This window comes from Opitutaceae bacterium (assembly GCA_015075305.1).
Lineage (GTDB): Bacteria > Verrucomicrobiota > Verrucomicrobiia > Opitutales > Opitutaceae > UBA6669.
Genome location: JABTUS010000002.1, coordinates 230,687 through 288,357 on the forward strand (window position 1 = coordinate 230,687; position 57,671 = coordinate 288,357).

44 protein-coding genes (2 of these 44 running past the window's edge) are annotated in these 57,671 nt (G+C 61.8%); 23 read left to right on the forward strand and 21 right to left on the reverse strand.

Annotated elements, in window-relative coordinates; genetic code table 11:
• A protein-coding gene (locus HS122_05400) for an SUMF1/EgtB/PvdO family nonheme iron enzyme (GenBank protein MBE7537829.1) crosses the window boundary here: on the reverse strand, positions 1–1,265 show its 5' portion. It extends 895 nt beyond the left edge of the window; the window shows 1,265 of its 2,160 coding nt (coding positions 1–1,265); the start codon lies at positions 1,263–1,265; the stop codon falls past the left edge of the window.
• Between the two features lie 206 nt (positions 1,266–1,471).
• On the opposite strand from HS122_05400, the gene HS122_05405 reads away from it, so the two are divergent.
• Together HS122_05405 and HS122_05410 are read left to right on the forward strand one after the other, a co-directional pair.
• The gene (locus HS122_05405; protein MBE7537830.1) at positions 1,472–2,476 is read left to right on the forward strand and encodes a LacI family DNA-binding transcriptional regulator; all 1,005 of its coding nucleotides are present in this window, start codon (positions 1,472–1,474) and stop codon (positions 2,474–2,476) included.
• A gap of 81 nt (positions 2,477–2,557) precedes the next feature.
• Positions 2,558–3,523 (forward strand): ribokinase, encoded by a 966-nt coding sequence (locus HS122_05410; GenBank protein ID MBE7537831.1) that lies wholly within the window; start codon positions 2,558–2,560, stop codon positions 3,521–3,523.
• Here HS122_05410 and HS122_05415 read toward each other — a convergent pair.
• A complete protein-coding gene (locus HS122_05415) occupies positions 3,520–5,349 on the reverse strand; it encodes a glycoside hydrolase family 127 protein (GenBank protein MBE7537832.1) in 1,830 nt (609 codons plus the stop codon). The genes HS122_05410 and HS122_05415 overlap by 4 nt on opposite strands.
• A gap of 250 nt (positions 5,350–5,599) precedes the next feature.
• On the opposite strand from HS122_05415, the gene HS122_05420 reads away from it, so the two are divergent.
• Both HS122_05420 and HS122_05425 read left to right on the forward strand, forming a co-directional pair.
• Complete coding sequence (locus tag HS122_05420) at positions 5,600–7,783, forward strand: TonB-dependent receptor (GenBank protein ID MBE7537833.1); 2,184 nt, start codon at positions 5,600–5,602, stop codon at positions 7,781–7,783.
• Positions 7,784–7,821: 38 nt separating this feature from the next.
• Entirely contained in the window at positions 7,822–10,233 is a 2,412-nt protein-coding gene (locus HS122_05425; GenBank protein ID MBE7537834.1) for a sodium:solute symporter, read from the forward strand.
• Here HS122_05425 and HS122_05430 read toward each other — a convergent pair.
• Complete coding sequence (locus HS122_05430; protein MBE7537835.1) at positions 10,199–11,122, reverse strand: esterase family protein; 924 nt, start codon at positions 11,120–11,122, stop codon at positions 10,199–10,201. The genes HS122_05425 and HS122_05430 overlap by 35 nt on opposite strands.
• Positions 11,123–11,336: 214 nt before the next feature.
• On the opposite strand from HS122_05430, the gene HS122_05435 reads away from it, so the two are divergent.
• Both HS122_05435 and HS122_05440 read left to right on the forward strand, forming a co-directional pair.
• Positions 11,337–11,603: a hypothetical protein gene (locus HS122_05435; GenBank protein MBE7537836.1), complete on the forward strand. Its 267-nt coding sequence runs from the start codon at positions 11,337–11,339 to the stop codon at positions 11,601–11,603.
• A complete protein-coding gene (locus HS122_05440; protein MBE7537837.1) occupies positions 11,593–11,982 on the forward strand; it encodes a type II toxin-antitoxin system VapC family toxin in 390 nt (129 codons plus the stop codon). Before HS122_05435 ends, HS122_05440 begins: the two co-directional genes overlap by 11 nt.
• 201 nt (positions 11,983–12,183) lie before the next feature.
• On the opposite strand, the gene HS122_05445 is transcribed toward HS122_05440, so the two are convergent.
• From HS122_05445 to HS122_05475, 7 genes are all read right to left on the reverse strand, one after another.
• Positions 12,184–12,801 carry an HNH endonuclease gene (locus HS122_05445; GenBank protein ID MBE7537838.1) on the reverse strand — a complete coding sequence of 206 codons (618 nt, stop codon included), beginning with the start codon at positions 12,799–12,801 and terminating at the stop codon, positions 12,184–12,186.
• Between the two features lie 66 nt (positions 12,802–12,867).
• Positions 12,868–13,794: an N-acetylmuramoyl-L-alanine amidase gene (locus HS122_05450; protein ID MBE7537839.1), complete on the reverse strand. Its 927-nt coding sequence runs from the start codon at positions 13,792–13,794 to the stop codon at positions 12,868–12,870.
• 145 nt (positions 13,795–13,939) lie between these two features.
• Positions 13,940–14,602 carry a translation initiation factor IF-3 gene (locus tag HS122_05455; GenBank protein MBE7537840.1) on the reverse strand — a complete coding sequence of 221 codons (663 nt, stop codon included), beginning with the start codon at positions 14,600–14,602 and terminating at the stop codon, positions 13,940–13,942.
• Between the two features lie 347 nt (positions 14,603–14,949).
• Positions 14,950–15,363: an iron-sulfur cluster assembly accessory protein gene (locus tag HS122_05460; GenBank protein MBE7537841.1), complete on the reverse strand. Its 414-nt coding sequence runs from the start codon at positions 15,361–15,363 to the stop codon at positions 14,950–14,952.
• Positions 15,364–15,700: 337 nt separating this feature from the next.
• On the reverse strand, positions 15,701–16,672 hold the full coding sequence (locus tag HS122_05465) for a D-2-hydroxyacid dehydrogenase (GenBank protein MBE7537842.1): 972 nt from the start codon (positions 16,670–16,672) through the stop codon (positions 15,701–15,703).
• Between the two features lie 18 nt (positions 16,673–16,690).
• Positions 16,691–17,242 carry an adenine phosphoribosyltransferase gene (locus HS122_05470; GenBank protein MBE7537843.1) on the reverse strand — a complete coding sequence of 184 codons (552 nt, stop codon included), beginning with the start codon at positions 17,240–17,242 and terminating at the stop codon, positions 16,691–16,693.
• Positions 17,243–17,333: 91 nt separating this feature from the next.
• On the reverse strand, positions 17,334–17,945 hold the full coding sequence (locus tag HS122_05475) for a flavin reductase family protein (protein MBE7537844.1): 612 nt from the start codon (positions 17,943–17,945) through the stop codon (positions 17,334–17,336).
• A gap of 385 nt (positions 17,946–18,330) precedes the next feature.
• On the opposite strand from HS122_05475, the gene HS122_05480 reads away from it, so the two are divergent.
• The 3 genes from HS122_05480 to HS122_05490 all read left to right on the forward strand — a co-directional run bounded on the left by HS122_05480 (position 18,331) and on the right by HS122_05490 (position 23,798).
• On the forward strand, positions 18,331–21,600 hold the full coding sequence (locus HS122_05480; GenBank protein ID MBE7537845.1) for a DUF1800 family protein: 3,270 nt from the start codon (positions 18,331–18,333) through the stop codon (positions 21,598–21,600).
• 16 nt (positions 21,601–21,616) lie between these two features.
• Positions 21,617–23,083 (forward strand): DUF1501 domain-containing protein, encoded by a 1,467-nt coding sequence (locus tag HS122_05485; protein MBE7537846.1) that lies wholly within the window; start codon positions 21,617–21,619, stop codon positions 23,081–23,083.
• Positions 23,084–23,231: 148 nt separating this feature from the next.
• Positions 23,232–23,798 carry a hypothetical protein gene (locus tag HS122_05490; GenBank protein ID MBE7537847.1) on the forward strand — a complete coding sequence of 189 codons (567 nt, stop codon included), beginning with the start codon at positions 23,232–23,234 and terminating at the stop codon, positions 23,796–23,798.
• 7 nt (positions 23,799–23,805) lie between these two features.
• Here HS122_05490 and HS122_05495 read toward each other — a convergent pair whose 3' ends face one another.
• From HS122_05495 to HS122_05505, 3 genes are all read right to left on the reverse strand, one after another.
• Positions 23,806–25,011 (reverse strand): ABC transporter permease, encoded by a 1,206-nt coding sequence (locus HS122_05495; protein MBE7537848.1) that lies wholly within the window; start codon positions 25,009–25,011, stop codon positions 23,806–23,808.
• A gap of 9 nt (positions 25,012–25,020) precedes the next feature.
• Positions 25,021–25,656 (reverse strand): ABC transporter ATP-binding protein, encoded by a 636-nt coding sequence (locus HS122_05500; GenBank protein MBE7537849.1) that lies wholly within the window; start codon positions 25,654–25,656, stop codon positions 25,021–25,023.
• A 69-nt stretch (positions 25,657–25,725) separates the two neighbouring features.
• Entirely contained in the window at positions 25,726–27,573 is a 1,848-nt protein-coding gene (locus tag HS122_05505; protein MBE7537850.1) for a hypothetical protein, read from the reverse strand.
• Positions 27,574–27,621: 48 nt separating this feature from the next.
• On the opposite strand from HS122_05505, the gene HS122_05510 reads away from it, so the two are divergent.
• The 3 genes from HS122_05510 to HS122_05520 all read left to right on the forward strand — a co-directional run bounded on the left by HS122_05510 (position 27,622) and on the right by HS122_05520 (position 31,919).
• Entirely contained in the window at positions 27,622–29,016 is a 1,395-nt protein-coding gene (locus tag HS122_05510; protein MBE7537851.1) for an acetylxylan esterase, read from the forward strand.
• A 26-nt stretch (positions 29,017–29,042) separates the two neighbouring features.
• Positions 29,043–29,735, forward strand: coding sequence for an rRNA pseudouridine synthase (locus HS122_05515; protein MBE7537852.1), 693 nt, complete (start codon positions 29,043–29,045; stop codon positions 29,733–29,735).
• Positions 29,736–29,831: 96 nt separating this feature from the next.
• Complete coding sequence (locus HS122_05520; protein ID MBE7537853.1) at positions 29,832–31,919, forward strand: TonB-dependent receptor; 2,088 nt, start codon at positions 29,832–29,834, stop codon at positions 31,917–31,919.
• 52 nt (positions 31,920–31,971) lie between these two features.
• Here HS122_05520 and xseA read toward each other — a convergent pair whose 3' ends face one another.
• On the reverse strand, positions 31,972–33,270 hold the full coding sequence (gene xseA, locus HS122_05525; GenBank protein ID MBE7537854.1) for an exodeoxyribonuclease VII large subunit: 1,299 nt from the start codon (positions 33,268–33,270) through the stop codon (positions 31,972–31,974).
• Positions 33,254–34,021 (reverse strand): TVP38/TMEM64 family protein, encoded by a 768-nt coding sequence (locus HS122_05530; protein ID MBE7537855.1) that lies wholly within the window; start codon positions 34,019–34,021, stop codon positions 33,254–33,256. Before HS122_05530 ends, xseA begins: the two co-directional genes overlap by 17 nt.
• A gap of 125 nt (positions 34,022–34,146) precedes the next feature.
• Here HS122_05530 and HS122_05535 point away from each other — a divergent pair, with 125 nt between their 5' ends.
• From HS122_05535 to HS122_05555, 5 genes are all read left to right on the forward strand, one after another.
• Positions 34,147–36,522 (forward strand): O-antigen ligase family protein, encoded by a 2,376-nt coding sequence (locus tag HS122_05535; GenBank protein MBE7537856.1) that lies wholly within the window; start codon positions 34,147–34,149, stop codon positions 36,520–36,522.
• Complete coding sequence (locus HS122_05540) at positions 36,519–37,940, forward strand: exopolysaccharide biosynthesis polyprenyl glycosylphosphotransferase (protein ID MBE7537857.1); 1,422 nt, start codon at positions 36,519–36,521, stop codon at positions 37,938–37,940. The genes HS122_05535 and HS122_05540 overlap by 4 nt, the downstream gene beginning before the upstream one ends.
• Positions 37,941–38,157: 217 nt before the next feature.
• Positions 38,158–38,379 (forward strand): addiction module protein, encoded by a 222-nt coding sequence (locus HS122_05545; GenBank protein ID MBE7537858.1) that lies wholly within the window; start codon positions 38,158–38,160, stop codon positions 38,377–38,379.
• A 2-nt stretch (positions 38,380–38,381) separates the two neighbouring features.
• Positions 38,382–38,669, forward strand: a complete 288-nt coding sequence (locus HS122_05550) for a type II toxin-antitoxin system RelE/ParE family toxin (GenBank protein MBE7537859.1) — start codon at positions 38,382–38,384, stop codon at positions 38,667–38,669.
• A gap of 141 nt (positions 38,670–38,810) precedes the next feature.
• Complete coding sequence (locus tag HS122_05555; protein ID MBE7537860.1) at positions 38,811–39,689, forward strand: DMT family transporter; 879 nt, start codon at positions 38,811–38,813, stop codon at positions 39,687–39,689.
• An 11-nt stretch (positions 39,690–39,700) separates the two neighbouring features.
• Here the strand turns inward: HS122_05555 and HS122_05560 are convergent, their stop codons facing one another.
• The 3 genes from HS122_05560 to HS122_05570 form a co-directional block, all read right to left on the reverse strand.
• Positions 39,701–40,417: a hypothetical protein gene (locus HS122_05560; protein ID MBE7537861.1), complete on the reverse strand. Its 717-nt coding sequence runs from the start codon at positions 40,415–40,417 to the stop codon at positions 39,701–39,703.
• Between the two features lie 168 nt (positions 40,418–40,585).
• A complete protein-coding gene (locus HS122_05565) occupies positions 40,586–42,856 on the reverse strand; it encodes a thioredoxin family protein (GenBank protein ID MBE7537862.1) in 2,271 nt (756 codons plus the stop codon).
• A 28-nt stretch (positions 42,857–42,884) separates the two neighbouring features.
• Positions 42,885–43,838, reverse strand: a complete 954-nt coding sequence (locus tag HS122_05570; protein MBE7537863.1) for a cysteine synthase family protein — start codon at positions 43,836–43,838, stop codon at positions 42,885–42,887.
• Between the two features lie 259 nt (positions 43,839–44,097).
• Between HS122_05570 and HS122_05575 the strand changes: the two genes are divergently transcribed.
• Positions 44,098–47,130 carry a redoxin domain-containing protein gene (locus HS122_05575; GenBank protein ID MBE7537864.1) on the forward strand — a complete coding sequence of 1,011 codons (3,033 nt, stop codon included), beginning with the start codon at positions 44,098–44,100 and terminating at the stop codon, positions 47,128–47,130.
• Positions 47,131–47,165: 35 nt separating this feature from the next.
• Positions 47,166–48,368 carry a response regulator transcription factor gene (locus tag HS122_05580; GenBank protein ID MBE7537865.1) on the forward strand — a complete coding sequence of 401 codons (1,203 nt, stop codon included), beginning with the start codon at positions 47,166–47,168 and terminating at the stop codon, positions 48,366–48,368.
• A 43-nt stretch (positions 48,369–48,411) separates the two neighbouring features.
• Here HS122_05580 and HS122_05585 read toward each other — a convergent pair whose 3' ends face one another.
• A complete protein-coding gene (locus HS122_05585) occupies positions 48,412–51,366 on the reverse strand; it encodes a TonB-dependent receptor (GenBank protein ID MBE7537866.1) in 2,955 nt (984 codons plus the stop codon).
• 309 nt (positions 51,367–51,675) lie between these two features.
• Positions 51,676–52,632 carry a DMT family transporter gene (locus tag HS122_05590; protein MBE7537867.1) on the reverse strand — a complete coding sequence of 319 codons (957 nt, stop codon included), beginning with the start codon at positions 52,630–52,632 and terminating at the stop codon, positions 51,676–51,678.
• 179 nt (positions 52,633–52,811) lie between these two features.
• On the opposite strand from HS122_05590, the gene pap reads away from it, so the two are divergent.
• The 4 genes from pap to HS122_05610 all read left to right on the forward strand — a co-directional run bounded on the left by pap (position 52,812) and on the right by HS122_05610 (position 57,336).
• The gene (pap, locus tag HS122_05595; protein ID MBE7537868.1) at positions 52,812–54,302 is read left to right on the forward strand and encodes a polyphosphate:AMP phosphotransferase; all 1,491 of its coding nucleotides are present in this window, start codon (positions 52,812–52,814) and stop codon (positions 54,300–54,302) included.
• A gap of 431 nt (positions 54,303–54,733) precedes the next feature.
• Entirely contained in the window at positions 54,734–55,399 is a 666-nt protein-coding gene (locus HS122_05600) for a DUF1275 domain-containing protein (GenBank protein MBE7537869.1), read from the forward strand.
• 138 nt (positions 55,400–55,537) lie between these two features.
• Positions 55,538–56,929: an oxygen-independent coproporphyrinogen III oxidase gene (gene hemN / locus HS122_05605; protein MBE7537870.1), complete on the forward strand. Its 1,392-nt coding sequence runs from the start codon at positions 55,538–55,540 to the stop codon at positions 56,927–56,929.
• Between the two features lie 5 nt (positions 56,930–56,934).
• Positions 56,935–57,336: a DUF4440 domain-containing protein gene (locus HS122_05610; protein ID MBE7537871.1), complete on the forward strand. Its 402-nt coding sequence runs from the start codon at positions 56,935–56,937 to the stop codon at positions 57,334–57,336.
• Between the two features lie 3 nt (positions 57,337–57,339).
• Here the strand turns inward: HS122_05610 and HS122_05615 are convergent, their stop codons facing one another.
• Positions 57,340–57,671, reverse strand: the 3' portion of a protein-coding gene (locus tag HS122_05615) for an XRE family transcriptional regulator (protein ID MBE7537872.1). The gene runs 55 nt beyond the window's last position; 332 of the gene's 387 nt are visible here — the last part of the coding sequence; the start codon falls outside the window, past its right edge; it ends in the stop codon at positions 57,340–57,342.

A 57,671-nucleotide genomic window follows, 5' to 3' on the forward strand; every position in this document is an offset into this window, starting at 1 on the left:
ACGGCGAGCACGGCGCCAAACCCCCGTGGCTCAAGCGGAAACTCCAAAGTCGCCTGACCATCCTGCACCCGCGGGCGCAACTCGACGCCGCGCCAGGCATCGTAGTATTTCCGAGACTGCACATGGTCGACGCGCAACTGCCCTCCCGCCAGCGCGTACTCGTTTCGATTCACGACTGTCCAGAGCGTGGCCACTTTCCCCGGAAACATTGAGGCGAACACATTCTGCTGCAGCGTCTGCGCATAGGGTTCCCAGTCCAAACTCACGAGCAGGTCGGAAAAGCGGCGGAACAAGTGAGAAATTCTCCGGAGCGCCGCCGCATCGCGTGGCGTGAGCTGGTTCCAAATGCCCCAGATGTTCTCCCAGGCATTGTAACCTGTGCCGTTGAAAAAAATGTAGTGAAAGTCATTGGTGCGGTCGCGGCCCCAGCGGTTCTCCAGATTGGTCATGTGGCGGGGCTCGAGCCACTTCAACTTTGAGACCGGAAGGACGACCTCGCTGGGCAGGAGCTTGCCCCAGCTTTGAAGATTCCATGCCAGCGCCTCGTCCGACAGTGGAACCGCCTCCGGTTCGAAGACGAGCGGATGCCCCCGCGCCTCCGCCGCGTCGAAGAATGCGCGGGGCACGCCGCTGTAGGTGTCGCCATTCACCCCGTCCGCCCCGATCGCCGCGGCCAGTTTGGCGATCGCCTCCCAGTCCGGCACGCCCGCCGGACGCGTCCCGTTGTCCCACGGCATGGTCGGAATGAAAACCTTCACGCCGCGCCGGTGAAAGTCCCTCACGATCCGCTTCAATCCGGCCAGTCCTCCGGGCAGGTCGGCCGCGAGATCGAACTGATTCCGGTCGTCGATGCCGATGTTTGGATAGACATACCAGAGCAGCACGCTGTCGATTCCGCCGTACCGGCTCTTCAGGTCGTCGAGGTAGCGGTCAACCGTGTACCTGCGGGTGACGGGATCGTAAAAGTAACGGTCCTCGACCATCATCTGCGCATGGACGAAATTCCTCCGGGTCCATTGGAACTCCCGGCGCTCATAGTTCGCGCCGGAGTAGCCGATGCGCAGCAGGTGCTCGCGCCGCCATTCCTTGAAATCGCGCCGCCAGGCCGGGGCCGCCGCATTCACGTTCTGCCTCCAGTGGCCGATCGACTGAAACGGCCAGCCTGGCGCCCCGACCGGCAGCGGAAGGTGCGGGCCGTTGCGCGCGTGCGAAAGCTGAAACTCGGCGATGCGAGGTGACGGGGCGGCTTGCGGCTTGCGGTTCATCAAAGGGACATGGGGACTGGCACCGATCCACAGGCTTGCGGAAACAACCGGCAAAAGCCATCCAAACCTGCGCTGGCATCCGGCGAAGCAAACGTTTGCCCGACCGGAAGCCCCTGTCGATGCAAATCGTGACTTGCCTGTTGCGGGCGCATGGCGGAGGGTGGCGTCCTGCATTCCGGCGGGCGCACGCGCCGTCCATTCCAGCGATGAAGAAAAACGCCAGCCTGATCGATGTGGCCCGCCGGGCCAGGGTCAACATCTCCACCGTCTCGCGCACGATCAACAAGACGGGCAAGATCGGCGCCGACACCCAGGCCCGCGTGCTCAAGGCCATGCGCGAACTGGGCTACAAGCCCAACCGCGTCGCCCGCCGGCTTCGCACGCGCGACAGCAGCAGTTTCCTGCTGGGTCTCATCATTCCCAACATCCAGAACATCTTTTTCGCCGACCTCGCCCGAGGCGTCGAGGACGTCGCCTTCCGGAGCAACTATGCCGTGCTGCTCTGCAACTACGACGAGGACGAGGCCAAGGAGCGCTTCTACCTCGACGTGATGCAGCTCGAGTCCGTCGACGGCATCATCCTGCCGCCCATTCACGAGGAGGACGACGCCGTCCTCCAGGTCGTTCGCAACGGCACCCCGGTGGTCTGCGTCGACCGCAGCCTCGCCCGAGGCGGCCTCGACAAGGTGGAGATCGACAATCATCTCGGGGCCCTGCGCGCCGTCGAGCACATCATCTCCCAAGGGCACCGCCGCATCGGCCTGATCGGCGGACCAGCCGACTCCTCGACAGGCCGCGAGCGTTTGCGCGGCTACAAGGATGCGCACACCCAGGCGGGCATCCCGCTGAAATCGGAACTGATGCGCTTTGGCGATTTCAAGCAGGACAGCGGCCAGACCCTGGCGCACGAGCTTCTAGGTCTGGCAAACCCTCCCACAGCGCTTTTTGTCTGCAACGGCCTGATGACCATTGGCGCGCTCGAGGCGATTGCCGCGCGCGGACTCAGGATTCCGAAACAGGTCGCCATCGTCGGCTTCGACGAACTGCCCCTCGCAGGCGTTTTCAACCCGCCACTCACCGTTGTGCGTCAGCCGGCCTACGAAGTCGGCAAATGCGCGGCAGAACTTCTGCTCAAGCGCATTGAGGATTCCGACCGCCCGGCGACAAGCCTGAAGCTGCACCCGGATCTGGTCGTGCGGAAATCGTGCTGAGCACCAGCTCGCGGGAAAATGTTGCGCTTGACGCCGGAGCTGAGCAAACGTTTGCGTCACAGTCAGGCCCCTATTCCAATCATGCCCTCCTCCCCGGTCGTCGTCGTCGGCAGCATCATGCAGGACCTGAGCCTCGCCTGCGCTGAGTTTCCCCTGGCCGGACAGACGATCTTGGGCCGCCTCAAGGTCGGACAGGGTGGCAAGGGCTCGAATCAGGCCATCGCGTGCGGACGCACCGGAGTCGGCACGACTTTCGTGGGCGCGATGGGGCGTGACGCCTATGCTGCGCAGGTTGAGGCGTTCTACCGTCGCGAGGGCATCGGCTGCAGGCTGGCACTGAAATCCGGCGTGCCCACGGGCACCGCGGTCATTCTTCTGAATCGCCGGGGCCAGAACATGATCGCGATTGATCCCGGTGCCAACACCCGGCTCGCACGCGCGGACATTCCTCCCGCCTTGATGCGCAACGCCCGCGTCGTGGTCGCGCAACTGGAGGCGAATCCCCAGGCCAGCGGGCACGCCCTGCGGCTCGCGCGCCGCGCAGGCGCTGTGGCTATTCTGAATCCCGCGCCCATGCGCGACGACTTCGATGCTTCGCTGCTCCGGCACGTCGACATCCTCATTCCCAATGAGAGCGAATTTGTAGCGCTCGTGAGGCGCCTTGCAGGTTCACGTCGGACGAAGTTCGACGAGGCGGCCCTGCATCGGCTGAGTCCGGGGGAACTTCACGCCCTGTGCCGGCGGTTTGAAGTTCCCACCCTGATCATCACGCTGGGAAGCCGGGGCTGCTTCATTTCGTCTCCTGAGGGATCTCACGCTCTGCCCGCCCACCGCGGCATGCGCGTGGTGGACACGACGGGGGCGGGCGATGCCTTCTGCGGCGGTTTTGCCGCAGGCCTCGTGCGTCACGATGGCGACGTTGTAGCCGCGGCGCGCCTCGGCACCGCCGTCGCCGCGCTATCCATCACCAAGGCCGGCGCCGCCGATGCGATGCCCACGCGGCGCGAACTGGAAAGATTCCTCAAGAAGCGAGGCGTCGTTTCCTAAGGCGCCTCCCGCCGCGGCGCAAGTTGCAGCCAGGTCAGGCGCCAGGCTCCGTCCCCGCGGCCGCCCGCCTCGAAATAGGGCAGGAAAGTGATGGCAGGGCGATAGCCGAGGTTGAGCGTGACTGGCAATGCACCGCTCTCGGTCCGCTCGGATCCCAGTTCAAGCATGCCTGGCGTTGGTGGTTCCGGCAGTCGGATCGTCTCCTCGGTCTTGAATCCATCAATTAGTCCTGTCGCATAAACCAGGGGACCGCAGGTTATCGCGACGTAGTCGAAGCGCAGCACCTCCTGCCTCACGTGCGAGCCGTCCGGTGCGCGCGACTCCTGCACATTGCGATTCATCCGCCGATGAAAGCGCGGAATCATGGGCAGGTGAAGGCTGACAACATCCCCAGCCTGCCACACGCGCTCGATTCGCGCGTACTCACCGGGCTCGATTGGAAAATCAACCGGAGCTCCATTGACTTCCAGTCGCGCTGAATCCGCCCACGATGGAATGCGCAGGCGCAATCCCCAGCGCCCTTCGCGAGCAGGACGGACGAGGATCCTCACATCGCCTTCGAAGGGGAACCGCGTTTCCTGCACGAGTTCGACATCTCCCGCCACCTTCGATGGGAGCACGGCCCGCCCCGCACAGTAAAGGTTCACTGAAAGATCGCCATCTTCCAAAATGCCGCAGGCCACCTCAGGCAGTTCCTCCAGCGCGCAAGGTCCACTTGACTTGCAGCATCTCCAATAGGTCGTGAAGACGCGCCGTCCGTTCGGAAACGAATAGTAGCACCAGTTGTCCCCCGCGGGCGCCTGTGCACCGAGAAGATCGTTGTAGGCGGACTTTTCGATCTCCTCCGCGTACTTTGCCGCTCCCGTGATCGAGAGCAGTTCACGGTTCAATTGAATCCACGAAAACGTCGAGCAGGTTTCGACATAGCCATAAGGGCTGAACACTCCCGGCGGATTGAAGACCTCGCGCGATCGATGTGCCACGCCTCCCCATGGTCCGCCACCGAGGGTCAGGTGATGGTCGCGAATGCTCTGCCAGGCGAGTTCGACCGCCCGCAGGTGCGACGGGTGGCCCGCCACCCGGTGGAGTTTGGCAAGTCCGACGAGATTCCAGCAGAGCTGATAGGCCTTGCCGGTCGCTATGAAAGCCACGTCAACACCTGCCAGCAACTGGCTGACAAGCTCCAGCGCCGGAGCGCAACTCGCCTGCCGAAGGATGAGTTCCGCCAGCTTGAGATAGCGCTGCTCGCCTGTGACGTGGTAGAGCTCCACGGCCGGATCCAGCAGGACCGTGGCCGAAAGCCCGTGATGATTGCCAAACCTTGTGATGTCGGCGCCCTCATCCCCCAGGACCCGCCAGCACAGATCGCCGATTCGACGGGCGGCATCGATGAAGGCGCGCTGCTTCAGCACGCGGCCGCTTTCGAGCAGGCCAAGGATCAGGTAGCTGTGCACCCACACATCCCAGGTGCGCTCCGCGGGCGCGCCATCCCAAGTGCGCGAGGGCGGCCCCGGCCGGCAGGTGAAGCGCCTGCTCCGGGAATAGGTTCCCAGGTACCCGTCGTCCTCCTGAACACTGAGCAGATACTCCGCCACCCGCAGCAGATTCGAACGAAGGACCTCGTCGCCGGTTCGATCGACAGCGCGGGCCGCCGCAACCATCCACTTGCCGGCATGTTCGCCGTACCAGTCTCCCTCATTATTCCGCTCGCGGCACTCACGACAGAACAGCGCGATCGGAGGGCTGAGCTCATCGCGGATGAAAGCGCCCAGATGGGCGGACTGGCTTGCGGCGATCGCCGTGCCGAGCAGACCATCCAGGCGGATGCAGGCGGGTGAGGGGAATTCCATCGTTTGGACCACGGGACGAGCCACGACAAAAAAGTTGACACGCGGAGGCAAAACCAAAATATCACCGCGTGCAAACGTTTGCCCGAAAGCGACGTTTGCCTCACCACCACCCCGACAATCTCAAATCCCGCAGGCTCAACCCCGATCCTCATCAGGCTGTCGCCACCGCCTTGCCCATGAAGTCATTCCGTCCAAATTTTACGCAAACGTTTGCTCTCCACCCAGCATGAAATCCAAACTTGCCCGACACCTGTCCCTCGCGACGCTTCTGTCGCTCGCCCTGGCTCATCTTTCCCCCTCCACCTTCGCCCAGGCCGTGCCTGCCGCTCCGCAGGACGCCCAGTCGAAGGACAAGGACAAGGACAAGGACGAGACGATCGAAATGCAGAAGTTCACTGTGACCACAGGCTACCGCTCACCCAAGGCGATCGACCAGATTCCCGGAGCGATCAAACTCATTTCCTCCACCGAGATTGCGCAGACCAAACTGCTGACGGACGACGCAACAGCGGTGCTTGCCCGAACGATTCCAGGCTATGCTCCAGCGACGCAGTCCATGAACAATACCGGTGAGACTCTGCGGGGACGCGTGGCTCTCCGGCTCTTCGACGGCATCTCCCAGACCACTCCCTTGCGCGAGGGGAGCCGGAACGGAACCTTCACCGACATGGATATCGTCGAGCGCATCGAGGTCATCAACGGACCCTCAGCCTCTGAGGGCATCGGCGCAGTCGGCGGTATCATCAACTACATTTCCAAGAGTCCGACAAAGGAAGGCAGCGAGGCCGTTCTACGCACGAAATTCTCGGGCCAGGGCTATGATGACAGCTTCAACTGGCGAGTCGGGCTCAACTTTTTCCACAAGGCCGACAACAAGGACATCGTCGTCGGCACCTCTTTCAGCGACCGCGGCATGTCCTACGACGCCCATGGCCGCCGCCAGGGCATGAGCCAGAGCGGTTCGGTGAACGACTCGGACTCGCACAATCTCTTCATCAAGGGTGGATTAAACTTCGGGCCTGGCGAGGCTCAGCGGGTCACGCTGACGATCAGTCAGTTTCATATTGAAGGCAAAGGAAACTACGTCATTGAACTGGGCGATCGTGCACGTGGCATCACCGATAGCGCGCGCCGGCAGAAGCCGCTGAACTCCAAAGCCGAATTCAACGACTTCAAGCAGTACGCCCTGGCCTACAATCACTCCAATCTGTTCGGAGGTTCGCTCAATCTCCAGATCTACAAGGCCAGTCAGGGCATGCGCTTCCTGGCTGAGGACGGCGCCGACAAGCAGGACCCCGACATAGCGCCGCTTGGAAAGCTGGTCGATCAATCGGAGATCAATTCCCAGAAGAAGGGATTGCGCAGCTCCTGGTCGAACAAGGAGCTCTTCGGCGTCGCCGGTCTCGAGGCGAACATCGGCTACGACATCCTCAAGGAAACGGCCCAGCAGATCCTCGCGCTGACTGACCGCGTGTGGGTGCCGCCGATGAACTATACAAGCCATGCCCCGTTTCTGCAGACCTCGTACACGCGCGGTCCCGTGACAGTGAGCGGAGGCCTGCGCCGCGAGAACGGCGAACTCCAGGTCGACAGCTACACCACCACCTATTTCCGAAACCGCGTCCGCGTCACCGGCGGCACGCTGGATTACTCCGAAACCATTCCCAACGCCGGCGTCATCGTGCGCTTGCCGCGCGACTGGTCCATCTTCGGCTCCTACAGCAAGGGCTTCACACTTCCCAATGTTGGCATTCCGCTGCGCAATGTGAATACTCCCGGCCAGTCTGTGGACGGCATTCTCGACCTGCAGGCTGTGATCGCCGACAACAAGGAGGTCGGAGTGACCTGGCAGGGAAAGATGGGCGGCTTCAGCGCCTCGCACTACAAGTCCTACTCTGATTTCGGAGTCAGCCTTACCGTGGATCCCGTCACACGCGACTTCGTCATGCAGCGCCGCCCGGTCGATCTAAAGGGATGGGAGTTTTCCGGGGAATTCCGCCCCAGCAAATCCTGGAGACTCGGTGCCAGCTATTCACGCGCGGAAGGCAAGACACGAACGACGGAAACCGGCCCGCTGACCCGGGAGATCGGCATGGCCTCTCTGAGTCCCGACAAGCTCAACCTCTCCGCAACCTGGAAAGCTACAGACGACGTCAGCGTGTCCGTTTTCATGGACAACCTGTTCAAGCGGGACATCAATGTCGGCGCTCCAGGCGAAGAGCACACCTCGGGCCTGACGCTCTTCCATGTGACGGTCAACTACAGCACGAAGTGGGGTGACTTCTCCGTGGGTGTGGAGAACGCACTCGACAAGTACTACATCCTCCCCTGGTCGCAGATTGACCAATTCCTGAACTACTTCGCCGGTCGCGGCCGGGTCATCTCCGTCGCCCACACGCTAAAGTTCTAGACTCTCGCCGATTTTGTCGGCTTCGCTGCACGCCTGCCATGATGCGTCGTCTGACACGCTCGTGCATTCTTTTCTGCCTCGCATGGACAGCAGCCCATGCAGGCGCCGACAACCTCGTCACGGTCAGTACCGGATCCCTTCCTGCTCCTCCCGGGAGCGGACCGCTGCAGTGTCTGGCTGGGGCCAGCGGACAGCCGCTCGCCATTCGTGACGGAGCCGCCTGGGAGTATGACGAGCGTGCGAAGGTCTGGAATCCCCTCGCCTTTCGCACGAGCGGCGCCGTGGCGCCCAGCCCGATCATTGTGGGCTCGGGTATCTGGCTCCTTACCGGTCAATCTGAAGACGGGATTGGGACGAGTCTTGTTCCCATCCTGGCACCTGCCGCTCCGGCGCCGATCCTGCCTTCGCTGCCGATCCCGCTGAGGCAACTCCGAGGCGCCACCTCGGGCGGCGCACTCCACCTCGCCGGCATCGATGGAAACGGCGCGGCCCACTGGTTGTCGCTCGACCTGTCGGTGGAGGGCGCGCCATGGAAATCCCTGCCTCCATGGAGCGCATCGCCTCGCTCCATCAGCACCTTGGTCGCCCAGGATGCCTCGCTGCTGCTGACCTCGCCCGATGCGTCAGGCGAGCGCGACGAGGTCTGGCGATGGACTGCGGCGGACGGATGGCAGTCAAAGCACCTGCTTCCGGGGCGCGTCGTCACCGGTGCCGCACAGGCACTCGGACAGGCACACGTGATCTACCTCGTGCAACTACCGACCCTCCCGGACGGATCCCGGCGCCTGCAACTGGTCACCTTTCACACCGTCACGGCGACAATCGCCACGCAGGGGGCACCCTGGAACGGCGAAGCGCATCTCGGCGCAGGGTGGCGTCACGGTCTGATCTGGGATCGCCCGGATGGTTCCCTGTCCTCCGCGGAAATCCAGGGCGGAAAGGAACTGCTTCGCCCACTGGACTGGGTGATGCTCCTGGCCTACTTCGGCCTCATCGCCTGGATCGGGGCGTACTGCTACCGGCGCGAAAAGAAGCGGTCGACCGAGTCGTTCTTTGTCGGCAGCCGATCGATTCCCTGGTGGGCCGCGGGCATCAGCCTCTACGCCTCGAACTCAAGTTCCATCGGCTACATTGCGACAACAGCCAAGGCATACACCACGAACTGGCAGTACTTCCTCAGCAACGTGGTCAATGTCTTCGCTCTCCTCTTCGTCGCCTTCGCCATTGTGCCGCTGCTGCGCCGCCTGCAGCTCGTGTCGGTTTTTCACTACCTGGACCAGCGCTTCCACCGCTCCGTGCGCATGTGCGCAAGCGCCCTGTGCATTCTCATGCACCTGGGCGGGCGCATGAGCGTCATCCTGTTTCTGCCGTCGCTCGCCATCTCGACCGTCACCGGCCTCGATGTCACCTGGAGCATCCTGATGATGGGCGTCGTCACCATCGCCTACACCGCCCTTGGAGGCATGAAGGCGGTGATATGGACCGACGTAGCCCAGGTGATCGTGAAGTTTGGCGGGCTTTTCTTCGCTCTGGGATTCATCCTCTGGGCGCTGCCGCACGGCACGGACGAATTCATCTCGATCGCGAGGGCGGATGACAAGACCCGCATGATCGACTGGAGCTTCGATCTGACGAAGGCCACCATCTGGACGTTTATCTTCCTCCAGATCATGGAAACCGTGCTCACGTTTCCCAAGGACCAAGTGCTCATGCAGCGGGTCTTCGCAACCAAGTCCGAGCAGGAGGCGAGGCGCTCAGTCTGGGTCTTCGCTGTGATCGTTCTTCCCGGCAGCCTGATACTCTACCTTATCGGCACCGGACTTTACGTGTACTACCACACGTTTCCAGAGCGCATGAATCCGCTCCTGCCCCACGACGCCACGCTGCCGCTGTTTGTCGCGGCGGAACTGCCCGCGGGGGTCACCGGTCTTGTGCTGGCCGGGCTTTTTTCCGCAGCGATGGGAACGCTTTCGAGCATCCTCAACAGCGTCTCAACCCTCGTGTCCGTGGATTTCTATGAAAAGCTCTCAAAGCATCCGAATCCGGCGACAAGCATCCGCATTGCCGAATGGGTGACGATCCTCGCCGGGGCCGTCGGCATCGGCTGCGCGCTGCTGCTTTCGCGCTTCAACATCAGCTCCTACCTCGACCTCGCGATCGAGTTCGCCGGCCTGTTCGGCGGCTCATTCGGAGGCGCGTACACGCTGGGAATGTTCACCCGCCGAGCCAACTGGCAGGGCGTAATCATCGGCATGGGAACGAGCTTCGCGGCCACGTTCGCGATCTGGTGGCACCACCTCGTGCATCCCTTCCTGTACCTCGGCATTTCCATCCTGATCTCCATCGTGGTGGGCTGGTTCGCGAGTCTCTTCTTCCCTCCTCCGCCGGAAACATGCATCCAGGGCCTCACCGTCTTCAACGCGGGTCGGCCGGCCGCGTCAGGCGGTTGAGCACAAGCACCAGTCCCTCGACAAAGAGCGGACGCCACGCCCGCCAGTCGTGGCCTCCATCGATCACGCGCAATTCAGCACGAATGCCAGGCACGCGCCGCAGCCGGTTGTAGAGCGAATGTGCCTCGTAGTCGAGATCGTGCCGGGCGAGAAGCGGATCGGCGTTGGCGTATTCGTCGTCGCCCACGCCGATGAATATGTCCAGCGGTAGCGCTTTTACCGCAAAATGCGGCAGAATTGCCGGATAATTTTTCGCAACATAGGTTTCATCCAAGAATCGTTCCCGGCCACGACCAAACGCACCGAACTCCCTCGCGCTCGAGTCCGGAGGCGGCAGCGGCACGTAAACCGCCGGACTAAGCACGATGGCCGCGCCAAATATTTCCGGATGCGCCAGGGCAAAGCGCAGCGCTCCATAACCTCCCATGGAATAGCCCGCCACAAAGCGCCCGTTTCGAACAGCGCGTGTCGGATACTCGGCGTCGATGTGGGTCACCAGGTCGCCAGTGAAGGCACTTTCGACCGTCTCCCCCGGCGGAAGGCCTGGCTCGCCGCCAAACTCGGAATCGACATAGTAGCCCGCCCGGCGACTCGACGGCGCATCCGGCATGACGGCGATGAACGGCGGCACCCTGCCTTCGTGAATCAGCCGGTCCACATCCGGCTTTACCGTTGTCCACGCGCGGAAATTGTCCCCCCGCCCGTGCAGCAGGTACAGCACGGGATAGCGAACGGAACCATCCGCCACATAGGACGGCGGGAGATAGAGGAGATAGTCGATCTCATGACCAAGCGCTTCCGACTTCGTTGATCGCGCAAGGATAATGCCATCCGCAGACCAAAGGTGTCCCCAGGCCAAGGCGACGAATCCGGAAAGGAGGGATGTCATTCGAAGTGCTCGCCTCACAAATCAATCATCCTCGCGCACCCGCCGCCTTGCAATCCGCGAAACACGCCGGAATTCCTTCTGATTGCCGCGTCCGGAAACCACCGCAGCTCTGCAGAATCGGGGATCACATGCGCCATCGAATTCACATCGGGCGGAAAGAGCGGATGTGGAACGCGCACCTTGACGCCAGAAGCCGTCTGTTTAAGTTCTGTGTATGCCCTTCAAGACGATCAGTGTCGACCTGGAAGCCTATCGCGCGTTGAAATCCGCCAAGTTGTCCGGTCGGGAATCCTTTTCCGCGGTCATCAAGCGTGTGGTCGAGCCGCCGCCGGCGGCGAACCTTGCCGCCCTTCTGGGACAGCTGCAGGAAATCGCCGGCAAGGGCGTCTTCACCGCGGCCGAGCGGGCCGAACTCCGGCGACGTCAACAGCAGCCGCTTCGCTCCCGCCCGCGCGCAAAGCGACCCGTCCATGCTTCTTGATTCGAGCTACCTGATCGATCTGGAAGAGGAGATTGCCGGGCGGAAGTTCGGCCCGGCCATGGCTTTCGCTCATGCTCACCGCCGTTTCGCCCCGCGCATCAGTATCATCACGCTCGGCGAACTCGCCGCCGGAGCGGCTGACGAAGCCGGCACCCGCCGCTTCCTGGCGCGCTACCGTGTGATCACGCTAAAGCCGGAGATCGGCTACCTGGCGGGTCGGCTGGAGCGCGCGCTCGCCGCAAAGGGCCAGCGGCTCGGGGAGAATGACAACTGGATCGCCGCGACCGCCCTGTACTACGGCGAGCCCATCGTCACGAACGACAACGATTTTTCACGAATAGTGCGTGCCGGGCTCCCACTCAAGCTGCTGCATTACTGAACGCGCGACCTTGATCCATCAGATCGCGAAAGCCGGATGCGACCTCCATCTCAAGCGAAGATTGCGATTCAGGGATCTCGTCAGTTCGATCACAAATCAAGCCATGACGTCTTTTGGCGCCCCCGACGCAAGGAATCCGGAAAGGAGAAATGTCGATCGCAGCGCCCGCATTTCAGTCCATGGCATCGCCATGGGATCCGCTCACTCGTCAAGCTCGACGTTCCAGTAGGCGAGGTCCAGAAAGTCCTTCCAGCGCTCGCGTTCGCGGTTGCCCAGGACGAACGATATGACCGGGCGCCACTTCGGGCGGACAGGTTTGCGGACAAGGCGCATGTGCGCCTCGTGAGGCAGCCGGTTGGCCTTGCGGGAATTGCAGCGCACGCACGAACAGACGATGTTCTCCCAGGTCGTCTTGCCGCCACGGTCCCGCGGAATCACATGGTCGAGGTTCAGCTCTTCGCGCGGGAAAACCCTGCCGCAGTACTGGCAGTGATTCCTGTCGCGCTCGAAGACATTGTTGCGCGTGAGCTTCAGTTCCTTGCAGGGAAGCTTGTCGAAATAGGTCAGCAGGATCACCCGAGGCAGTCGGATCGTCGTCCGAGGCGTGCGTACCGTGTCCATCTCGGTCAGCGGCGGATTCGACTGCGAGAAATCCACCCAATCCATCAGATTGAACACCCGAAAATCATCAATGTGGTGATGGACCACGCTCGCATGCCCGCGCGCCAGCAGCGCAAATGCCCGACGCGCACCAATCACATTGACCGCCTGCCACAGGCGGTTCAACACCAGCACGGATTGATCGAGCACAGCATCCATACGGATCTCTGCGGTATCGGGCGGGACATGCCATGTCAAGGCGCGGACCCCGCGGTGCCGCCAGACCTATTGCTTCCTCGCAGCGTCAAGGCGCGAGGCGTAGGCCGAGATTCCATCGACGATGCCGACCGCGATTTCGGAGCGATAATCCGCCGAACTGATTTTCCTGGCCTCATTGGCATTGGAAAGGTAGCCCGCCTCAAAGAGGACGCCCGGACAATTGACAAGCGTCAGCACCTTGAACCTCGCAAACTTGAGCCCGCGGTCGAACGTGCCGAGCTTCTCCCTGGTCTGTCGATGCATCGAGTATCCGAGCACTGCATTCCACGGATCCATGGCATTCCCCGGAAGTGAAATACTGTCCGCCGTTTCACGCTTCGTCGCACCCGTCGAGCGCTGGGTGCGACGCGTCAGAATATAGGTCTCCGTTCCCGCGATGGACTCCTGGGGAAACGAGTTGAAATGGATCGATACAAAGAGATCGGCCTTCGCGCGATTCGCGATGTCCGCGCGATCTTCGAGCTCGATGAAACGGTCGTCCGTGCGCGTCATGACCACCCGGTAGCCCTGCCCCTGGAGGAGTCGCTGGACGCGCTGAGCCACATCCAGGGTCATGCGTTTTTCCTCCAGCTTGAGAGACTTGTTCTGCGTGCCGGTGTCGTTGCCACCGTGTCCCGCGTCAACACATATGACCTTGAGTTTTGGCGTGGGGGAGGCGATTCCAGCCGGACGCAGTATCGGGCCAAGAAGTTCGCGCGCATCGATGGCGCCTATCCAGAGCGATCCCCTTGAACTCACAACGGGCTCGCCGAGAAACACCCTCAGATTGTTGATCGTCATCTCGCGGCGATCCTCCTCGACCTGGATCTTCGTAAAGGCACTTTCCAACCTGAGGCTTTTTCCCGGCTTCAGCCACGCGGGTGTCAGCCCAAAGCGGGCCGCCCATGGCGCAAGTTCGATGTAGCCGGCACCCATGAAGGTCTTCACAGGCATGCCGTCCACTGATGCAGGGGATGCTGTGGGTCGACTGCGCGCAGCGGCCGCCGCCCGGACCGTTCCGCTCACCAATGCAGCACCGGCTGCAAATGACAGGAATAGCCGCGCAAAAAACAAACGGAGCATGCCTCGGGCCGAGGCGTCAATCGTCGTCCGTGTCGGAATCAGAACGGGAACCCGCATCATCGATCGGCTCTTCATCGGGCTCGATCGCATACTTCCGCTTGCGCTTGTTCGGCGGATGCGGCGTGAGCATCACATTGATCTGCTTTCCCAGCAGCCGGGGTTCACTGTCGGCGTGCCCCATGCCGCTGAGTTCGGCCAGCGCATTGCTGATGACCTGGAATCCGATCTCCGTGTGCGCGAGCTCGCGACCGCGGAACTTCAGGCGCAGCTTCACCTTGTTGCCCTTGTCGAGAAACTCCTCCGCATGGCGGATCTTCGTATGGAAGTCATTCGCCGCGATGCGCGCCGAAAACTCTATCTCCTTGAGCTTGCTCGCGGTCGACTTGACGTGGCTGACCTTTTTCTGCTCCTCGTACACATACTTGCCGAAATCCATGATCCGGCAAACCGGGGGAACCGCGTTCGGCGCCACTTCCACAAGGTCGAGGTTGAACTGCTGCGCCAGCGCCAGCGCCTTGTCGGTCTGCATGATCCCCAACTGGGTGCCTTCCGGAGAGATCACACGGATCTGCGGAACTTTGATACGCTGATTGCGACGGATGCTCGCAAACGGGTCGACATTGCGACGCTTGTAATAGCTCGAGCGATTGCCACCGCTCGACGGAAAGGAATTTGCCATCAATTAAAGGAGGTTCTTAGTATAGGTCCCAAAGGTCATCACGTGGCGGAATGGTTAAGACAACTTCAATCTCGCCGGGTGTCGCTTTCATCTCTCCGTCCATGCGGGCGACAAGCTTGGGTGGCTCAATAGACAGGCATAGGTCTTTTCGCCGCGGATTGATCATAAATCGCTTATCGCTAGTTTGTTAGAAAAATCGATCGCGCATCGCAACTGCGATTTTGACGCATTTCCACGAATCCCTGCTTGTTACACCTCAGGAAAATGACCGACCGTCGAGGACTGTCGCCAGAAAAGTTCCGACGATGGGGCATCACTCCGTCGCAGGGCTCATGGCAGAATCCCATTCAAACACTGAAGCTTTCTCCGCAAGAGCAACTGGCCTTGGCGTTGGGATTTGAGAATTTGAAGCCTCCGCCAACCATCTGGTGGGAGTAGTCGAGAAGGGTTCCCTTCAGGTAAAGTGCGGTTTTCGCATCGACCAGTACCTGGGCTCCTGCGGACTCGACCAGGATGTCGCCGCGTTTGGGCTCCGCGACGAATCGAAGTTTGTAGCTCAGCCCGTTGCATCCGCCGCCAGTGATGGCGATCCGCAAAAAACCGCCTTTAGCCTCGCGCAGGCTCAGCGAGATCGCCTTTCTGCCCGCGCTCTCGGTCAGTCGGACAAGGTTCTCGTTTCCCCTGCGCACGCCATCTCCGGTACCCATCGGCGAGGAAAGGGTGACGGGACTGGCGGATTCTGCCTGAGAACCAGGAGACATGGCGCAACGCAAGCGCAGGATTGGCTTCGGTGCAAGCGCTGCATCCCTGTGGGCGCGTTCGAACACCCATGCAAAGTCCCGTTGGATCGCCCCTACAGGGCTCGCCTCAATGGCTGATCAAAATACCCAAGGCGCTGCCTTGGGCTGCCATGGACTGCGCCGTTGGCGCGCTGATCCGGCCCACCCAAGGCGCTGCCTTGGGCTGCCATGGGTTGCGCCGCTGGCGTGTTTCCGAAGCCCCGAAGGGGCGCAACATCCCCAGCCCATGGCAACGCCATGGGTCACAGGTGAACCAAGATGGAGAGCCCTGAAGGGGCGGCCCACTTGCGCCACCGCCCTACACAATACGATCGATCATCTCCGCACCGCGCCTGAACGCATCCAGATTGGCGAGGAAATGCGCAACCATGGCCTCATATTCATCGCGGCGACCGCCCGCTATGTGCGGTGTGATGTGGCAGTTCGGCGCTTCCCGGAGCGGATGCGACGCTGGCAGCGGTTCGGGATCCGTCACATCCAGGTACGCGCCCGCAAGCCTGCCGCTGTGCAACGCCTCGGCAAGCGCAGCCTGATCCACCGTGGTGCCGCGACCGATGTTGTAGAAAAAGGCCCCCGGCTTGAACGCAGCCAGCCGCCGCGCATTGACGTAGTTGCGCGTGGAGTCGTTCTCGGGCAGAAGGTTGACGACGTGGTCCATCTCCTGAAGCAGCGCGGTCAGTTGCTCCTCGGGTATCACCGTCAGCCCGCGCTCGCTCCTCACCTGGCGGCGCACCGCATGGAGTTTCACGTGAAGCGGCGCCAGGAGCTCCGCCAGCCGCCTGCCAATCGCTCCATAGCCAAGGAACAGCACCTTCTGCCCGGTCAGCAGCATCGTGCCATGCCGGCGCTCCGCGTAGTTCCAGGCGCGGCCGTTGATCTGGTCAAGCTGCGCGGGCAGGAGCTGGCGCGAAAATGCAAGGATCATCGCCAGCGCATGCTGCGCGCAGGGATCGGCAAACACCGACGACATGTTCGTGAGGATCGACCCGCGCTCTCGAAAGGCCTCCATGAACGCGGGATTGTCGAAACGCGTGTAACCCGCGCTGGTCAGCGCGACCCATTTCAGCCTGTCGTGTTTGAGGCACGACTCAACCGCGGGCTGCCCGAGGACGATGTCCGCATCGGCAGGCGCATCGTCATGCCGGACCGGAGACCGCCCCGGTGTCGTCGTTCGCTCCGCGATGACCAGCGTGTGATCGCTGAGGCCTTCGCGCAGCATTCGCGTGGCGGATTCCGAAAGGGACGTGTTTGACCAGATCGTGAGCTTCATGCGGGAAATGCAGGAGGCCTACTCGTTCTCAGTGAATTCGCAGAGGGCATGCACGCGCAGGCCTCCCGCGCGAAGCCGCCTCGATCCACCGAGCTCCGGCAGATCTATTATGGCGGCGACGCCCACCACTTCGCCGTGGAGAACCTGAAACAGTTTCGCCGCCGCCATGAGCGTGCCACCCGTGGCGATGAGATCGTCCACGATCAGTATCCTGTCCCCGGGCCTGCACGCATCGGCATGAATCTCCACCGCGGCCGTGCCGTATTCGAGGTCATAGTCCTCTGAAACAGTCTTGTACGGCAGCTTGCCCTTCTTGCGCACGAGCACAAACGGCTTGTGCAACTGGTACGCCAGTGCGCCGCCAATGATGAATCCCCGCGCATCGACCGCAGCGATGAGATCCACGTTCAAACGCGTGCAGTCGAGCGAGAACGCCTCCACCATCACGCGAAACGCCTCCGGATCGTGGAACAGGGTTGTCACATCACGAAAATTCACCCCGACCTTGGGCCAGTCGCGCACCGTGCGAATGCGAGGCTTGAGGTAGGAGTTGAAGTCGTACGAGTTCATGCCGGAAGAAAATCCATGACGCCTTCGACACCGCTCCGGAGCAAGCGTGGAGTGAAATCTCAGACAACAGCGGACTGCGACCGGCCGCACTTCAGCGATCGGGCCGGCGCATGCTGAAAACGTCGCGCGTACGCGTGTAGCTTTCACCCCCCATGCGCCCGATTGCGTCAAGCTTCGCCGCATCGACATGGCCATGCTCATCGAGGATCGCATCGTCGATGTGGGCGAGGCGTATCAACCCAAAAACGACATTGGCTGCCAGCGGCCCCTCCCCCAGGCGCACGATGGAATGCAGCGCGCATTCAAAGGATACCGGCGCGAGCGCAACTCGCGGAGGTCGGATGGTCACGCTGGGCGCCGCCTCGATCCCAAACGCATCGAACTCACTCTCGCCATGCGGCAGGAGCGAGGCCGAGGCGTTCATCTTCTCCGCAAGTGCAAAGGAGCAGATGGAAACGACAAACTCCGGCACCTCCTCAATGTTGCGCACCGTGTCTTTCTTCGTTCCATCCTTCTTGTTCACGGGAACGACCATCAATGTCGGCGGGTTTGCCGTGACACCCTGAAAAAACGAAAAGGGCGCGAGATTGGACCGACCTTCCTTCGAAATGGTCGACACCCAGGCGATTGGACGCGGGAGAATCGTCGATACCATCCATTGATAGGCATGACGCGGCTCAAGCCGCGTGAAATCGAGATGCATGTCGGCGTTCAATTGAGCAAGGTCGGCACCTTCGCGCGAGAGTTTACGGTGTTCCGGTTTGTCCAGCCCGGGAAACCAGCCTCCGAACGCCGCACGTAACCCTCGCAGATACAAGTGCGTCTCATGAATGAAACTGAAGAATCGGTTCGGCGTTTATCCAGTAACTACGATTTTTGCGCAATCCCGGCGCAAATCAGTCATGCAATCAAAATGCATAAATTCCGTTTCATCACATCCGTCCTTCCTCCGCTATTCGACAATAAATTGAAACCATGTTCCGCTTTGGGGTGTATCCGCAATATGCTCAATTCCGATTGATGACCGCCGGCAATTTATCGATAATACAATCATCCCCGCATCATTGTCCGCTCACGTTATGAACAATATGAAACCGCGCTTTCCTGCGTGTGCATTGGTTTTCATCGCCTGTCTTGTGATCGTTCCCCTGGTCCCTGGTGCCCAGTTCGGTCAGCGCCTCATCAACATTTCCACCCGCGCCAGGGTCGGCACCGGTGACGCCAACGCGCTGATTGCCGGCTTCATCATCAGCCCCGGCACATCCAAGCAGGTTCTCATTCGCGCCTCGGGCCCGAGCCTGACGCAGGCCAGCATTGGTCTGCCCAGCTCACTGGTCCTCGCGAATCCACGTATCGAGGTCTACAATGGCGATTCGATCAAGATTTTCGAGAACGACAACTGGAAGGTTTCCAGCGGTGGCTCGCTCGCCACTGCGGCGGACTTCAGCTCAGTCGGTGCCTTTCCTTTCACAAGCGACAATGACTCGGCTCTGCTTGCCACCCTTGCTGCGGGCAGCTATACGGTGAAGGTTACGAGCGCCAACGCCGGAACCGGACTGGCCCTCGTCGAGGTTTACGATGTCTCGGGGGCCTCCGAGCTCATCAATCTTTCGTCGCGCGCGGAGGTTCAAACCGGCGCAAACATCGTCATTTCCGGCATCGTCGTTGCACCCGGCTCCGGTACCCGCCGGGTACTGTTCCGCGCGATCGGGCCGACTCTGGCCAATTTCAACGTACCCAATCCTCTGGCCAATCCCACGATGGCCATTCTCAACGGTTCGGGCGTGCAGATCGCCGGCAACGACAACTGGGGCTCCAGCGGAAACACCTCCTCGCTCGCCACAACCTTCGCGTCCGTCGGTGCCTTCGCTCTCGCCAGCACCAGCAGCCTCGATTCGGCCCTGATCGTCGATCTCGCGCCAGGATCCTACACGATACAGGTGAGTGGGGTGGGCGGAACCAGCGGTGTCGCACTGGTCGAGGCCTATGACCTAACTCCCTCTTCGCTGCCACTTGTCAGCGTGCTCGCCTCCAAGCCCTCGACCGATACAGCCGGGGCGAGCCCGGGTGTGTTCACCATCTCCCGCACGGGATCGACCACGGACCCGATGACCGTCTACTACACGCTGTCAGGCTCCGCAGTGTCCGGGGTCGACTACATCAATGTGCCGGGATCGGTCACGATTCCCGCTGGCGCGAGCAGCGCAACCGTCGAGATAAAGCCGTATGCAACCACGCAATCAACGACAGTCAGCAAGTCCGTCGCGCTCACAGTCGCCTACAACCCGGCGTACGGTTCCGCCGCAAACAATTCGGCGATCGTCTCGATCTTCTACAACCCCGGCAGTCTCTACGTGTCCACACTTCGGCCGTCAGCGGCTGCCACAGATTCGGTTGGTTATGGCAGCTCCTCCATCCAGCTGAGCTCTGACCAGACCTTTGCCCTGGTCAATCTCAGCTTTTCCGCGCTTTCCTCGCCGCAGACCGTCGCCTACCTGAGACTCGGCAATCTTGGCGACAGTGGAGCCGCCTACCTGTTCCGGATTCCCAGCGGGCAGGCATCAGGAGTGCGGTGGGACATACGCGACAGCGGGCAGTATAGTGCCGCCGAACTCGTTCAAGCCCTCAAGGAAGGCCGGATATTTGTCAGCGTTGAATCCGTAAGCTATCCATCCGGCGAACTCGCGGGCACCTACCTGAAGAGTTCCGGAACAATGGCTTTCACCCCGCCGGAGGACCCGCCGATCATAAGCCTTGTCAATCCGACACCCCAGGAAGCCGCACGCTTTCTATCACAGGCCAGCTTCGGCGCGACCCAGGCGGCAATTGATGAAGTAGTCTCCAAGGGCTATCAGGCGTGGATCACCGATCAGGTGAACATGCCGGCCGCATCCCATCGCGCGGCTGTTGCCGCGGACTTTGCCGCCAACAACGCAGGCGGTCAGGATCGCGATCCCAATACGAACCTCTTCCGCCGTGCCGGGCAATCGCACCGCCTGAACACTTGGTGGAAGTTTGCGCTCCAAGGCGGCGACCAGCTCCGCCAGCGGGTGGCTTTCGCCCTGTCGCAGATCATGGTGATCTCCGATCAAAACGGCACTGTGAACGCCTGGCAGGAGGGTGCTGCAAACTACTACGACATCCTCGCAAAAAATGCGTTCGGCAATTTTCGCCAGCTCCTGCAGGACGTCACGCTCAACCCGATGATGGGAATCTACCTGACCTATCTGCGAAACCAGAAGGCCAGCGGCGCCAGTCTGCCCGATGAGAATTACGCACGCGAGGTCATGCAGCTCTTCACCATCGGCCTCGTGCAGCTGAATCCCGATGGAACCCTCCGGTTGGATGCCCAGGGTCTGCCTATTCCCACCTATGACCAGACCACCATTTCAGAAACCGCAAAGGTCTTCACGGGATGGGGCTTTGCCCAGAACTATTCGGCAAGGCCCAGCTTCACGGGAGGCGGAGGCGCGGGCTCCCCGGCAAACGGCACGGACTACATTGATCCGCTGCGACTCTTCCCCGCCTCGCACGAGGACGGTCCGAAAACAATCGTCGGCGGCAGGGTGATTCCCGCGGGGCAGGGCGGACTGAAGGACCTCAATGACATGCTCGACACCCTGTTCAATCATCCGAACACCGGGCCCTTTGTCTCCCGTCAGCTCATTCAGCGCCTCGTCACCGCCAATCCGAGCCCCGCCTACGTCTATCGCGTTGCGCAGAAGTTCGCTGACAATGGAGCCGGCGTCCGGGGGGATCTCGGTGCTGTCGTTCGCGCGATCCTCACCGACTTCGAGGCACGCTCGCCCGAGGCTTCGGCGGTCAGCTCCTTCGGCAAGCTGAAGGAGCCCATTCTGCGCACCGCCGCCCTCTTCCGCGCGCTGGGTGGTGCCACCAACACGGGGCGATATGTGATCACCAATTCCGATGCGCAGACATCCCAGCAGCCGTTGAGCGCCCCCACGGTGTTCAATTTCTTCGAACCCTACTACGTCCAGCCCGGTGCGCTTGCCGCGGCGGGTCTCTACGCTCCCGAGTTTCAGATCTTCACGTCAACGACCGCGATAACCACAACCAACTACCTCTACGGCTTTCTGTATGCCAACAAACCCGCGAGCATGGACAACAGCACGACCGTCTACATGAACCTGGACAGTCTTCTTCCGCTCGCGACAACGCCCCAGGCTCTGGTGGACAGGCTGGATCTGCTCCTGACCGGCGCCGCAAGCAGCGATAGAACCCGGACAAGGATAGTGACCGCGCTCAACGCTATGCCATCCAACACCAGTGCGACGGAAAAGGTCCGCAGCGCCGCTTATCTGCTCATCTCGACGCCTGACGGTGCCATCCAACCGTAAACATCCCGCTTCAATCATGAATCGCTCACCATTCCCCTCGCCCGTCGATCCTTCCCGCAGAAAATTCCTCGGGGCCTGCTGCGCCGCCGTCAGCGCAACCGGCATGCTCTCCGCGCTCGCGCAGCTTCGCGTCCTCGGCGCGCTCGCGCAGCCTGGCAACGGTCCGCAGGTACCCGGCATGTCGGCAGCGGAGGACTTCAAGGCGCTCGTATGCCTCTTCCTCGCGGGAGGCAACGATTCCAACAATGTCGTCATTCCCACCGACTCCACCGGTTATGCGGCTTATGCGGCTTCGCGCACCGCTCTCGCCCTTCCGAATGGCGTCGCCCTCCCAATCGCAAACACGGCGGGTGACGGGCGGAACTGGGGCCTGCATCCTGCGATGACCGGGGTTCATTCAATCTATTCCGCTGGCAAGGCCGCCGTGCTCGCCAATGTCGGCACCCTGCTCTATCCGACCACTAAGGCGCAGTACTCCGCGCGTTCAGTGCCGCTGCCGCCCCAGCTTTTCTCCCACAATGACCAGCAGGTCGAGTGGCAGAGCAGTCTGCCCGACAAGGCCTTCGCCTCCGGATGGGGTGGACGGCTCGCCGACCTCACCAACGCCTTCAACCAGAACCCCACCATCTCAATGTCGATCACCCTGAATGGACAAAATTCCTTTCAGGTCGGGCGCAATATCGCGCAATATTCGGTCTCCCCCACAGGCGCTGTCGCCCTGAGCGGCTCAGCGGATCCATCCGGGACCTCCGTCGCAGCCATTCGAACAAAGGCGATGAACGACATCTTGAACTCCCCCTCGGCCAACCTTTTCGAAACGGCATTTGCGGGAATGACGACTGACGCCATCGCCGACAGCGGACTGCTTGCAAGCATTCTCAGCTCCGCCTCCGCCGGCTCAAACTCCGCCTTTCCCACCAATTACAATCTCTTCCCCACCTCCAGCCTGGGCCAGCAGCTCCGCACGATTGCAAGGCTCATCTCAGCCCGCTCCCAACTCGGCCTCAAGCGACAGATCTTCTTCGCCCGCATCGGCGGATGGGATCTGCATGACACCCAGGTGACCGCCGGTGCCACCGCGACCGGTGCACACGCCAACCTGCTCACGGATGTCTCCAACTCCCTGAAGGCCTTCTACGACGCCACCGTCGAGATGGGACTCTCCGATTCAGTCACCACCTTCACCGCCTCGGATTTCGGTCGCACGTACAACACCAACGGCGACGGCTCCGATCACGGGTGGGGCAGCCACCACATCATTGTCGGCGGCGCGGTCAAGGGCGGCAACATCTACGGGCGCATGCCGGATCTCACCCTGCGCGGCGTGCAGGACACCGGTTCCCGCGGACAGTGGATCCCGACCACCAGCGTTGACGAATACAGCGCCACGCTGGCCCGCTGGTTCGGCGTCAGCGCCACCGATCTGCCGATAGTTCTCCCGAACGCCGGCCGCTTCGCCCACCAGAACGTCGCCTTCCTCTGAGTTCCATTCGGCTCCGCGGGTTTGATTCACATCCTGTCGCATTTTCCAGCGGTCAACGCATTCAACGCCTTGGCCCGCTGACTGACCCTCCATGGGCTGGATTTTCCATGGCGAATATCCGACTGTCGCAACCCGATCTGTTCCACCCATGAGAAACCGTCGTGTCATTTATGCCGCCGTCCTCCTGATAGCCGCGATCGGAATCTGGTACCTTGGCCAGCCGGAGAAACCCACGCCCGCTGCGCCACCGGTTCCCACAAAGGCTCCCGTCTTCCCGACGCAATCGCCGGCGGCAATAGCGAACCTTCCAGCCGATTCCATCCCTCGTGTCGCGGAGGGGGCGGCGTCAACCGAGGACGCAACCTTTGAGGGAATCGGCAAGCTCAATGCTCCCGGCAGGACGATCCACGATGACCTTCAGCTCCTCAGCGATTTGTTCGCATCCTGGCGGACCACCTATCCGCACAGCGGCAATCCTGTCGGCAGCAATGCGGAGATCACCCGGGCGCTCACCGGCGAAAACACATTCCATCTCGCCATGATCCCGAAACGGCACCCCGCGATAAACTCCAACGGAGAGCTCGTCGATCGATGGGGAACCCCTTTCTTCTTTCACCAGTTGAGCGGCACGCGCATGGAGATCAGATCCGCCGGCCCCGACCACAGACTCTACACGGCCGACGACACCGTCTTGTCGCCGGACCCCGTGCCGTGACCGTCAATCACGAAGTGGGAGCAAGCGTTTCCGCGACAGGAACGCGATAGGCCTTCATCGCGGGCACGAGGCCGCCCAGCGCGCACAGCCCTATCAGCGCGAGCGGTGCAATCCATAGAATCGGCGCGCCGGACGAAACATCAATCACGACTCCGGTCTGACTGCGGATCACACCGGCAACAGCCGTCAAAAGTCCAAAGTAGAACGCAAAGCCGGCAATCGCGCCGATAGCTCCGATCGCCGCAGCCTCGCCAACAACCGCTGCGAGAATGGTGCGTCGGTGCGCACCCAGGGACCTCAGGATCGCCACGTCGCGGCGGCGCGCGCTCATCGATGCATAGATGCTCGCCAGCACGCTTCCCGCGGCCACCAGCGCCACCAGATAGGCCACCAGCGCCAGCACCCGGTCGAACCATCCGATCTTGCCGAACAGGTCCGCAATGATCGCCGCCACCGGATACGCAAGCGTCAGCCGGTTGCCCTGCTTGTTGTACATCATGTCCATCATCAGTCCCGCCGTCGGCGTGCGAAACTGAATCAACACCGCACTGACATCGGTCGAGAACTTCGCGTCATGCCCGGACATGGTCTGAATTCCGGATATCGGTATCCAGATCACCTTGTCGGCGGGCGTGTTTGTGGGGGCAAGCACCCCCGTGACCGTGAATACATCCTCATGTTGCGCATTGGCCGCAAACACCAGGCCGTGGTACGGCTTGAACGTGGCCCCGACTTTGAGCCCCAGCTTGTCGGCGACAAAGCTTCCCACCACCGCCTCTCGGGCCGAACCCGCGAACAGCCGGCCGCCGCCCTCGATGCGATACTTCCGGCCCTTCGCGTACTCAACCTTCGTGAAGAGATCCTCGATAGTTCCCACGACCCGAAACCCAAGATAGTTGTCGCCCAGCGCGAGCGGAATGGCCGCCTTCACCCGAGGATCCCGCCGGATCTGCTCGTAATCCGCCGCACTCACGTTTCCAGGCGAGGCCTCCAGGTGAAAGATGCTGTTCAGCACTATCTGGAGTTTCGATCCCCTCGCACCCAGCACGGCATCGAATCCCGTGCTCGTCTCAAGGAACGCCTTCTGGGACTGCGTCTTCACCATCCAGACCACCATCAGAAGCCCTGTCGCAAGTGCGATGCTGGTCGCCGTCACAAGCGTCGACAAGGCGTGCTGGCGAAGGCTGCGATAGATGATCAGGGGGAGCGTCACGACACGATCTCAGTTTGCCCGCTGCGCCGACCGCAGCGCCGCCGGGCGGTTGATGTCCGAAAACGACTGGACGCTGCCAAAGGCCGCGAGAACGTGTTCGTCATGGCTCACAACGAGAAGCGCTGCACCGGCTTCACTACAGGCCTCGCGTATGAGCGCCAGCGCTTCGGTGCCATGCCTGCGATCGAGATTGCCCGTCGGTTCGTCCGCCAGCACCAGCCTCGGTCGGTTGGCGAGCGCGCGCGCCACCGCGACACGCTGCTGCTGCCCCGTCGACAACTGGCGGGGAAAATGCGAGAGGCGATGCCCAAGGCCCACCCGTTCCAGCAGCTCACGTGCACGCGCCCGGTCTGCCCCGGCACCGAAACTCATCCCCAATATGACATTTTCCAGGACAGTATACCCCTGCAGCAGATTGAACGTCTGGAAGATATACCCGATCTTCTCCGCCCGCAGCCGGTCGCGCCGCGCCTCGCTCAGGGCAGTGACAACCGTCCCATCGAGTTCAATCCTACCTTCATCCGCCGCAAGAATTCCGGCGATCAAATGCAGGAACGTCGTTTTTCCGGAGCCACTTTCACCACGCAGCGCAACCTGCTCTCCGGCGGAAAGCGCGAATTGATGCACCCTCACGATCTCCACCATGGCGCCAGCCGCCTCGGGGGATCTGAAACGTTTGCAGAGATCCGTGATTCGCAGCACGTCAGACAGAAATCACTCGGAAGCCTTTTCGCCAGCCCTGGCGCTCTTTCTCGCCGGGCGACGAACACCCGGACCAGCGGCTCGCGCACTGCGCGCTGCCTTGGCCGGTTTCATGTTTACCGAAAGCACTTCATCCTTCTTCCCACGGGAAATCCAAATGGACTCGCCTTCAATTTCGATGGCATCCGACTTCTCCGTTCCATCGGCAGGGACGGCCAGGCCAAGGCTCGACAGCGACTGGAGCAGCTTGTCCGGCGCCTGGCTTATTGCCTCGGCCAGCAGGCTCACCTCACCCGTCGCGATGCTGCTGCGCGGCTTGGTTTTCAACAGTGGCCGGATCAAGGCAATGACGCCGGCCTGCCCAGCGGAATCCGCGGGCGTTTCCTTTCCACCCGCATCCGCCACACGTGACGATTCGTCGCGTGCAAGCGCTTCAGCCGGTGGATCGGATGGCTTTTCGTCAGCCTGCGTCGATTCCGCTGTGGTCGGAATTTCAGCTGCTCCAGTGGATGTCTCGGGAGCAGCGGCGGCAGTATCCGAGGCGGGCGATGCGGCCGGTTCAGCGGCATGCGGCTGCGAAACTTCGCCTCCGGCTCTGCTGTCGCGGTGGCGCTTCTCCCGTCCGTTGATCCAAAGTCCTCCCCGGTTGTCCTTGTTTATCCAAAAGGTCCAGCTTCCCGCATCGATGTACGCAGCCTTGTCATTCGAGCGCTCGGGTATGACAAAACCAACCGTCGCCAGGGCGGCGGCAAGCTCCGCATCCGACTGATCGAGCGCGCGCGACAGGAAACCCACGCTGCCGGAAACTCCGGGACCCCGGCGATTGCGGCGCATGTGCGGGCGGAGTTTCGCGAGAAGCTCCTCCCCGCCAGGCAGGATCGTGGGGTTTGCGGCTGCGGGCGCCGCCTTTGTCTGGCCACGATCCCTCTCCCTGCGCTGATCGTTGTCATTGCGCTGCGCGGGCGAAGCCGGCCTTTCCTCAACTGCAACATCTGCTGCCACGGGATCCGCCTCACTTGCGGAAGATTCGGATGCCGAGACACTCGAATCGTCGGCCATCGCCTTGTCCCCCTTGCGATGGCGGCCCTCCCGACGGCCTTCGCGCGGAGCATCCTCGGACTTTTCCGGCGCGGCAAAAGGCTCTCCCTTGACCGCTCGAAAAACAGGGCGCGGCTTTTCCTTGGTATTGATGAATAGCTGGTGATGCCGGTTCACGTTCACCCAGTAGAGATCGCCATCGTACTCGATGTAGGCGGGATCGTCATCCTCGTCCTCGGGAATTGAAAAGCCGCACTCCTTGAGGGCCGTCACGATATCGCCGGGCGACTGGTCGATCTTGTTGGCAAGGTAGTCGACCGCCAGCGAAAGACCGGGACCTCTCTGATTCCGGCGCATGTAGGGGCGGATGTAATCGAAGAAGGTCGGCAGTTCATCCTCCGCATCGAGCGCGACCTCGTCCATTTCATCGGAATCCGCGAGCGCTTCGGGATCCTGATCCCGATCGGTATCCCTCAACCGTCGCAATCCATCCTCGGGCGCGGCGGTATCGGCAACCAGCGAGGATGGCTTGTCCTCGACGGGCGCGCCCGACTGTGCCGCCTGGAACTTCGCGGCAAATTCCGCACGCAGTTTCTCCGCCTCCGCTTTTGCAGCCGCCGCAGCCGCATCCTGAAGCGTCCAGTCGCGCTGCGTTGTTCGCCGCGCAAGTCCCTGGAAGGCGAGTGGATTTTCAGGACTCGTGATGAAAGCAATGATCTCCCACTCGTCCTTTCCGAGCTGGTTGAGATGTGATTCGAGCAGTGACGGGCTTCCAAAGCCTCCTTTTCCGCTGCCGATGATCTTGTATTCCCAAAGGGCCATAGAGTGTCGTACTATCTTTTGTTGCCGCTGTCCGCCAAGCCATCCCAAATGCAGGCGAGATTAACGAGCCTATTTTCTCAACCCTCCATTTCAATCATGCCTTCTCCCACAAGACTTGCCCTCGTTTATGGATGTGCATTGGCGATACTGACGCCGGTAATCCGCGCTGAAATTGCGCTTCCAGCGCCTGCCGACGAAAGGGTTGCAACAACGCAGATACGTGTGGTGCCCGATCGCCTTGGATGGACCTACAAGACCGGCGAACCCGCAAAATTCAGGGTCACCGCAGTCTGGGATCAGCAACCCTTGGAACAGCTTGCGATTCACTACAAGGTCGGCCCAGAGATGATGGAGGTCCCCGAAAAAACAGCCGTGGTTCCGGCCGAAGGCCTCACCATCGATGGAGGCACGCTTCAATCGCCAGGTTTCATCCGCTGCATCATAACCGCAGTGGTCGGCGGGAAAAGCTACCGCAGTGTCGCCACAGCGGCCTTCAGCCCGGAAAAAATCACTCCAACGCAGGCCAATCCACCGGATTTCGAGACCTTCTGGAATGCTCAGAAGGAAATGCTCGCGGCCATTCCCATCGATCCGGTGCTGACGCTTCAACCGGATCTCTGCACTTCAAAGGTTGATGTCTATCAACTGAACCTGCAATCGGCGGGTCCCTCGGGCAACTCCACAAGCCGGATCTACGGCATGCTCTGCGTGCCGAAGGCCGAAGGCACCTTCCCCGCCGTCCTCAATGTACCGGGCGCCGGCATTCGCCCCTACCGCGGCCTGGTCGAACTTGCCGAGCGCGGCATAATCACCCTGCAGATCGGCATTCACGGCATCCCGGTCAACCTGCCCCCCGACGTGTACACCGGGCTCGGGCGCGGTCCGCTCAACAACTACTTCGCGATCAATCTGGACCAGCGCGACAGCTATTTCTACCGGCGCGTCTACCTCGGCTGCCTTCGCTCCAATGACTACCTCGTGTCCCATCCCAAATGGAACCGGAAGCAGCTCATCGTCATGGGCGGAAGCCAGGGCGGACAGCTCTCCATCGTCACCGCAAGCCTCGATCCAAGAGTCACCGCTCTCGCCGCCAACTATCCCGCCTACTGCGATGTCACCGGCTACCTGCACGGCCGCGCGGGCGGCTGGCCCCACATGATGCGCGCCACCCCGCAGGGTCCCTCGCCGCACGCCACCGATCTCAAGATCGCGACAACATCGTATTACGATGCGGTCAACTTCGCGCGCCGACTCAAGGTGCCGGGCTACTACTCCTGGGGATACAATGACGAAACCTGCCCGCCCACCTCGATGTTCGCCGCCTACAATGTCATTCAGGCTCCAAAGTTCCTCCTGCTCGCACTTGAAATGCCCCACAGCGCGAATCCCGAGCAGAATGCCAGAATCGAAGCCTGGGTCGTGGCGCAGGCCGGCATCCGCTGAACATCACAAAATCCTTGGGCGCCGTGATGCGTCGCATCGATCAACTGCTAAGCAGCCTCGGTTACTGCTCGAGGCGGAGTGCGCGCGAGTTTCTCAGGGATCATGAGGTGACTGCAAATGGCGCGCGGCTCGGGGATTCCTCACTGAAGGTGAATCCCTCCGAAATCCGGATCGATGGCGAGCCGCTCGACCATCCCGACGGCATCCTCCTCATGCTCAACAAACCGCTCGGACTGGTTTGCTCGCACGATTCGAAAGACGGCCCCACAGTCTACTCCCTCCTGCCCGAACGATGGCGGAATCGGTCCCCTCAGCTGACGACCATCGGACGGCTCGACAAGGAGACTTCCGGCCTCCTGCTCATCACCGACAACGGTCCGCTGGTTCACCGGCTCACCTCCCCGCGCCATCACGTCCTCAAGCGCTACCGCGCCCGAGTTGACGGACTTCTCCCGGTCACACTGGTCGACGTCTTCAGCAGCGGAAAGCTCATGCTCGATGGCGAAAGCAAACCCTGCGCCCCCGCGCATCTCGAAATTGTCAGCGCGCATGAGGCGCTGCTCGAGCTGACCGAAGGCCGCTATCACCAAGTTCGACGCATGTTCGCTTCGCAGGGTCTCACGGTTCTTTCACTGCACCGCGAAGGTCTTGGCGGCCTGACGCTCGACAATCTCGCACCGGGCGAATGGCGCGAGATTTCCTCATCGCTTTTCGACTGACTCTCAATTGCTGCGCTCGTCGCGAGTCACAGCGCTGTGCTTGTCACTCCGGCGTTCATCGGGCATGTATGGCCGCTTATGCAGATTTCGTTCGTCATGAGGAAGACAGCGTCGACCACACGAGGTGTCTCCTTGGTTTTCGCAACAGCATTTGCCACTGCAGGCCTCTCCCAGACGAACGCCGCATCGACCCAAGGCGGCTTCAACCGCCTCTCCGCAATGGTCGTCTCCGCAAGTCGCACGCCAACTCCGGTCAATGAACTTCCGGTGACCGTCGACCTCTTCTCCGCTGAACGACTGCGCACATCACCCGCCCTCACGCTCGATGCGACACTGCGGGAGTCGGCGGCCTTCAGCCTCTTTCGGCGAAGCAGTGGCCTGACCGCGCATCCCACCGCCCAGGGAGTCTCGCTCCGCGGCGTCGGCCCCAGCGGCGCAAGCCGTTCGCTCGTCCTGCTCGACGGCATTCCCCTCAACGATCCCTTCGGCGGCTGGGTGTCCTGGTACAAGGTGCCGCGCCTTTCGCTCGCAGGCGCGGAAATCATGCGCGGTGGCGGCTCCGGCGTATGGGGAAATGCCGCCCTCGGCGGCACGATCGCACTCACCAGCCTGCCGCTGACCGGGACCCGCGGCGACACCGCTGTCGCCGCCGGTGAATTTTCAACCTATCAGGGCGAAGCCAGCCTGACCCAGGCGCTCAACGATCGCTCCACCGTCAGGTTCGATGCCGCGGCGTTTTCCACCGATGGATTCTTCACCGTGGGCCCCGGCCAGCGCGGTGCGGTGGATCGCCGCCTCGATTCCGAGTATCAACTCGCTCAACTCACCTGGAGGCAGGCGCTGGGCGGCGAATTGTACGCGCAGATCACCGCCCGCGGTTTCCGCGAGGACCGTGGCAATGGAACTCCGCTTCAGCGAAATGGCACGCGCGAGGGATTGGTCTCCGCAACGATTGAGCGGCAGGCTCCCACAGGCGTGAATTGGTCGGCCGTGCTCTACGGCCAGCGACAGGATTTCAACAGTTACTTCACGTCCGTCGACGCACTGCGCCAGAGCGAGACTCCCGCCAATGACCAGTACTCCGTGCCTGCGTCCGCGGCTGGCGCCGCCTTCAGCGCCAACTGGACTGACTCCCATGGCGCACGCAGCGCAGCCGGATTCGACGCGCGCTGGGTTGAGGGCGAGACCCGCGAGGAGTACCTCTACTCCGCCTCTCGATTCACCCGCAGCCGATTCGCCGGCGGCGAGCAGCTTTTCGCAGGCCTCTTCGCCTCCCACGACCGACCGCTGCCCGGTGATTGGCGGGGATCAATCGCCGCCCGCGTGGACCGCTGGTCAAACCGCGACGGCCATCGCCGCGAGTTCAACCTGCTCACCGGCTCCGCGGTGCGCAATGATCGCCACGCATCCAGCTCGGGAACGGAATTCAGTCCGCGCCTGGGCGTGACCGGGCCGCTGCCCGGGGTCAAATGGCTGCGCGCCCGCGCCGCCGCGTATCATGCCTTTCGCGTGCCGACACTGAATGAGTACCACCGTCCGTTCCGCGTGAGAAACGTGAACACCGAGGCGAATCCCTCGCTGAAACGCGAAACCGTTGACGGCGGCGAGCTGGGGCTCGACCTCACCCATCGCACGCTGCGACTGAGCGTGACCGGATTCGTCAACGAGCTGAACGATGCCGTCGCCAACGTCACGCTGAGCAGCACACCCTCGCTCGTCAATCGTCAGCGGCGCAACCTCGACGCCATTCGCGTGCGCGGATTCGAAGCCACCGCCGAGTGGAACGCGCTGCCTTCGCTCACACTGAGGGCCGATCTGCTGCTCAGCGACACGCGTGTGGAAAAGGCCTCGGAGCAGCCCTCGCTCGTGGGCATGCAGCTCGCCCAGGATCCTCGTCGCACATTGACCCTGGGCGCGTCCTGGCGTCCGGCGGACGCATGGTCGTTCGACGTTCGCGTGCGTTCCGTCGGAGAACAGTTCGAGGATGACGAGAACACGCTTCGGCTCAGATCCTTCACCGTGGTCGATTTCCAGACCGCCTGGCGCATCAACAACGATCTCTCGCTGACGATGGCCATTGAGAACCTGTTCGATCGCGACATCGCAACCGGACTGAGTTCGGATGGGCTGATCACGCTCGACAGCCCGCGTCGCGGGCGCGTCGGACTGCGCTGGACCTGGTGAAAAACGCTGCACCGCCGGGCAACCGGTGCCGCGCGCCGGCACCAGACGCGCTTCAATCGATTCGCTTCCTGCCCGCCGTAAGACTGGCCGTGCCATCCGCGAACTCCGCAACCACGGCCGCCCCGGGCTTGAGCTCCGCGCACCGCTGCAGGGGAACGCCGCCGGTGTCGCGCAGAATCACAAATCCGCGGTTGAGAACCGACTTCGGGCTCGCCGCCTGCAGGCGTTTCCAGAGCGCAAGCAGGCGATGCGACTCCTGCTGCACGCGCAACTCCGGCGAATGACGTGCAAGGCCATGCGCCGCGTCGACGAGGCCGCGCCTCATTTCCTGGATTTGCCGGTGCGCGGCGGAAAACAGGCGGTTCGAAAGATCGTCAATCCGCAGGTAGCCCTGCTCGACCTGCGCCGTGGGTGAAAGCAGCCGCAGGCGCGCCCGCTGGTGCTCCACCCGGCGCTGCAGGGCCGCAAACTGGTTCTGCACGCACCGAAGCAGGGAACCCGCGGCCCGGCCGAGGCGCTCGTTGCAGGCGACGAAGTGACTCGAAATTAACTCCGCAGCGGCACTCGGAGTTTCGGCGCGTACGTCGGCTGCAAAATCGCACAGCGTCACATCGATCTCATGTCCCACCGCGGAGATCACAGGAATCGTAGATGCCGCCACCGCGCGCACCAGCACCTCCTCGTTGAACGCCCACAGGTCCTCGAGGCTGCCTCCGCCACGTCCAATCACCAAAACGTCAAACAGCTTCATTTGTTCCGCCTGGGCAAGCATCGCCGCCAGCTCCGAGGCCGCACCCTCGCCCTGAACCTTCGCCGGCAGCACGACGACCCGCCCGCGCCACTTGCGCCGCCTGAGTATCTGAATGAAGTCGCGCACCGCCGCTCCGGTCGGGGACGTGATGAAACCGATCGTGCGCGGCATCTTGGGCAGCGCGCGTTTGCGCTCGGTGGCGAAGAGACCCTCAGCCTGAAGGCGCTGCTTCAATGCCTCAAACTCCCGCTGAAGGCGCCCCACCCCGTCATCGACAATCGCGCGCGCTATCAACTGGTAGTTTCCACGCGCCTCATAGACGCTGATCTCGCCAAAGACGATGACCTGCTGACCGTCGCGCAGCGAGACCGTCTGGTGCTGCGCATCGCCGCGAAAGAGGACCGCCGAAAGCTGCGCGCCGGCATCCTTCAGCGAAAAATAGGTGTGGCCGCTCGACTGCTGCCTCAGGTTTGAAACCTCGCCGCGCACCCAGCCGGGAGGAATCTGCGACTCCAGCAGCCCCTTCACCCGCCGGGTGAACTCCGTGACGGTCGCAATGCGGTCGCGTCCGGAGAGAGCTTCATCATTGATGCGCGTCATTGCGGTCTCCCTCAACCCGGTGAATGGCGCGTGCCGGCTGCGCCTCGCACTTTCGCTTGGCGTAGTGTCTGCGCAGAACGTGAACGCCAAGCCCCACCGCGATGAGCAGGCTGATGCCAATGACCGCCCACCTGGCATTTCCCTGAGCCAGCGCGTCGCCAAACATGACAATGCCGGTGGCGTTGACCATGGGAAAAACGAAGGAGGGAAGGATGTACTTTCGAAACGGTATCTGGGCCAGTCCGAGCAGATAACTCTGCACAAAAAACGGGGGGCCCGGAGTGATGCGCACAAGAATGGTCACTTCAATCTGATCGGCCTCGTCCACCACTGGTATCCTGTAGCCGAGCCGGCCCAGCCAGCGCGCAAGAAGCGGACGGAGCGCGTATCGGGCCAGCCAATACGTCAGCGTGACATTGATCAGGATGGCGACGGCCGAGCCCGCAAGAATTCCAGGAAGTCCGATCTCCTCCCCGAATGCCGGACCCGCGGCCAGACAGAACGCCATGAAGGGAAAACCGACGGCCGGCAATAGAGCGAACCCCGCAAAGAAAACCCATGGTCCCGCAGCCCTCACATGCACCATGGCCTCCTGAATCAAACCCTTGAGATCGACCCCGCGCAGCAAAAGGATGCCCAAGCCACCCGCAACAACTGCGACGAGTCCAAGCTTTAGCAAAAGCCACTTCTTTCCACGCATCGGGGATCCCTGCATCCCGTCACGATGCCCGCCCTCCGTCGAGCGCGTCAAGGGAGCGAATAAGATCAATGTCCACAAAATGGCATCAAGCGCACCCTGCGACCGCAATCCGCATTCCTTTCGCGGCTTTTTCGCTTTAGGCCTTCATGTTGAGGGCAAAACTCCGAGTGTTGAGCTTGTTGCCATCATTTGCCGACATCTCCGCCCGATTGAACCGTCTTGCCGCGGCTTGCCTCTGCATCGGACTGATCGCGACAACTGTCCTCTCGCTGATTCCACCCTCCACCAGCCAGATGCAGGTGTGGCCATGGTCCTTGCTCACGGTGCTCACCTGGACGACATGGATTCTTGCGGGAAGCGCCGCTCTCGCAGCCAACGGCAGACTCGCCGCTTCAATGACCGGAGTGGGGCTGCTGATGCTTGGAATCATCGGCGTGCTTTCCGCACACACCGCCTTCCTTCCCGGCATTTCAAAGCCTGCCGCGCTTCCGATCCTCGCAGGATGCCTGGTACCGTTTGCCTTTGAATCGCCATTGCGCGGAAACCATCGCCGGCGCTGGCTCACGCTTCTGGGATTGTCGGGTGCCGTCGTGATGCTTGTCTCCTTCCACCTGTGGCTCACCACCCGGGTCGGCCCGGCCTTTGCCAGCGGACAAAACATCCTCAATGCGCTGGCCGCGCGAAATGACCAACCTTTCGGACACAGCAACTACGTGGCCGCATTTTCACTGCTTGCCATGGGTGCAATGGTCGCGTGCCTGATCGGCTCGACGCACCGATGGGTGCGCCTCGGCTGGTGCGTGGGAACGCTTGTCGCAGCCGTCGTTCTGTTTTCCACAGGGAGCCGAGCTGGACTCGTTGCCCTCGCGTTCGGTCTCGCATCGTTCGCATTCCTCTCCGTCAAGGCGGGCGTTCGTCCATCGCGGAGGCAGGTCCTCATCATCGGCATCGGCGTGTGTGCCGTCGTCGCGGCAGGCATCGCCGCAAACCCCCGCTTGCGGGAGCTGGTTCTGAGCGGACACTGGGGCGCATCTTCGCAGGAAAGCAATCAGCAGCGACTCGGCATGTCGCAGGCCGCTGTCGCCCTCGGACTCGAACGCCCCTGGCTGGGCTGGGGTCCCGGATCCGTTCCGCAGGTTTTCCCGTCAGTGCGCTCCACGGTCGCCGGCAACGTCGACAATGTCATCCAGGTTCACAGTTCCTTGCTGCAAACGCTGGCAACGCTGGGTGTTCCCGGAATGATTGCCGTCGTGCTCGTCGCCGCCGGACTGCTGAGCCGCTTGCTGCGACTCGCCATAGGCCCAGCGCGATTCCCCTCCAATGATTCTCCACACCCTCCGCTGGAGGGGCATGCTTTGTCATGCCCAGGGGTCGCCCACGATCCCCACAACGCCGGACCTTTCGCCTCCATCCCATCGCGACCCCACATCCAATCCACAGATCAATCCCAAACCGGGCACGACGAAGCGTGCCCCTCCAGCGGTTATGACTCCCCACGCGTCGGACTCCAACGCGCACTCGAAAACGCATCGCTCGCAAGCGGACTGATCGCCTTTCTCGCCTATTCGTTTTTCGATCATTCGCTGGATATTCCCGCAATGGCCATGTTCGCGGGCGCGGCTGTCGGGGCGACCGGATTCTCCGGGGAAACATCGCCCCCGCGCACCGGTCTCGGACGAGCCGCGGCATTCGTCGCGCTAGCCTCGGCGCTGCTCCTGACCGCCGGCACCTACCGGGATCAAGTGGCACGCAAGGCCTTTTCGAATGCGCTCACGTGCGTCGTCCATCAGGACCCGTCCGGCTTCCGCAACGCCCTGCTCCGCGCCGACAAGGCAGTCCCCGATTCGACCTACGCCTCCCATGTTCTGGCCTCCTGGCTCGCAACGGGACAGCCGTTCACGAATCAACCGCCGCTCGCCGACAAGGGCGCCGCGGCGATTCCACCCTTGGAAGCCTCGCTTGTGAGGAATCCATTTCTTGAATACGCCCACTACAATCTCGGGTGGCTCCAACTCGAAAACAATCCGGCAAAGGCGGAACGACACTTTCTCGCGGCAGCCCTTCTGGCGCCACATCGCATCGGCGTTCATCTCGGCATCGGCCTCGCCCGCATCGCCCAAGGCAATGCCACTGGCGCGGCCGCCGCATTCGCCGCGGAACAGGCCAACGATCCGCGTCAGGCATTCCAACCGCTTTTCCGAGAGCCGTCACTCGCAGGAATCTCCAGTCAGGCGACTCGCCTCGCGGAAAACTTCCTCAGCGCACAAGCGAAAGCCGGACACCTGGACGCGGGCCGGGTTGATGACATCCTCGCGATCTGGCACGACGAGAGTCTTCGCAGCGTTGCCATGGGCAAACCGTTCCGTCGCGTTCGTCCCGGGTACGGCGTGTTGATGGGATTTCCCGGAGGCCGGCCGCCGGCCGATGTCAACGTCATGAGCACGCCCGCACTGACATCCGCGATCGAGGCGAGGCTGCCAAAGCCCGGCTGGATAAACGGCGAACTCCTCCTCAAGCTCGCGCTCGATGATGCCTCATTGAAGAAGCCATGACGCGAGCCATCGATTCCCAGCGCCTCCGCCGTGTGTGGCTGCCGCTTGCCCTGCTGATCGGCGACACGCTCGTGGCCTTCGCCGGATTCTGCGCCGCCTACGCGCTGCGCTACGCCTCGCCGGTCGGCAGACTCGGCATTCCGGTGCCTGAGGCGACATTTGGCGCGTACCTGCCGCTGCTCCTCATCGGAACGCTTTTCCTGACCGCCGCCTACGTCCAGTTGGATCTGTACACCGAGCGACTCCTTCTCCGCCGGCTGCAATCGCTCAATCTGATCCTCAAGGGAACAGTGCTGTGGCTCGCCGCTTTTCTCGGACTTTCGCTCGTCCTCAAGTTTGAACCACCCGTATCGCGCTGGTTCGTGATCCTCGCGACCGCCGCCGTGCTGGTGCTGATGTACGTCTGGCGCACGATCCTGTACTACGCCTTCACGCGCACGCGCCTGGTCGAGCGACTTCGCCGGCGCGCCGCCGTACTCGGATGGAATGACGACGCCGCGGCATTGGTGCGCGATCTCCAGGCGACTGCCGTGCACCCGTTCGCCTTCATCGGCTGCATCCGCGTGGAGGGCGACAGCCCCTGCCCGGAGCGCTGTCTCGGCTCGATCGACGAACTGCCCGGGCTGCTCCGCAGGGAGCGAGTCGACGTTCTCATCGCTTCGCGCACGGATCTGCCGCGCGAGCAACTGCGCTTTGTCGTCGAGACCTGCGAATCCGCCTACATCGACTGGAAGGTGGTGCCGTCGTCGTTCCAGATACTGATCAGCGGGCTGCGACTCCAGACGGTCGGACGCATACCGATTCTCGGCATAGAGGACCTTGCGATCAACCGCCTCCTCAACCGGCTGATGAAGCGCTTCATCGATGTGGCGGGTTCCGTCGCCGGCCTGATCCTTTCCACCCCGGTCATCGCGGTGCTCGCCGTGCTGGTGAAACGCGAGTCGCCAGGCGGGCCGGTATTCTTCCGCCAGGAGCGCGTCGGAGCGCGGCACACGCCCTTCATCCTCTACAAACTGCGCAGCATGGCGCCCGATGCAGCGACAACGGACCACGTTCAAGTGAGCACGCGCGCGGAGGACCCCCGCCTGCTCCGCATCGGCCGGTGGATGCGCCGCTGGAATCTCGACGAACTCCCGCAATTCTGGAACGTGCTCCGCGGCGACATGAGCCTGATCGGCCCGCGACCCGAACGCACCCACCATGTCGAGCAGTTGTCGAACGTCGTCCCACACTACCTGCCCCGCCACCTTGTGCGCCCTGGCATGACAGGCTGGGCGCAGGCAAACGGGCTGCGCGGCGAAACCTCCATCGCCGGCCGCATCCAGCACGACATCTACTACATCGAAAACTGGTCGCTCTGGCTCGATCTCCAGATCCTCATCCTGACACTATTTCGCTGGAAAAACCCATCCGCCTGATCCGGTTGGGTCGACCACGTGAATCATTTCCAAATTCCCCTCCGCACTTTTGCGTGGAGCATACTTCGCTAGTTTCCCGACAAAAACGCAAAGTTGCGGGATCTCCGAAAGGTGGGACAGGAAGCAGCAGTTCGACACGCGGAAGGTGGAGAGGATGCCATCCTCAATGATCCGGTTCGTGGCTTGTCATGCCACTGAATTGAGCTAGGATTGAGTGATGAAAGTTGCCGATTTTCCGCAGATTCAAGCCCTCACAACCTCCGAGAAACTACTCCTGATCGAGGAACTGTGGAACGAAATTGGCCCAAATTCGGAATCGGTGGAAATACCGGACTGGCACAAGCGGGAACTCGACCAAAGTTTGGAGGAACACCGGCGCAATCCAGACGAAGGTTCGCCTTGGACTGAGGTTAAAGCCCGCATTCTTGCCCGGCGGTAGTCATGGATTTTCGCGTCACCTCGCGCGCCGAGGCTGATCTGGCTTCGGCGTTTGACTGGTATCGGGAAAGAGGCGTCGATCTTGCGCTGGATTTCGTTCGCTGCGTTGATGCCACCATTGCGACGGTTCAACGGTCTCCACAGATTTTCAGAAAGCGACATGGTGACGTACGCATGGCCATGACGCCGCGCTTCCCGTTCGGAGTTTACTTCGTTTGGGATGAGAAATCGGGAAGTGTTTCTGTGTGCCGTATTCTGCGCTTCTCCCAAAATGCGCCGGCTCACATGTAAGTTTGTCGGACTTCCTCATCCCGGTTGATCGTTGTTGGATGTCGGGGGCTTGGCGCAAAGCCCAGTACCCAGGCACCCGGAATTCCCCATCTTCATTTCCGGGCTTCAGTCCCCGCTTCTCTTCACATTGAATCATCTGGCATGCCCAACGCCCCCCACTCTCGCGCTGTCGTCCAGCTCTTCCTGGCGGCGCTCTGCTGGAGTCTCGGCGGATTGCTGATAAAATACCTTCCCTGGTCTCCCCTGGCCGTGGTCAGCGGACGCGGACTCATCGCAGCGCTTTTCCTCATCGCCCTCAATCGCGGTGTGAGATTCCACTGGTCGCGCTGGCAGGTGCTCGCGGCCATGGCTTATGCAGGCACGTCACTGACATTCGTGATGGCGACAAAGGCCACCACCGCCGCCAACGCCATCCTGCTCCAGTACACCGCACCGGTTTGGATCGCTCTGCTGGGCTCCTGGCTGCTCGGGGAAAGAGCCACGCGCAGCGACTGGATCACCATCGTCGTCGTCCTCGCAGGCATGGGCGTGTTTGTCTATGAAGGCGTCAGGTTCAGCAGCCTCTCGGGCAATCTCATCGCCGTCTTCAGTGGATTCCTTTTTGCCGTGATGATCCTGCTGATGCGAAAACAGAAGGACGGTTCGCCCGTCGAATCCGTCATCCTGGGAAATCTGCTCGCCTTCCTCATCGGTTTTCCCGCGCTGATCAAGGCACCGGCGCTGTCAGCCAACGGCTGGCTCGCGCTTGTGCTTCTCGGCACCGTCCAACTCGGCCTTTCCTACTGGTTCTATTCGCAGGCCATCAAACACGTCACCGCACTCGAGGCCGTTCTCATCCCCATCATCGAGCCGCTGCTCAATCCGCTCTGGGTTCTGTTCATGACGGGTGAGAAACCGAGCACAATTGCGCTTTTCGGCGGCGCAATCGTGCTGGGCTCCGTCACCGCGCGAGCGATCGTTTCCCTGCGCGGGACCCGCTTCAAACGGCCCATCGCCGCAGAGGTCGCCCGAAGCGGCTGACGCGAAACGCCTCAGGGTTCCGCCAGCACGGGCTTCAGCAAGGGAATCCACAGTTCATACCCCTTGCGATTCATGTGAAGGAGGTCGGAAACAAAGATGTCCGGTTTAGGCGTGCCGTCGGACTGCAGCATTGCCGGCACCACGTCGACAAAGGTGTCGCGGGAGTCATGCGACAGATAATCCGCCATCATTCGATTGAGCCTGACGACCTGGTCACGCTGGTCCCAGCGGCGGGGATTCAGCGCAACCGCAATCACCGCCACGCGCGTCCGCGGAAGCTCCCGGTGAATCCGCTCCACAATGGCCTTCATGTCGGCGAACACCTCCTCCACCGGCTTCTTCGCATTGATGTCATTCCCGCCTGAATACAGGACGACCTGCCGGGGGTGATAACGCAGGATCAACTCGTCAAAAAACAGGCGGATGTCGGAGAACTGCGAACCGCCGAAACCACGATTCAGCACGCGGTACTCGGCAAAGTCCCTCGTGAGATCGGTCCATCGGCGAATCGAGGAACTGCCCGTAAAAACAATCGGCGAGGCCGGTGGCGGTGTCCTCCGGTCCGCCGCGGTGAACGCCGCGATGTCCTTGGCCCACTTTGACGCCGCCTTCGCCGCCGCCCCCTCAGTCGTCGGATGCCCGATCGCCGGAGACTGCGCGGAAATCGTCCCCAAGTATAGCGCAACGGCAAGCGATCCGGAAAACAGGTGTCGAAACAGGGCGGCCATCGTCATGCAGGCGAGACTATGAACCGGATTTCGAAACCCAAGTCCGCATTTGCATGAAACCACTTTAGCCCAACTTCGAAATTGAAGTGCCGTTCGACGAGCTCCTATCTCGTTTGACCGTCAAGGACCCGTTGTCATCGCCCGGCGCAAAGCCGCCGTCGCCGCAAATCAGAGTTGTGTCACAGCGCGGCCCTTCGAAGAGCCGGCGGCGTCGGCGCGCGACGAAATTTCCGCAAGCGCATCCAGCACCTTTCCTCCAGTGAGCAGCTCAGGCAGCACGACGGGGTCCTTCAACGCGGGCGCATAGATCAAATTGAACGGAACCGCCGAACGGTTCCATTTGGCGAGCTCCTGGGTGATCTTTGGATCCTTGTTGGTCCAGTCGGCCTTGAAGAGAACCACATCGCGTTTGCCAAACTCCGACAGCACATCCTTCGAATTGAACACGGTCGCCTTGTTGGTCTGGCAGGTCGCGCACCAGCGTGCGGTGAAATCGACGTAGGCAAACTTGCCTGCAGCCTGTGCGGAGGCGACCGCCTCAGGACTCCACTTTTCCCAGACAACACGGTAGCCCGCATTCGCGGCACCTGCAGCCTGTGCGTTCATGGAACGGGGCCAACCGAGCCAGACACCGCCGACCAGAAGCGCAGCGGCGGCAACTCCGCCGACAATGCGACGCGCGGCCTTGCCATGCGGCTGGGCAAATCTTCCGTACGCCCACCCGGCCATCGCGATGAGCACAAAAGCAAACACGATCATCAGAAGCGCGTTTTCATCCGCCGCGGTCTGCGCGGCAAGCACCCAGAGGAGCCAGGCCACCGTCGCGTAGAGCGGGAACGCCATGAGCTGCTTGAATGTCTCCATCCAGGCGCCGGGCCGCGGAAGGATTTTCGTGGCCTGGGGGAAAATCGAAAGGAGCAGGTAGGGCAGCGCCAGGCCGAGCGCGATGGCCGTGAAGACGAGAAGCGATTCGACAGGCGCCAGCGCGAGGGCCACTCCCAGCGCAGGCGCAAGGAACGGCGCACTGCATGGGGTGGCCACAAGGGTCGCGAGCATGCCCGTGAAGAAGGATCCGCTGAGGCCCTCCTTGCTTTGCAGTCCGGACCCCGCACCGGTTGCAGAGAGACCGACTTCAAAAAGTCCGCTCAGGTTGAGCGCAAAAATCAGCAGGAAAACAGCCATGCCGAAAACAAAGGCGGGGGATTGCAGTTGAAAGCCCCACCCGAGCTGTTCGCCGCCCGCACGCAGAGCCAGCAGCAAACCCGCGAGCGCCCAAAACGAGAAAAGCACACCCGCGGAAAAAACCAGCCCGTGCTGCACGACCTTCGCCTTGTTGCTGCCCGACTGATTGACGAAACCGAGCACCTTGATGCCGAGGACCGGAAACACACAGGGCATGAGGTTCAGCACGAGACCTCCCATGAAGGCGAGAAACAGCGTGCCCGCCAGCCCCGCACCTCCACCTGCGCCGGTCGCCGAGCCAGAAACGCCACCGCCTGCCGCGCCGCCACCCGAGGGAGGAGAACCGGCATTTGTCACAGCCACCCCAGCCGCGCCAGTCGACGATGCGGCCTTGTCGGTCGAAAATGGAACGTTCACCAGGATTCCCGCTGGTCCTCCCGATGCGGCCTGCCAGCCATTCTTCGCGGTCAGTATTCCCGTGAGCACCCTGGCGTCCGCCGGGGAATCAGGCCCCGTGGACATTTCAATCTGATACCTGCCATTCTCCGCTTTCACGGTTTGCGGAGCCGAGTAGTCGACGACTCCCACATCATCGAAGAAATGAATTTCCCCGGGGGCATGCGTTGTTCCCGACGGCGGAGTCACCGTGAGTGAAACCTTGCCGCCCTGCTTCGTCGCATGAAACGCCCAGCCCTCAATCGCGCGCGGCAGGGCGCGGAACGCGGCGTCAAATTCCGCGGCGATCGCCGATTTCGCGGACGATTTTTCCGCGGTGACCGGCAGGTTCAGTTTCACCGCACCGTCGCCGGGCATGCAGGACGCCTCGCACATGAGCCATTCGACAGTCGCAGCCAGCGTGGCGGTCGTGCCCGGCTTCGCATCGGCGGGCACCGCAATCTCGGTGAACAGGAACGTCCGTCCTTCGTATCCATTTCCTGTTACAGCGCCGTTCGCGTCCTTCACGGTGTGCGGCACGGGCCAGACGATTTCACCCGCCTTGTAGCCTTCCGGCAGTTTCCAGGTGATCGAGGTGGGATAACCCGTGCCGGCGACCTTCCAGTAGGAATGCCAGTGCGGATCGTGATCCAGCTTCACCGCAACCCAGATCGACTTGCCGGGCTGCACGGAGGTCTCCGCCGACACAAGTTCGACCTGGACCGCGCCGTTGCGAACCGGCTGGGCGCTGAGCTGGAGCGACGAAAAGAGAATGAAGAGCGCGGGAAGGAGAAGGCCCGCGAGGGTGGATTTCGGGTTCATGACAGTAAATCGAGCGCGCAAATGAGCATCATCGCATCAGTTCCACGCTAGCCGGTTTCGCCTCCGATACAAGAGGGGCGGCAAAAAGCTTCGTCGAATAGTATCGCTCCGCCCGGTCGCACAAAATCGTAACAACCCGTGAACCTTCAGGCAATTGGGCGGCGGTCCGCAGGGCGGCAATGATGTTTGCCCCGGATGAGGTCCCAACCAATAGCCCAAACTCGGAGGCCAGCCGGCGTGTCATTGCAATCGCATCGGCGCTGGCCACCTTTTCCTTGGCGTCGATTGCCAGTCCCTTGATCAACGGGGGAATATATCCGCCGGCAACGCCTTCAATATTGTGACAGCAAGGCGACTCCCCCGACAGCATCGCCGCCTCCGCCGGCTCCATCGCCACGATTCTCACGCGCGGATTGCGGGCTCGCAGGGCGCGACTCACGCCATTGATGGTGCCGCCCGTTCCATACCCGGAGACAAACGCATCCACCCGCCCACCCATCTGCGAAAGGATTTCACGACCGGTGTGATCGACATGATCCTGCGCATTCAGCGGATTCTCAAACTGCCGGGGCAGAAAATACCGGTCATCCTCCTTCGCCATGGCCTCCGAAATCTCGATCCCCGTCACATAACCGCGTGTCGCGGAAAACAACTGCAGCTCAGCTCCGAAATGCCGCATCAGGTGCCGTCGTTCGATGCTCGCCGTGTCCGACATCAGAATCCTCACCCTGACTCCCAGAAGCGCGCCCACCATTGCGAGCGCAATGCCGGTGTTCCCGCTTGTGCACTCGAGGACCGTGGTGTCAGGCCGCAGCAGACCACGGCGCCGGGCATCTCCGAGAATCATCAGCGCAAGGCGATCCTTGATCGACCCACTTGGGTTCAGGTACTCGCATTTTACATGCAAGGTGATCCCTTCCGCACGGAAATGAAGCGGGATCAGCGGTGTGTTGCCAATAAGAGACAGGACGGGTGGCAGCACATCTTCCGCTCGAGGCAGCGGGGCTCTCGCACTCGGTCGCCTGCCACGGACTGCACGGACAGCCGCAAGGCGTGAAGAGGTTGGGTTGCTCGCCATAGCCGCCTGTATACCATGCCACAAACGCGCTTCCAATAGGTCAAAAGGAGGAAACAGCATCAATCCCGCGAGTTGTTACCGTCGGCCTATTCGACAGTTCGCCGGGCTGTGCTAACGTGGCACCTTGTTCTTTTCGAACGACACATCCCTGAATCTCCAACCCATGAAATTATCGCTCTTGCCGATTCTCATTCTCGCAGCGGCAGGCACGGCCGTCGCAGGATTTGCCCAGACGGCTGACACAGTCGCCCCGTCCTCCGCACCGAGTTCGGCGCGTTCACTCCTCAAGCCGGGTGACCCCGCCCCCGACTTCGCGGTTGTCGGCCCCGACGGCAGGACGATCAAGCTGTCCGATTTCCGCGGCAAGATGGTCCTCGTGGACATCTGGGCGACCTGGTGCGGACCGTGCGTCGCCTCGATGCCGCACAACAGCGAGATCGCGAAAAAATTCGCCAAGGACGATCTTGTCGTCCTCGCCGTCTGCACCGATGACAGCCGCGAAAACTACGACGGGTGGGTGAAACGCAATGCGTCCAAGTACGCGTTCCTCACCGCGCACGACACCGCAGGCAAGGACAACTGGGACCGGTCCATCTTCAACACCGAGTATCGCGTCTCCGGTTTCCCCACGCTCTTCCTCATCGATCGCAACGGACGCCTTGTCGGGCAAACCTCCGGCGGCGGCAACGCCGAGAATCCCTACCTGACGCGCCTGCTCGCGAAGGGTGGAATTCCCATCGACACCTCCCACCTGCCACCTGAACCGACGGGCGGACCCAAATCCATTCCCGCCATGACCAAGACCATGGCCATGGGCATGGGCGCACCCGCGCAGGCGACCGCCGCAGGGGCAAGTCCAACAGCGCGCTTTGCCTCGATGGCCGCCGGCACGATGGTTCCCGATTTCACCATGCTCGATCTCTCGGGCCGCGAGGTGAAGCTCTCCTCGCTGCGCGGAAAACCGACATTCATCGCATTCTGGACCAACCTGCGCGCGCCCGCTGACGATGTCGCCAGGATCTACTCCGCATACAAGGACAAGGGACTCCAGGTGATCGGCATCAACACGGGCACCGACAACGCAGAGTTCGCAAAGTGGCACGCTCAGAACAGCAGCGCCATCCCCTTCCCAGTCTACTCGGATCCTGCAGGCAAGGCACCGATGGAGAGCATCTCCTACATGACCTTCGGCGCAGGCATGTACCCCGCCTATGCCATGATCGACAGCGCCGGCAAACTCGTTGGCGGCACGATCGGCATGGGTCCCAAGGTCAGCGGTCTGCTCCGCGATCTGGTAAAGAACGCCGGCATTGCACTCACAGCCGCCGACCAGGAATTGCTCGCCGCCGCAGTCAAGGAAACCGCTCCAGCGATGCGGGCCGCCACGATCAAGCCCGGCCCCGCCCCCAGCGGCGGCATGACTGCCGCACGGCCTGCGACACTCGAAGCCGGCGCCATCGCCCCGGACTTCCTCATGAAGACTGTCGATGATCGCGACGTCCGTCTCTCCGATTTCAAGGGGAAGATCGTCATCCTCGACTTCTGGGCCACCTGGTGCGGACCGTGCATCGCCTCGTTTCCGCATACACAAAAAATCGCCGAAAAATACAAGTCGCAGGATGTCGTCGTCCTCGCCTCCGGCACGAGCGACAAGATCGATCAGTTCAAGAAATGGATCCCGGCGCATCAGTCGAAGTACCCCGACATCCAGTTCACCTTTGATCCCAACGAACGCGGCTCCGCGACGGAGGCCGAGCGCGCCTCGGCCAAGCTTTACCATGTGGTCGGCATTCCGACCCAGTTCATCATTGGCCGCGACGGCAGGATCGCGGCCGTTGTTGTCGGCAACGGCGGCGAAAGCGACGCCCGCACCGAAACCGCGCTCGCCAGCCTCGGCGTCAAGGTTGATGCCACAGTTGTCGAAAAAGGCAGGCAGCAGATCAAGGAAGCCGAAGAGCGCGAGGCGGCGATGCGCGAGCAGGCAAAGACTCCACGTCCGCCATTCTTTGAAAACTACGGCAAACTCAAGGCCGGCGAAATTCCCCCTGCGATAAATGTCATCACCGCCGATGGTCAGACGAAACAACTTTCCGATATCACCGCGGGCAAGGTTGCGGTCATCGGACTCTGGAACGCGGGCATGGGCCCCCCTCAGCCGATGCGCGAACTCTGGAACTCCTGGGGCGGCGCCTACAAGGACGAGAACGTGACCTTCCTCGGGATCGGCGCCTTTGATTCACGCGAGAATTTCGACGATTGGGTTTCAAAGAACTCGGGGAACATCTCATTCCCGGTTGTTTTCGACCCGGCCGGCAAGCCGCCGCGTCCCGACAAGGACTACGCCGATCTCACGGACGAGGAAAAGGGCGCCTTCGCGGCCAAGAGTCGTGAACACATGCAGAAGGTCATTCCCATGCTCATGGGTGGCGTCATCACCCCGATCCCCTCCGGAATGGTCCTCGACGCCAAAGGCAGGCTCGTCGGCTGGTTTGCCGGATACGGCGAGCCCACCCCCGATGCCATCGCCAACCTGCTCCTTCGGGCCGGTGTCAAACTCAAGCCCGAACACACGCCCGCCAGGATCTGGACCGCCGAGGAAACCAAGCCGCCGGCACCCGAGGCGCGCAAAGGAACCATTGCCATCGGAGCAATGGCTCCCGACTTCCTCACCACAACGGTCGACGGCAAAGCGATCCGCATTTCCGACTACAAGGGCAAGGTGCTCATCCTTGATTTCTGGGCGACTTGGTGCGGACCCTGCATGAGCGCCATGCCCCACACCCAGGAGGTCGCCGCCAAGTACAAGGACCAGGGCGTCGTTGTCCTTGGTTCCTGCACGAGCGACACGCGGGCCGCGTTTGAACGCTGGGTGAAGGCCAATCAGGAAAAGTACCCGGACATCGTCTGGAGCCACGACAAGGAGGAGCGCGGACCGAAGCGGGCCTCGTTCGATCTCTACGGTGTATCCGGAATTCCCACACAGTTTATCATCAACCGCGATGGAAAGATCGTCGACATCGTGGTCGGCTACATGCAGGGCGAGGCCATCCTCGATGCAGCCCTGGCCAAGGCTGGCGTCTCCGTCGACCCCGCCCTCATCGCGAAGGGCGCAGCTGACTTGAAGCGTCGCGCAGTGCTTTCGGGTGAGGCTCCCATTCCCGCGAAAGCTCTCGTCGCGCCAAAAGCCGGGGATTGAGTCAGCGACGGTTGTTTGCAAGCATTCGTGCCGAGGTGAAAAGGAAGAAGGCATCACCCGGCACGAAATCCCCCGCGATCGAGGTCCGCGATCGCTCTCCGCATCTGGACGATCCGGCGCTGCAGCGCCTCATCGTCGACATGCAGGTCGCCGCCAGCATCCCCGAACTCTGGAAGGCGCTGCACCGCCTGCTTCAGCAGGCGATTCCCAACCATCACTCGACGACGCTCTTTCTCGATGCGATGGAGCGCAATCCCGGCGCGCTGACCCTGCATTCGCAGCCTTCGCGCAAACCGCCCGATTGGTGGAAGGCCAGGGCCCGGCTCTCACCCACGCACGCCTGGCTCGACGCCCATCCGGGGGTCAAGCTCTACAGCCTGGACGACGTCGTTCCCGACCGGGTTGCGCTGAAAAACAGCGACTTCTACCGCCACGTCCTCATTCCCGAGGGCTGGGACAAGCTGCTGGGCCTCACCCTCTGGCAGCAGGGCGAACGCAAGAGCATCCTCTGCCTGCGCCGCGCGATGAATCAGCCCGCATTCAACGACGGCGAGAAGGCGCTGATGCTGGAGATCCATCCCTTTCTCGACCGCAATCTGCGGCGGCTGGAAAAACACGAGGAGGAGGTTGTCGCGCGCAACAGCCTGCAGCAGTTCATCAATCTCCTCCCCCAGGGCATCCTGCTGATCAATGCCCGTCACGAACTCGTGTTTGCGAATCACCAGGCCTTTGAGGCCTGCGCGGTCTGGAACCACGGCGCAACGGCGGCGCGCCAGCTCAACGGCCGCGCCGTCTTTGCCGTGCCACCCGCCTTCATCGAGGTCTACCACGAACTGATGTCGCACCACTACGCGACCGCCCTGGCCGATCCCGACGGACATCATCCCGCGGAAAAGCGCCGGCTTGTCCATCCGACGCTGAAACACATGCAGGCGGACCTGTCGCTTTTCTCCCTCGATGACCCGCTGCTCTCGCGTCCGAATCTTTTCGCCCAGATCATCAACCGGGAGTCGCTGAACCCCTCTGTGCCGGAGACCATGGACCGCCAGTTGACGGTCCTCGCGAGCCTGACCCAGCGCGAAAAGGAGGTCGCCCTCCTCGTGCGCGACGGCCTCAGCAACGACGAGATCGCCCAGCGCCTGTCAAAGGGCGTGGGCACCGTGAAGAACCAGCTGCAGTCGATCTTCGGAAAACTCGAGATCGACTCGCGGGCCAAACTGATCTCGCTGCTGCGATAGTTGGACGGCAGCGGCGCTCGCCGCCACCGTCAACAGACTTTCATCAGAACGGCAGACGGAAGGACAACTCGTACGACCGGCCCAGCACCAGATTGCTGTGAAGGGCTCCATTGTAGCCGAACGCCGTATCCGAGAACGGCGGCTCCTTGTCGAAGAGGTTGCTGATGCCGCCGCTCAAGACCAGCCCCTTGCCGTACCCCCGCCAGACCCCCTTCGGGAAACGATAGCTGCCGCGGATATCGACCCTGATCACCGCCGGAGTGGGCAGATATCGGATGGCGCTGTTGTTGGCGACAAACGTATTGCCAGTCAGGTTGGTCTCGAATCCATCGATGTAATTCACGAAGAGCGAACCGCTCAGGGGACCCCGGTCCCACAGCAACGAGCCGAGAAAGCGCCACTTGGGAGGAGCGCCCGTGTCGTCCTCAAGAATCACCGGAGGCTGGCCTGGAGCCAGGGTCTTTTGATTCTTCAGCGTGCGCGAGGCGCTGCCCGACAACCGCCATCTGCCGAGCCGTTCATACGGCACGGCATAGTCCACACGAAGGTCGAGGGAGTCGGCCAGGATGCTCCCAAAGTTGACGAAAGTGGTGTCGATGGAGGTCAATCGTCCCGGTTGGTTCAGCGCGATGTCCTCGGGTGCCGCGGGTGCGCGAACGATGCGGTCCTGGAACAAGGCTTCATTGTTGACCAGCGTGGTTGCCGAAAGGCGCTGCAGCGCGTTCTTCTGCTCGATGCGCGTGTAATTGACCTCAAACGTAAGCCCTTTCACAACCGGCGGCTCGAAGACGAGTCCGTATTTCTCGGTGGTGGAAGTCTCAGGCCCCATGTTGGGTGCCGAACCCGAGCTCACTTGAACATTGGGTGTTGATGCCGGGGTGCGCCGCGGATCGACAACGGTCGAATTCGATACAGTCGGTGCAATCTGATATTCGGTAAGAAACGGAACGCGGAAGCCTTCAGAGTAACTTGCCCTCAGAAGCAGCGATTGCGCAGGCACCCATGCAATCCCGTACTTTGGCACAAACTTGGTATACTGTTCATGATCCTCGTACCGGCCCGCAATCTGCAACTCCAGCCTGCGAAGCAGCGGGGCAGCGTTGGGCTTGCCGAAAACCGGAACTGACAGTTCGGAAAATGCGGCGATCGTATCCCGCGATCCCCCCACCTGGGTTCTCAATGGCACCGGCGTCACAGCCTCACGGGTGTTGACCGAGATGTTTTCATTCTCCTCCTTGTAGAAACTGCTTCCCACGGCCATCTTGATCGGACCGCCGGGCAGCCGGTAGAGATCCCCATCCGCCGAGACATCCACCTGCTGTTCGGTCGAATCGGAATTCACGGTGTTGTAGAGCGCCATTGCCTCATAAATAGCCGCCTGCTTGTTACCCGCCACTCGGGCATCCAGGAAGGGATTCAGGCGAAGCGAGAGATCCGGATTCGCCAATGCCGCCGTGATGGCCGCCCCGTTGAACAAACGCGTGGATTTGTCCATCTTGTAGTTCTGCCAGGAATAGGAGGCATCCCATTGCCAGGTGTCTCCAAACGTCCCGCGCATGCCGATCGAGCTCAGAAGAGTCTTGCTGTGCGTCTTCTGGCTCGCTGGGCCAAACTCGTAGTGGACCATTCCAACGAGCACATCCTGGCCAAACGGGTTGTAAGGATTCGCCACACCGTTGATCGTTGCAGGGACAACCGTCGAATAGTTTCCAAATCCGCTAAACGCCGAAGCCGAGGACACGCCAGGCTGAGATTCGAACAATCCGCGCACATCCGCGTAACTTACCTTGCCGTAAAGTTCGACCGAACGCTTGAACTTGTAGGTGAAGTTTCCCGCAAAATTGTACCTTTCAGACTCAGGAATGATATCGATGAATTCCGCCGTATTGCCCCGGACAAGACCCGACGCGCTGTTGAGATTGCTGGGGGGGGATGCCGTAAAGTTTGACAAGACAGGATTGCCGGTGATGCCGTCCCGCACCAATGCGAAGCGGGCTGGCGTTCCATCAGGAAGAAAGAAATTCGTCAGGTTTCCCGTGCGCGCCTGAACAACACCGGGATAGCCCCAATTTAACCGCAGATCCCGTCCCTGAGAAGGAGCCCCCGTGGAAACCAATGTTCCGGCGACAGTTCCGCGATGGTCCTGGTTCTTGGAGAAAGACCGCTGCGACGCTTTTAGATCCGCGCGGCTGTAGTAGTCCGCACTCAGCACCACCTGAAGCCGGCCCTTGGAAAAGCCCGAAGTGACATTGGCGAAACGCTCATGTCCGCCGCCGTGAAATGCCCCGCGGTAGGATCCGCTGATCTCCGTGCCGGTCCAGTTCTTCTTGAGGATGATGTTGACGACACCACCGACGGCGTCGGCTCCATAGAGCGCGGACGATCCATCCGTGATCACCTCAACCCGCTCGATCATGCCGAAGGGAATGCCGTTGAGATCGACAAAGCCCTGACGGGAGTCAGATGACTGATTGCCCTCACCTGACTTGACCATTCGGCGCCCGTCGACCAGCACCAGGGTCGACCCGGCGCCGAGTCCTGAAAGGCTGATGCCCGAGACACCCGTCTGCCCGGGAGGCGCGGACGACGCGCCTGTCACAAAGTTTATCGCTGGCGAAGTCGTTTCCGTCCGCTGCCCGAATTCCGGATTGAATTCGTTCGGGGTCGATCCTCGGCCCGAACTGATGCCCGTGTAGTTCTGCGGAAGGAAATTGAAGAAGTCCGCCAGGGTCATCGCTCCGGTGGCGTCGATGTAGGACCGGTCATAGACGATCACCGGGGAAGGCCCCTCCACATCGGGCCTGCGTATCCGGGAGCCCAATACGCGCATTTCCTCGAGTTCGGTCGCCTTGACCAGCTTCTCGGCCTCAACGGTCTGGGTTCGCATGCGAGGCAGATCCTCGGCATCGCCAGGCTTGGAAGGCGTGGATTGCGCGTGGACTGCACTCCCCAGCAGCAGGACCGCGAGGGAGCGCCGGAAGATTGATTTTGAGTTCATGGTGTATTGCATGGTCTGTTGTGTTGCTCGTCGTTTGGGTGACAAAGAAATGGGATGATCACTTTGACCGAGGTCGAGCGCCGGTCCACCGCGATTGTGGAGTGATCAGGCTTGGGGACGTGGGTGCCACACGACCATTCTCCTGCATCAATTGTGGGTGAGGTGGATTGCAAAGACAGGCCAGCGTCTGCGCGGCGTTGCTTTCATCCTACGCGACCCGCGGCAGGGTCATCCATAGGTCAAAAGGCCTAATCCGATTCGATTCCAACAACACTCCTCCAATCCCGCATCGAAGAATATCGGAAATTTCTACCCCTTGCGCACCCCCACCATCAGCAGGACATTTGCAGCCGTGATCAGTCCGCCCCCCACAAGCAAGCGGGAGGTCAGCGTTTCATTGGCATAGTCCACGCCCGCCAATGCCGACAACCACGCTGGAAGAAAAAGCGCCATCATCGCTCCAAATATGGGCTCAATGCAGTAAATGAGCCCGGCCTCGGTCGCCGTGATCTTCGGCTGCCAGGCGTTCATGAGGCCGTAGGCGGCCACCGTGCACACAAGCGTCAGCACCACCGTGAACAGCCACCAGGGCGCTGACGTCACCAGCTCTCCAATCGACGTCGCATCGGAAGCCATGACAAGCACCATGCCCGTCAGCACGAGACTCATGGTGGCATACATCACGAGAGAGATCCGCTCCGGCCGATTCGCCGCATACTCCGGTTTCTCCAGCCAGAGGATCTGACCGGCGAAGAAAAGCGATCCCAGCATCGTCTCCCATTCTCCGCGCCCGAAATGAAGCGACCTCAGATCGAAGTCTCCAAGAATGCACACCCCCACGATCACAAGCATCACGCTGATCCACATCGCCGTCCCCGGATTCGTGCGCGTCCGCACCATCAGGTAAACGGGGATGAACACCACGTAGAGCTGCGTGAGAAACGCCGACGTGCTGGCCGATGTGAACTGCAGGGCGTCGCTCTGGCATATCATGCCCGCCGATGAAAAAAGTCCGATCACCCCGCCTTGAACGATTTCATCGCGCGTGCACCGCAGCGTTCCGGATCGGACGACCTGCCACACCGCCAGCAGCAGTGCCGCGAGCATGAAGCGCGGCATCAGCACCATCGACGCAATGAACCAGGTGTCGCTGCCCGGTAGCAGCCGCCCATGCAGGAACGCCAGTCCCTTCACCAGAGGAAAACTGACGCCCCAGCAGGCCGTCGCCAGAATCAGGAGGAAAAACGCTCGTGAACGGGTGGACATGGAGGGAAAAAAGGATTCAGAGCGAACTTCGAAGGATTCGCAGCGCATCGGTTCGCACCCGCCGACGCAATCACCATGCGGCCGGTGATGCCGCCGTGCCAGACTGCCGCCGCGGCAAGTTCATGAACTTGCGAGCCCCGGCTCGACAAACGCCAACCGGACGCGTTGCCTGTTCCTCCATGGCCAGACCACGCGCATCCAACGGCCGTCTCGGCAGGAAAGAGTATGAACGCGCCCTCCCGTCGCTTCGCGAACAGCTCGTGCAACTGCAGGTTCAACTCAAGGAACGCAACGCCAAGGTTATTCTGATCGTCGCGGGCGTGGATGGAGCCGGGCGCGGCGATGTCCTCAACACTCTCGGCGAATGGCTCGATCCGCGCGGAGTCGAAACCTTCTATTTCCATTCCCCGACCGACGAGGAACGTGAGCGTCCGCTGCTCTGGCGCTTCTGGCGCCGCCTGCCCGCGCACGGGCGCATCGGCATCTTCGCGAGTTCCTGGTACACTGAGGCCCTGCATGAGGAGGTCAGCAACAAGCGTGAACAGGCCGTGCTCCAGAAGGAGCTGAAGGGCATCCGCCACTTCGAAAAACTGCTCTCCGACAACGGCACCCTCATCATCAAGGTCTGGCTGCACATTTCACGGGAGGCCCAGGCCGCGCGGCTGCGCAGCCTCGAAAGCGACCCCGACACCGCATGGCGCGTGACCGAGGACAACTGGCGCGCTCACAAGCACTATGACCGGCTAGCACGCACCGCACGCATCATCGTCGAGGGAACCGACTCCCCCGGCGCCCCGTGGACGGTCATGGACGCAACCGACGCCCGTTCGCGCAATCTCGCCGTCGGCTCCCTTCTGGTCCGGCGCTTCCAGTCTCACCTGCGCCGCCTTTCCGCACGCAGCGCCCTCGCAACGCGTCCTGCGCAGCATCCACGATCGCTCGCCCCCGCAGGCCGCCGCCGCCTGATGAGGCTCCGGCTCGACCAGGCGTTGTCGGAGGAGGAGTACGAGCGGAAACGGGAGAAATGGCTCGGGCGCCTCAACCGCAGCCTGCGCGCGCTGCAGGGCGCGCGACGCTCCGTCGTCTTTGTCTTCGAGGGCTGGGACGCCGCAGGAAAAGGCGGCGCCATCCGCCGGCTCGCCAGCGCGATGGACGTCCGCAACTACCGCGTTGTCCCCGTTTCCAAACCCACCGATGAGGAAAAGGCCCATCACTACCTCTGGCGCTTCTGGCGTCATGTGCCGCGCGACGGCTTTGTCACCATCTTCGACCGCTCCTGGTACGGCCGCGTGCTGGTCGAGCGGCTCGAAGGCTTCGCGCGTCCGGACGAATGGAAACGAGCCTTCAAGGAGCTCAATGAATTTGAGGAGCAGCTCACCAGCCACGGCAGCCTCGTTGTGAAGTTCTGGATGCACATTTCAAAGGAGGAGCAGCTCCGGCGTTTTCGCGCCCGGGAGCACACGCCGTACAAACTTCACAAGATCAACGCCGAGGACTGGCGCAACAGGCGCAAGTGGAGCGCCTATGAAACAGCGGCGGGCGACATGCTCGCGCTGACCAGCACGCACTACGCCCCCTGGCACATCATCCCGTCCAACAACAAGCGGTACGCCCGCCTGCAGATCCTGAAGACCGCCTGCAAGGTGATCGAGAACGAGCTCGGGAAATAGAGATTTCCCAAACGTTGCCCCTTCGCGACTTCGCGTAAAAACCCCCGGCGCCGTTTAGCGACACCCGTCCATCACCCCACTCCGCCAGTTCCTATTCTCATCGACCCATCTCCCTCCCTATCCCCCTCCCCCGCCCTCTCCCTCTTCTCCGCGTGCTCCGCGCCTCCGCGTGAAACTATTCCGATCTCCTCCTTCGCGCCCTTCGCGTCTTCGCGTGAAACCATTCCGATCTCCGACCTCTGCATTCCGCCTTCCCTTTGATCCTCAGGATGACTGCGGGCTGGAAGCCCGAGCCACTCTTCTCCCCCTCCGCGTGCTCCGCGCCCTTCGCCTCTTCGCGTTGGAACCTCCGGTGCCGTTTAGCGACACCCGCCATCCACGACGCATCTTCAGTTGCCGCCGACCCGACCGTTTCGATATATCCCAACGCAATGATCGACAAACTGGAGCGCTGGGCATGGTGGGGAGGCGCATCCCTCGCGGGAATCGCCGGCGTCGTCAACGTCGTCGGACTCCAGAGCTACACCCACCAGGCCATCACTCATGTCACCGGCACCACGACCCTGTTCTCGCAGGCACTAGCGCGCGGCAACGGCGTGGGAATCGTCGAGCTCTCCCTGATCCTGCTGTCATTCACTTTCGGAGCGGCGCTCGGCGGATTCATCATCCAGGACGCGGTGCTGCGCCTCGGCCGGCGCTATGGCGTGGCACTCTTCCTTGAGAGCATCCTGCTCTTCGTGGCATCGGCGCTCATGCATTCAAATCGGGTCACGGGCGGCTGCGTCGCCTCAATCGCCTGCGGACTTCAAAACGCCATGGCAAGCACCTACAGCGGCACCATCCTTCGCACCTCCCACCTGACGGGAATGTACACCGACATCGGCGCCGCCATGGGGCACTTGGCGCGGCGCGCCTGTCGCCGGATTCGCATCCGACTCTACACCCTGATCATCGCATCGTTCGGCATCGGCGGCGTGATCGGCAGCCTGCTCTATCCCCGGTTCGGCTCGCAATCGCTTTACTTTCCTGCAGCGCTCACCGGGGTCGTGGCCATTGTCTACACCGCCTACGCCCACGCCCGTCGCAAGAAGGCCTGAACGCGCCATTCATTTTCCGCAACACATCGGACAAACCGGCGCAGCCTCGACCGCCTGCACGACGGCAAACCGGTCGCGCTGGCTCCAATGCAACAACAGTTGCGAAGCGGCGGTGATTCATCAGCCTTGTCTTCAACCATGCCTGCGTCCGCCGCACCATCCTCAACGGAAATCGATCTCCAGCTGATCCAGAAATACTCGGTGCCGGGCCCGCGCTACACCTCCTATCCCCCGGCCACCAAGTTCACGACCGACTGGAAATCCCTTGATCTCGAGGGAGCCGTAAAGGCAGACAACGCCGCAAAGGGTCCACTGTCCCTCTACTTTCACCTGCCGTTCTGCGAAACCCTCTGCTGGTTCTGCGGCTGCAACACCATCATCACACGCCAGCGCGGTGCGGCCGACACCTATGTCGACGACCTCGCCCGTGAAATGCGGATCACCACCGCGCGCATCGACAAGAGCCGGCCCGTCTCCCAGATCCATTTCGGCGGTGGAACGCCAACCTTCCTGCCACCCGACACACTGCGCCGGCTGGGCAGCCTGATTCATTCGCACTTCAATCTGTCACCGGACTGCGAATTCAGCGTCGAGGTCGATCCCCGCCGGCTGGCGCGCGAACATGTCGAAGCCCTTCAGTCGATCGGCACCAATCGCGCATCACTCGGTGTTCAGGACATCAATCCGGAGGTGCAGGTGGCGGTGCATCGCATCCAGCCGCATCAGATGAACATCGATGCGATCGGCTGGTTGCGGGAGCACGGATTCACCTCGATCAATCTCGACCTGATCTACGGCCTGCCGCTGCAGACTCCCGAATCGTTCTCCGAAACCATCGACAGCATCATCGAACTGCTCCCCGACCGCCTTTCGCTCTTCAGCTACGCGCATGTGCCGTGGATGAAGCCTGCGCAAAAAATCTTCGATGACAGAAAGCAGTTGCCCAATGCAGAGGCAAAATGGGCCATGTTTTCGACGGCGCACCGGAAACTCATCTCGGCCGGATACGTCGACATCGGCCTCGACCATTTCGCGCGGCCGGACGACACGCTGGCGATCTCGCTCCGCAACGGAACGCTTCAGCGAAACTTTCAGGGCTACAGCACACAGGCGGGAACCTCCCTCTACGGATTCGGGATCTCAGCCATCTCCTCGACCGAGGAGACCTACCGGCAGAACCACAAGACGCTCTCCGGCTGGCGCGCCGCGCTCGACCGCGATGAACTGCCCGTCGAACGCGGGATGCGGCTGACGAAGGACGACCGCCAGCGGCGTATCGTGATCATGAGGATCATGTGTGACCGTCGCATCGACTACGTCGCGCTCTCGCGTTTGCTCGGCCAGGATTTCCAATCCCTGTTTGCACCCGAACTTGCCAAGCTTGAGGACCTCCAGCGGGACGGCCTGCTGCGCAGGCATGCAGCCGGATTCGACGTGACGCCCCGCGGTGTGCCGCTCCTGCGCGTGATCGCCATGCGCTTCGACGCCACGCTCACACCCTCCGCCCGCCAGCACGCCAACACCATTTGATCCCGATGCCCGATTTTGACGCCGCGCTCAACGCGCACTTCAAGGCCATCGCCGATCGCGACCTCGCTGCGTTCAAGTCGCACCTCACCACCGGCGACACCCTCTACACGATCGTGCAGAACGGCCATGTCTTCAAGACCCCCGCCGAAACCATCGCGATTCACACCGAGTGGTTCAAGGATGCCGGATGGACCTGGAAGGCGACCGTGGAGCACAAGGTCGTCGGCACGGACATGGCCATGGCGCTCGTGCGCTATACCTACAAGCCGGGAAAAGACGCCGCCGACTTTGAAACCTGGCTCGTCTACGTCTTCCAATTGCAGGACGGCGCTTGGCGCATCATCCACGACCAGAACACCGCCCTCGACTACCACGCCTTCGCCCGCGCCGCAGGCCTCGAGACCTGATGGTCAGCGGGAGGAATCAGCATCCCCTGCTGAGTCCGTCAGTATCGGATGTGTCCTGAAGCGGGATACTCGGATATTTCGTTTGGCGGGCAGAAATCGAATTTCGACGCGCTTGTTCACGGCCTCAGCAATGCGGTTAAGCATCGCCAGGGAGTGCCCGTGGTAGTCGGCAGCTTCCAAGTCGGAGATGACGGACTGCTGGGTTCCGATGCGCTCAGCGAGTTGCTTTTGAGTTAGCCCGGCCTTCTTGCGGAGGTCGTAAATTTTCTGGGCTACATCATTGTCGACGCGGACCTGCTCCCGATAGGGCTCCATTTCGGGGCTCGGTGGAATTT

Excerpts from the sequence above, each read along its gene's own strand:
- HS122_05405 (MBE7537830.1), top strand. The coding sequence starts at position 1,472 with ATGAAGAAAAACGCCAGCCTGATCGATGTGGCCCGCCGGGCCAGGGTC.
- HS122_05410 (MBE7537831.1), top strand. The coding sequence starts at position 2,558 with ATGCCCTCCTCCCCGGTCGTCGTCGTCGGCAGCATCATGCAGGACCTG.
- HS122_05420 (MBE7537833.1), top strand. The coding sequence starts at position 5,600 with ATGAAATCCAAACTTGCCCGACACCTGTCCCTCGCGACGCTTCTGTCG.
- HS122_05425 (MBE7537834.1), top strand. The coding sequence starts at position 7,822 with ATGATGCGTCGTCTGACACGCTCGTGCATTCTTTTCTGCCTCGCATGG.
- HS122_05430 (MBE7537835.1), bottom strand. The coding sequence starts at position 11,122 with ATGACATCCCTCCTTTCCGGATTCGTCGCCTTGGCCTGGGGACACCTT.
- HS122_05435 (MBE7537836.1), top strand. The coding sequence starts at position 11,337 with ATGCCCTTCAAGACGATCAGTGTCGACCTGGAAGCCTATCGCGCGTTG.
- HS122_05440 (MBE7537837.1), top strand. The coding sequence starts at position 11,593 with ATGCTTCTTGATTCGAGCTACCTGATCGATCTGGAAGAGGAGATTGCC.
- HS122_05445 (MBE7537838.1), bottom strand. The coding sequence starts at position 12,801 with ATGGATGCTGTGCTCGATCAATCCGTGCTGGTGTTGAACCGCCTGTGG.
- HS122_05450 (MBE7537839.1), bottom strand. The coding sequence starts at position 13,794 with ATGCCTGTGAAGACCTTCATGGGTGCCGGCTACATCGAACTTGCGCCA.
- HS122_05455 (MBE7537840.1), bottom strand. The coding sequence starts at position 14,602 with ATGGCAAATTCCTTTCCGTCGAGCGGTGGCAATCGCTCGAGCTATTAC.
- HS122_05460 (MBE7537841.1), bottom strand. The coding sequence starts at position 15,363 with ATGTCTCCTGGTTCTCAGGCAGAATCCGCCAGTCCCGTCACCCTTTCC.
- HS122_05465 (MBE7537842.1), bottom strand. The coding sequence starts at position 16,672 with ATGAAGCTCACGATCTGGTCAAACACGTCCCTTTCGGAATCCGCCACG.
- HS122_05470 (MBE7537843.1), bottom strand. The coding sequence starts at position 17,242 with ATGAACTCGTACGACTTCAACTCCTACCTCAAGCCTCGCATTCGCACG.
- HS122_05475 (MBE7537844.1), bottom strand. The coding sequence starts at position 17,945 with ATGCATCTCGATTTCACGCGGCTTGAGCCGCGTCATGCCTATCAATGG.
- HS122_05480 (MBE7537845.1), top strand. The coding sequence starts at position 18,331 with ATGAAACCGCGCTTTCCTGCGTGTGCATTGGTTTTCATCGCCTGTCTT.
- HS122_05485 (MBE7537846.1), top strand. The coding sequence starts at position 21,617 with ATGAATCGCTCACCATTCCCCTCGCCCGTCGATCCTTCCCGCAGAAAA.
- HS122_05490 (MBE7537847.1), top strand. The coding sequence starts at position 23,232 with ATGAGAAACCGTCGTGTCATTTATGCCGCCGTCCTCCTGATAGCCGCG.
- HS122_05500 (MBE7537849.1), bottom strand. The coding sequence starts at position 25,656 with ATGGTGGAGATCGTGAGGGTGCATCAATTCGCGCTTTCCGCCGGAGAG.
- HS122_05505 (MBE7537850.1), bottom strand. The coding sequence starts at position 27,573 with ATGGCCCTTTGGGAATACAAGATCATCGGCAGCGGAAAAGGAGGCTTT.
- HS122_05510 (MBE7537851.1), top strand. The coding sequence starts at position 27,622 with ATGCAGGCGAGATTAACGAGCCTATTTTCTCAACCCTCCATTTCAATC.
- HS122_05515 (MBE7537852.1), top strand. The coding sequence starts at position 29,043 with ATGCGTCGCATCGATCAACTGCTAAGCAGCCTCGGTTACTGCTCGAGG.
- HS122_05520 (MBE7537853.1), top strand. The coding sequence starts at position 29,832 with ATGAGGAAGACAGCGTCGACCACACGAGGTGTCTCCTTGGTTTTCGCA.
- xseA (MBE7537854.1), bottom strand. The coding sequence starts at position 33,270 with ATGACGCGCATCAATGATGAAGCTCTCTCCGGACGCGACCGCATTGCG.
- HS122_05540 (MBE7537857.1), top strand. The coding sequence starts at position 36,519 with ATGACGCGAGCCATCGATTCCCAGCGCCTCCGCCGTGTGTGGCTGCCG.
- HS122_05545 (MBE7537858.1), top strand. The coding sequence starts at position 38,158 with ATGAAAGTTGCCGATTTTCCGCAGATTCAAGCCCTCACAACCTCCGAG.
- HS122_05550 (MBE7537859.1), top strand. The coding sequence starts at position 38,382 with ATGGATTTTCGCGTCACCTCGCGCGCCGAGGCTGATCTGGCTTCGGCG.
- HS122_05555 (MBE7537860.1), top strand. The coding sequence starts at position 38,811 with ATGCCCAACGCCCCCCACTCTCGCGCTGTCGTCCAGCTCTTCCTGGCG.
- HS122_05560 (MBE7537861.1), bottom strand. The coding sequence starts at position 40,417 with ATGGCCGCCCTGTTTCGACACCTGTTTTCCGGATCGCTTGCCGTTGCG.
- HS122_05565 (MBE7537862.1), bottom strand. The coding sequence starts at position 42,856 with ATGAACCCGAAATCCACCCTCGCGGGCCTTCTCCTTCCCGCGCTCTTC.
- HS122_05575 (MBE7537864.1), top strand. The coding sequence starts at position 44,098 with ATGAAATTATCGCTCTTGCCGATTCTCATTCTCGCAGCGGCAGGCACG.
- HS122_05585 (MBE7537866.1), bottom strand. The coding sequence starts at position 51,366 with ATGAACTCAAAATCAATCTTCCGGCGCTCCCTCGCGGTCCTGCTGCTG.
- HS122_05590 (MBE7537867.1), bottom strand. The coding sequence starts at position 52,632 with ATGTCCACCCGTTCACGAGCGTTTTTCCTCCTGATTCTGGCGACGGCC.
- pap (MBE7537868.1), top strand. The coding sequence starts at position 52,812 with ATGGCCAGACCACGCGCATCCAACGGCCGTCTCGGCAGGAAAGAGTAT.
- HS122_05600 (MBE7537869.1), top strand. The coding sequence starts at position 54,734 with ATGATCGACAAACTGGAGCGCTGGGCATGGTGGGGAGGCGCATCCCTC.
- hemN (MBE7537870.1), top strand. The coding sequence starts at position 55,538 with ATGCCTGCGTCCGCCGCACCATCCTCAACGGAAATCGATCTCCAGCTG.
- HS122_05610 (MBE7537871.1), top strand. The coding sequence starts at position 56,935 with ATGCCCGATTTTGACGCCGCGCTCAACGCGCACTTCAAGGCCATCGCC.